The sequence below is a fragment of the Kitasatospora sp. NPDC006697 genome (assembly GCF_042869935.1).
In the GTDB taxonomy this organism is placed as follows: domain Bacteria; phylum Actinomycetota; class Actinomycetes; order Streptomycetales; family Streptomycetaceae; genus Kitasatospora.
Map to the genome: position 1 here is coordinate 1 of NZ_JBIAGU010000041.1, position 54,049 is coordinate 54,049.

At 74.2% G+C, this 54,049-nt stretch carries 54 protein-coding genes and 3 pseudogenes (1 of these 57 cut by a window edge); 34 read left to right on the plus strand and 23 right to left on the minus strand.

All coding sequences use genetic code 11. The features are described 5' to 3' along the window. Positions 1-134 precede the first annotated feature (134 nt). Entirely contained in the window at positions 135-1,295 is a 1,161-nt protein-coding gene (locus tag ACFYNO_RS36850) for an endo-1,4-beta-xylanase (RefSeq protein ID WP_388022061.1), read from the minus strand. Between the two features lie 388 nt (positions 1,296-1,683). Here ACFYNO_RS36850 and ACFYNO_RS36855 point away from each other — a divergent pair, with 388 nt between their 5' ends. The 4 genes from ACFYNO_RS36855 (at position 1,684) to ACFYNO_RS36870 (ending at position 4,699) form a co-directional block, all read left to right on the plus strand. Then, positions 1,684-2,451: an IclR family transcriptional regulator gene (locus ACFYNO_RS36855; RefSeq protein WP_388022062.1), complete on the plus strand. Its 768-nt coding sequence runs from the start codon at positions 1,684-1,686 to the stop codon at positions 2,449-2,451. 84 nt (positions 2,452-2,535) lie between these two features. Continuing rightward, complete coding sequence (locus tag ACFYNO_RS36860) at positions 2,536-3,567, plus strand: Rieske 2Fe-2S domain-containing protein (RefSeq protein WP_388022064.1); 1,032 nt, start codon at positions 2,536-2,538, stop codon at positions 3,565-3,567. Then, on the plus strand, positions 3,567-3,746 hold the full coding sequence (locus tag ACFYNO_RS36865; protein ID WP_388022066.1) for a hypothetical protein: 180 nt from the start codon (positions 3,567-3,569) through the stop codon (positions 3,744-3,746). Before ACFYNO_RS36860 ends, ACFYNO_RS36865 begins: the two co-directional genes overlap by 1 nt. After that, positions 3,743-4,699: a PDR/VanB family oxidoreductase gene (locus ACFYNO_RS36870; protein ID WP_388022067.1), complete on the plus strand. Its 957-nt coding sequence runs from the start codon at positions 3,743-3,745 to the stop codon at positions 4,697-4,699. Before ACFYNO_RS36865 ends, ACFYNO_RS36870 begins: the two co-directional genes overlap by 4 nt. Before the next feature lie 17 nt (positions 4,700-4,716). On the opposite strand, the gene ACFYNO_RS36875 is transcribed toward ACFYNO_RS36870, so the two are convergent. Next, positions 4,717-5,529, minus strand: a complete 813-nt coding sequence (locus tag ACFYNO_RS36875) for a PaaX family transcriptional regulator C-terminal domain-containing protein (protein WP_388022069.1) — start codon at positions 5,527-5,529, stop codon at positions 4,717-4,719. 125 nt (positions 5,530-5,654) lie between these two features. On the opposite strand from ACFYNO_RS36875, the gene ACFYNO_RS36880 reads away from it, so the two are divergent. From ACFYNO_RS36880 to ACFYNO_RS36905, 6 genes are all read left to right on the plus strand, one after another. Further along, the gene (locus ACFYNO_RS36880) at positions 5,655-6,557 is read left to right on the plus strand and encodes an SDR family NAD(P)-dependent oxidoreductase (RefSeq protein ID WP_388022071.1); all 903 of its coding nucleotides are present in this window, start codon (positions 5,655-5,657) and stop codon (positions 6,555-6,557) included. Between the two features lie 15 nt (positions 6,558-6,572). Further along, on the plus strand, positions 6,573-7,472 hold the full coding sequence (locus tag ACFYNO_RS36885; RefSeq protein ID WP_388022073.1) for an amidohydrolase family protein: 900 nt from the start codon (positions 6,573-6,575) through the stop codon (positions 7,470-7,472). Between the two features lie 36 nt (positions 7,473-7,508). Next, positions 7,509-9,008: a long-chain fatty acid--CoA ligase gene (locus ACFYNO_RS36890; RefSeq protein WP_388022075.1), complete on the plus strand. Its 1,500-nt coding sequence runs from the start codon at positions 7,509-7,511 to the stop codon at positions 9,006-9,008. A gap of 46 nt (positions 9,009-9,054) precedes the next feature. Next, positions 9,055-9,510: a MaoC family dehydratase gene (locus ACFYNO_RS36895; RefSeq protein WP_388022077.1), complete on the plus strand. Its 456-nt coding sequence runs from the start codon at positions 9,055-9,057 to the stop codon at positions 9,508-9,510. Between the two features lie 307 nt (positions 9,511-9,817). Further along, entirely contained in the window at positions 9,818-11,389 is a 1,572-nt protein-coding gene (locus ACFYNO_RS36900; RefSeq protein WP_388022078.1) for an MFS transporter, read from the plus strand. Positions 11,390-11,481: 92 nt separating this feature from the next. Next, positions 11,482-12,843, plus strand: coding sequence for an alpha/beta hydrolase (locus ACFYNO_RS36905; protein ID WP_388022080.1), 1,362 nt, complete (start codon positions 11,482-11,484; stop codon positions 12,841-12,843). 79 nt (positions 12,844-12,922) lie between these two features. Here the strand turns inward: ACFYNO_RS36905 and ACFYNO_RS36910 are convergent, their stop codons facing one another. Further along, positions 12,923-14,290, minus strand: coding sequence for a non-reducing end alpha-L-arabinofuranosidase family hydrolase (locus ACFYNO_RS36910; protein WP_388022190.1), 1,368 nt, complete (start codon positions 14,288-14,290; stop codon positions 12,923-12,925). A gap of 759 nt (positions 14,291-15,049) precedes the next feature. Here ACFYNO_RS36910 and ACFYNO_RS36915 point away from each other — a divergent pair. Further along, positions 15,050-17,500, plus strand: a complete 2,451-nt coding sequence (locus ACFYNO_RS36915) for a SpoIIE family protein phosphatase (protein WP_388022081.1) — start codon at positions 15,050-15,052, stop codon at positions 17,498-17,500. 138 nt (positions 17,501-17,638) lie between these two features. Beyond that, the gene (locus ACFYNO_RS36920; RefSeq protein ID WP_388022083.1) at positions 17,639-18,211 is read left to right on the plus strand and encodes a hypothetical protein; all 573 of its coding nucleotides are present in this window, start codon (positions 17,639-17,641) and stop codon (positions 18,209-18,211) included. Between the two features lie 123 nt (positions 18,212-18,334). Here the strand turns inward: ACFYNO_RS36920 and ACFYNO_RS36925 are convergent, their stop codons facing one another. From ACFYNO_RS36925 to ACFYNO_RS36955, 7 genes are read right to left on the minus strand one after another with little or no spacing between them, the layout of a single operon-like run. After that, a complete protein-coding gene (locus tag ACFYNO_RS36925; RefSeq protein ID WP_388022085.1) occupies positions 18,335-19,207 on the minus strand; it encodes a Rieske 2Fe-2S domain-containing protein in 873 nt (290 codons plus the stop codon). Further along, a complete protein-coding gene (locus tag ACFYNO_RS36930) occupies positions 19,204-20,151 on the minus strand; it encodes a TIGR03557 family F420-dependent LLM class oxidoreductase (protein WP_388022087.1) in 948 nt (315 codons plus the stop codon). Before ACFYNO_RS36930 ends, ACFYNO_RS36925 begins: the two co-directional genes overlap by 4 nt. A 41-nt stretch (positions 20,152-20,192) precedes the next feature. Further along, on the minus strand, positions 20,193-20,441 hold the full coding sequence (locus ACFYNO_RS36935; protein WP_388022088.1) for a CDGSH iron-sulfur domain-containing protein: 249 nt from the start codon (positions 20,439-20,441) through the stop codon (positions 20,193-20,195). Next, a complete protein-coding gene (locus tag ACFYNO_RS36940; RefSeq protein WP_388022090.1) occupies positions 20,425-21,078 on the minus strand; it encodes a HemK2/MTQ2 family protein methyltransferase in 654 nt (217 codons plus the stop codon). Before ACFYNO_RS36940 ends, ACFYNO_RS36935 begins: the two co-directional genes overlap by 17 nt. Next, positions 21,075-22,097, minus strand: a complete 1,023-nt coding sequence (locus ACFYNO_RS36945; protein WP_388022091.1) for an iron-containing redox enzyme family protein — start codon at positions 22,095-22,097, stop codon at positions 21,075-21,077. Before ACFYNO_RS36945 ends, ACFYNO_RS36940 begins: the two co-directional genes overlap by 4 nt. Next, complete coding sequence (gene ddaH / locus ACFYNO_RS36950) at positions 22,094-22,966, minus strand: dimethylargininase (protein WP_388022092.1); 873 nt, start codon at positions 22,964-22,966, stop codon at positions 22,094-22,096. Before ddaH ends, ACFYNO_RS36945 begins: the two co-directional genes overlap by 4 nt. An 18-nt stretch (positions 22,967-22,984) precedes the next feature. Beyond that, positions 22,985-23,461 (minus strand): hypothetical protein, encoded by a 477-nt coding sequence (locus tag ACFYNO_RS36955; RefSeq protein WP_388022093.1) that lies wholly within the window; start codon positions 23,459-23,461, stop codon positions 22,985-22,987. A gap of 334 nt (positions 23,462-23,795) precedes the next feature. Between ACFYNO_RS36955 and mptB the strand changes: the two genes are divergently transcribed. From mptB to ACFYNO_RS36975, 4 genes are all read left to right on the plus strand, one after another. Then, positions 23,796-25,223 (plus strand): polyprenol phosphomannose-dependent alpha 1,6 mannosyltransferase MptB, encoded by a 1,428-nt coding sequence (gene mptB, locus ACFYNO_RS36960; protein ID WP_388022095.1) that lies wholly within the window; start codon positions 23,796-23,798, stop codon positions 25,221-25,223. A gap of 8 nt (positions 25,224-25,231) precedes the next feature. Next, on the plus strand, positions 25,232-26,476 hold the full coding sequence (locus ACFYNO_RS36965; RefSeq protein ID WP_388022097.1) for a glycosyltransferase 87 family protein: 1,245 nt from the start codon (positions 25,232-25,234) through the stop codon (positions 26,474-26,476). A 254-nt stretch (positions 26,477-26,730) separates the two neighbouring features. Next, entirely contained in the window at positions 26,731-27,342 is a 612-nt protein-coding gene (locus ACFYNO_RS36970) for a superoxide dismutase (RefSeq protein WP_388022099.1), read from the plus strand. 36 nt (positions 27,343-27,378) lie between these two features. Continuing rightward, a complete protein-coding gene (locus ACFYNO_RS36975; RefSeq protein ID WP_388022101.1) occupies positions 27,379-27,558 on the plus strand; it encodes a DUF6011 domain-containing protein in 180 nt (59 codons plus the stop codon). 22 nt (positions 27,559-27,580) lie between these two features. Here ACFYNO_RS36975 and ACFYNO_RS36980 read toward each other — a convergent pair whose 3' ends face one another. Continuing rightward, positions 27,581-28,351, minus strand: a complete 771-nt coding sequence (locus tag ACFYNO_RS36980) for a pyridoxamine 5'-phosphate oxidase family protein (protein WP_388022103.1) — start codon at positions 28,349-28,351, stop codon at positions 27,581-27,583. Positions 28,352-28,371: 20 nt separating this feature from the next. Then, positions 28,372-29,505, minus strand: a complete 1,134-nt coding sequence (locus tag ACFYNO_RS36985; protein ID WP_388022104.1) for a globin domain-containing protein — start codon at positions 29,503-29,505, stop codon at positions 28,372-28,374. Between the two features lie 452 nt (positions 29,506-29,957). Here ACFYNO_RS36985 and ACFYNO_RS36990 point away from each other — a divergent pair, with 452 nt between their 5' ends. Then, entirely contained in the window at positions 29,958-30,167 is a 210-nt protein-coding gene (locus tag ACFYNO_RS36990; RefSeq protein WP_388022105.1) for a hypothetical protein, read from the plus strand. 76 nt (positions 30,168-30,243) lie between these two features. Here the strand turns inward: ACFYNO_RS36990 and ACFYNO_RS36995 are convergent, their stop codons facing one another. Next, on the minus strand, positions 30,244-30,759 hold the full coding sequence (locus ACFYNO_RS36995) for a DinB family protein (protein WP_388022107.1): 516 nt from the start codon (positions 30,757-30,759) through the stop codon (positions 30,244-30,246). A 272-nt stretch (positions 30,760-31,031) separates the two neighbouring features. Here ACFYNO_RS36995 and ACFYNO_RS37000 point away from each other — a divergent pair, with 272 nt between their 5' ends. Further along, on the plus strand, positions 31,032-32,780 hold the full coding sequence (locus tag ACFYNO_RS37000; protein WP_388022108.1) for an MFS transporter: 1,749 nt from the start codon (positions 31,032-31,034) through the stop codon (positions 32,778-32,780). Beyond that, positions 32,777-33,253, plus strand: coding sequence for a MarR family winged helix-turn-helix transcriptional regulator (locus ACFYNO_RS37005; RefSeq protein ID WP_388022110.1), 477 nt, complete (start codon positions 32,777-32,779; stop codon positions 33,251-33,253). The genes ACFYNO_RS37000 and ACFYNO_RS37005 overlap by 4 nt, the downstream gene beginning before the upstream one ends. Positions 33,254-33,258: 5 nt before the next feature. Here the strand turns inward: ACFYNO_RS37005 and ACFYNO_RS37010 are convergent, their stop codons facing one another. Together ACFYNO_RS37010 and ligD are read right to left on the minus strand one after the other, a co-directional pair. Further along, the gene (locus tag ACFYNO_RS37010; RefSeq protein WP_388022112.1) at positions 33,259-33,471 is read right to left on the minus strand and encodes a hypothetical protein; all 213 of its coding nucleotides are present in this window, start codon (positions 33,469-33,471) and stop codon (positions 33,259-33,261) included. 73 nt (positions 33,472-33,544) lie between these two features. Beyond that, entirely contained in the window at positions 33,545-34,576 is a 1,032-nt protein-coding gene (gene ligD / locus ACFYNO_RS37015) for a non-homologous end-joining DNA ligase (RefSeq protein WP_388022114.1), read from the minus strand. A 229-nt stretch (positions 34,577-34,805) separates the two neighbouring features. On the opposite strand from ligD, the gene ACFYNO_RS37020 reads away from it, so the two are divergent. The 4 genes from ACFYNO_RS37020 (at position 34,806) to ACFYNO_RS37035 (ending at position 39,320) form a co-directional block, all read left to right on the plus strand. After that, positions 34,806-36,035: a lipase family protein gene (locus ACFYNO_RS37020; protein WP_388022115.1), complete on the plus strand. Its 1,230-nt coding sequence runs from the start codon at positions 34,806-34,808 to the stop codon at positions 36,033-36,035. A 106-nt stretch (positions 36,036-36,141) separates the two neighbouring features. Beyond that, on the plus strand, positions 36,142-37,068 hold the full coding sequence (locus ACFYNO_RS37025) for a diiron oxygenase (RefSeq protein ID WP_388022116.1): 927 nt from the start codon (positions 36,142-36,144) through the stop codon (positions 37,066-37,068). Positions 37,069-37,112: 44 nt separating this feature from the next. Beyond that, positions 37,113-38,693, plus strand: coding sequence for an FAD-dependent oxidoreductase (locus ACFYNO_RS37030; protein WP_388022117.1), 1,581 nt, complete (start codon positions 37,113-37,115; stop codon positions 38,691-38,693). Between the two features lie 129 nt (positions 38,694-38,822). Continuing rightward, positions 38,823-39,320: a phosphohydrolase gene (locus ACFYNO_RS37035; protein WP_388022119.1), complete on the plus strand. Its 498-nt coding sequence runs from the start codon at positions 38,823-38,825 to the stop codon at positions 39,318-39,320. Between the two features lie 28 nt (positions 39,321-39,348). Here ACFYNO_RS37035 and ACFYNO_RS37040 read toward each other — a convergent pair whose 3' ends face one another. Continuing rightward, positions 39,349-40,659 (minus strand): cytochrome P450, encoded by a 1,311-nt coding sequence (locus tag ACFYNO_RS37040; RefSeq protein WP_388022121.1) that lies wholly within the window; start codon positions 40,657-40,659, stop codon positions 39,349-39,351. 198 nt (positions 40,660-40,857) lie between these two features. Here ACFYNO_RS37040 and ACFYNO_RS37045 point away from each other — a divergent pair, with 198 nt between their 5' ends. Then, a complete protein-coding gene (locus tag ACFYNO_RS37045; RefSeq protein WP_388022123.1) occupies positions 40,858-41,208 on the plus strand; it encodes a hypothetical protein in 351 nt (116 codons plus the stop codon). Positions 41,209-41,229: 21 nt separating this feature from the next. Here ACFYNO_RS37045 and ACFYNO_RS37050 read toward each other — a convergent pair whose 3' ends face one another. Continuing rightward, the gene (locus tag ACFYNO_RS37050) at positions 41,230-42,123 is read right to left on the minus strand and encodes a DMT family transporter (protein WP_388022125.1); all 894 of its coding nucleotides are present in this window, start codon (positions 42,121-42,123) and stop codon (positions 41,230-41,232) included. Positions 42,124-42,244: 121 nt separating this feature from the next. After that, a complete protein-coding gene (locus ACFYNO_RS37055; protein ID WP_388022127.1) occupies positions 42,245-42,574 on the minus strand; it encodes a TfoX/Sxy family protein in 330 nt (109 codons plus the stop codon). 358 nt (positions 42,575-42,932) lie between these two features. Here ACFYNO_RS37055 and ACFYNO_RS37060 point away from each other — a divergent pair, with 358 nt between their 5' ends. The 3 genes from ACFYNO_RS37060 to ACFYNO_RS37070 all read left to right on the plus strand — a co-directional run bounded on the left by ACFYNO_RS37060 (position 42,933) and on the right by ACFYNO_RS37070 (position 45,370). Then, on the plus strand, positions 42,933-43,013 hold the full coding sequence (locus ACFYNO_RS37060; RefSeq protein ID WP_388022191.1) for a tryptorubin family RiPP precursor: 81 nt from the start codon (positions 42,933-42,935) through the stop codon (positions 43,011-43,013). A gap of 96 nt (positions 43,014-43,109) precedes the next feature. Continuing rightward, positions 43,110-44,162, plus strand: coding sequence for a cytochrome P450 (locus ACFYNO_RS37065; RefSeq protein WP_388022129.1), 1,053 nt, complete (start codon positions 43,110-43,112; stop codon positions 44,160-44,162). Then, positions 44,159-45,370 carry a cytochrome P450 gene (locus tag ACFYNO_RS37070; protein WP_388022130.1) on the plus strand — a complete coding sequence of 404 codons (1,212 nt, stop codon included), beginning with the start codon at positions 44,159-44,161 and terminating at the stop codon, positions 45,368-45,370. The genes ACFYNO_RS37065 and ACFYNO_RS37070 overlap by 4 nt, the downstream gene beginning before the upstream one ends. A gap of 14 nt (positions 45,371-45,384) precedes the next feature. On the opposite strand, the gene ACFYNO_RS37075 is transcribed toward ACFYNO_RS37070, so the two are convergent. After that, positions 45,385-46,065 carry a DUF6445 family protein gene (locus ACFYNO_RS37075; RefSeq protein WP_388022132.1) on the minus strand — a complete coding sequence of 227 codons (681 nt, stop codon included), beginning with the start codon at positions 46,063-46,065 and terminating at the stop codon, positions 45,385-45,387. Between the two features lie 109 nt (positions 46,066-46,174). On the opposite strand from ACFYNO_RS37075, the gene ACFYNO_RS37080 reads away from it, so the two are divergent. After that, entirely contained in the window at positions 46,175-46,708 is a 534-nt protein-coding gene (locus ACFYNO_RS37080) for a gamma carbonic anhydrase family protein (protein WP_388022134.1), read from the plus strand. Next, positions 46,705-47,280, plus strand: coding sequence for an isochorismatase family protein (locus ACFYNO_RS37085; protein WP_388022136.1), 576 nt, complete (start codon positions 46,705-46,707; stop codon positions 47,278-47,280). Before ACFYNO_RS37080 ends, ACFYNO_RS37085 begins: the two co-directional genes overlap by 4 nt. Before the next feature lie 7 nt (positions 47,281-47,287). Here ACFYNO_RS37085 and ACFYNO_RS37090 read toward each other — a convergent pair whose 3' ends face one another. From ACFYNO_RS37090 to ACFYNO_RS37100, 3 genes and pseudogenes are all read right to left on the minus strand, one after another. Further along, positions 47,288-48,052: a VOC family protein gene (locus ACFYNO_RS37090; RefSeq protein WP_388022138.1), complete on the minus strand. Its 765-nt coding sequence runs from the start codon at positions 48,050-48,052 to the stop codon at positions 47,288-47,290. A 125-nt stretch (positions 48,053-48,177) separates the two neighbouring features. Next, positions 48,178-49,011, minus strand: a pseudogene (locus ACFYNO_RS37095) (STM4011 family radical SAM protein). A 113-nt stretch (positions 49,012-49,124) separates the two neighbouring features. Further along, a pseudogene (locus tag ACFYNO_RS37100) lies at positions 49,125-49,484 on the minus strand (coproporphyrinogen III oxidase family protein); the annotation flags it as partial. On the opposite strand from ACFYNO_RS37100, the pseudogene ACFYNO_RS37105 reads away from it, so the two are divergent. Continuing rightward, positions 49,481-50,299, plus strand: a pseudogene (locus ACFYNO_RS37105) (DUF6745 domain-containing protein); the annotation flags it as partial. The pseudogenes ACFYNO_RS37100 and ACFYNO_RS37105 overlap by 4 nt on opposite strands. 25 nt (positions 50,300-50,324) lie before the next feature. On the opposite strand, the gene ACFYNO_RS37110 reads toward ACFYNO_RS37105, so the two are convergent. Further along, on the minus strand, positions 50,325-50,987 hold the full coding sequence (locus ACFYNO_RS37110; protein ID WP_388022140.1) for a LysE family translocator: 663 nt from the start codon (positions 50,985-50,987) through the stop codon (positions 50,325-50,327). 95 nt (positions 50,988-51,082) lie between these two features. On the opposite strand from ACFYNO_RS37110, the gene ACFYNO_RS37115 reads away from it, so the two are divergent. From ACFYNO_RS37115 to ACFYNO_RS37130, 4 genes are all read left to right on the plus strand, one after another. After that, entirely contained in the window at positions 51,083-52,414 is a 1,332-nt protein-coding gene (locus ACFYNO_RS37115; RefSeq protein ID WP_388022141.1) for a PLP-dependent aminotransferase family protein, read from the plus strand. Positions 52,415-52,492: 78 nt separating this feature from the next. Continuing rightward, entirely contained in the window at positions 52,493-53,086 is a 594-nt protein-coding gene (locus ACFYNO_RS37120) for a TetR/AcrR family transcriptional regulator (protein ID WP_388022143.1), read from the plus strand. Further along, on the plus strand, positions 53,083-53,901 hold the full coding sequence (locus tag ACFYNO_RS37125; RefSeq protein WP_388022144.1) for an alpha/beta fold hydrolase: 819 nt from the start codon (positions 53,083-53,085) through the stop codon (positions 53,899-53,901). Before ACFYNO_RS37120 ends, ACFYNO_RS37125 begins: the two co-directional genes overlap by 4 nt. Before the next feature lie 89 nt (positions 53,902-53,990). Further along, a protein-coding gene (locus ACFYNO_RS37130) for a hypothetical protein (protein ID WP_388022146.1) crosses the window boundary here: on the plus strand, positions 53,991-54,049 show its 5' end (the start). The gene runs 499 nt beyond the window's last position; the window shows 59 of its 558 coding nt (coding positions 1-59); the start codon lies at positions 53,991-53,993; its stop codon lies beyond the right edge, outside the window.

A 54,049-nucleotide genomic window follows, 5' to 3' on the forward strand; every position in this document is an offset into this window, starting at 1 on the left:
GTCCCGGCCCCGCCCGCCGGCGTACCCGCGCCCGGCGCCCCGCCCCCCCGCCCCCCCCCCCCGCCCCGCCCCCCCCGCCCCCCGGGGGGGCCCCCCCGCCCCCCCGGGGGGGCCCCGCCCGGCGGCTCACGGGCTCAGTCCCGGTCGCCGCGGTGCGCGCTGCCCGCGCCCACGGCCAGGTCCTGCTGGAGCGCGAAGTAGGCGGGCTTCGGCTTCAGGTTCACGTCGTAGAGCAGGCCGTAGCCCTCGCCGGTGAAGGTGCCGGGGATCCAGGAGTCGCCGTCGTACACGCCCCAGGCGGTGAAGGAGATGCACTGCGGGACCAGCTGGCAGCCCTTCAGCTCCTCGGAGAACTCGTACGGCTGGGCGAACGCGGCGAGTTGGCTGGTCGGGACCTGGGCCGTCGCGTTGTCCACGTTGGTGCGCACGTCGGCCTCGGTGACCGCCACCTTCAACCCCAGGTCGCCGAAGGCCTGGAGGTCGTTCTGGAAGCGCTGGGCGTCGAAGCCGTACTGGGTGTCCAGGTGGCCCTGTTCGCCGATGCCGTCGATCGGGACGCCCTGCGCGCGCAGCTGCTTGACGTAGTCGTAGACCGCCGTGAACTTGGTGTTGGTGCCGTCCTCGCCGGTGATGTTGTAGTCGTTGTAGAAGAGCAGGGCCTTCGGGTCCGCCTGGTGGGCCCAGCGGAAGGCGTCGGCGATGACGCCCTGACCGAGGTGCTGGATCCAGAAGTCGCCGCTGTTCAGGCCGTTGGGCAGGGCGGTGTCCCAGGAGTTGGCGAAGACCTCGTTGACCACGTCCCACTGCCAGATCCTGCCGCGGAAGTGGGAGACCTCGTCGGTGATGTGCTGGTGCAGGATGTCGCGCAGCTGGGCGTCGCTGATGGTCCCGTCGGCGGCGCCGGCGGTGAGCCAGGCCGGCAGCTGGTTGTGCCACATCAGGGTGTGGCCGCGGACCTCCTGGCCGTGCTGCTCGGCGAACTGCACCAACTGGTCGGCAGGGGCCCAGTCGTAGCCGCCCCGGGTGGGCTCCACCGCCTCCCACTTCATCGAGTTCTCCGGCGTCACGACGGAGAACTGGTCCGCCACCAGGCCGGTGTACGCCTGGTTGGCGCCCAGCTGGGCCGCGTCGACGGCGGTGCCGACGCGCAGGTGCTGGCGGGCGGCCAGGGCGCGCAGCGAGTCGGCCGGGACCGGACCGCCGCCCTTCCCGCCGGCGGTGGCCGCGGCGGACGGGGCGAGCACGAGGAGGGCGGCCATGGCGGCGGCGGGGGCGAACCGGCGGGTGGGGTGCACAGCGGACTCCTTGGGAGCAAAGGGAGATGACGAGGAGTTCGAAACTTTCGAGAAACATCCCGAACCGCCCCGAAGCTAGACCCGTCCTCAGGCGGGAGTCAATGGTGGTGCAGGCGTGAGGTATTGAGCAGCGGCCGACGGCCCCATCGGTTGTGACCAGAGACGATGGACATGACTCGCGTAGAGAAAGTTTCTTGTTCGTTGCCGGTAGTTTTCATTGACCAGGCCTCGCGGCCGCCGCATACTTCCCTCAGCCGGGCCCAGCCGCCCGCGGGGCCCGGCCCCCCGCTCCGCCCGGACGGTCCCCCCACCCGAGCGCGCCGTCCGGGCGGGACCAGCACCGCGGCACACCTGGTCGGGGCCGGTCCGATGGTCTACGGTCGCCCCCATGACGCCCCCGACACCGGCCCGCAACGCCGCCGGACGGCTGCTGTCCGTGCTGGCCGCCTTCGACCGGGCCGCCCCCGCCCTGACCCTCAGCGAGATCGGCCGGCGCGCCGGACTCCCGCTGCCCACCGCGCACCGCCTGCTCTCCGAGCTCACCGGCTGGGGCGCGCTGGAGCGGGACGCCGACGGGGTCTACCACGTCGGGCTGCGCCTGTTCGAGCTCGGCACCCTGGCCCCGCGCGGGCCGGTGCTGCGCGAGGCGGCCCTGCCGTATCTCGAGGACCTGTACGAGGCGACCCGCGAGAACGTGCAGCTGGCGGTCCGCGAGGGCGGGGACGCGGTCTACGTGGAACGCCTGGCCGGCCGCTCCTCGGTCGGGGTGCGCACCCAGGTCGGCGCGCACTGGCCGCTGCACGCGACCGGTGTCGGACTGGCCCTGCTCGCCCACGCCCCGGCCGACTTCCAGAACGACTACCTGGCGGCCGGCCTCACCGCCTTCACCCCGTGGACCGTGACCGATCCGGACCGGCTGCGGCGGATGCTGGCCGAGGTGCGCCGCGCCGGACTCGCGGTGAGCGACCGCCAGATCACCCCGGACGCGGTGTCGGTGGCGGCCCCGGTGCGCGGCGCGGCCGGCGCGGTGGTCGCGGCGGTCTCGATCGTGGTGCGCGCGCCGGGGAACCCGGCGGCGCTCGGACCGGCCGTGCTGCTCGCCGCGCGGTCCATCTCGCGGGCGCTCGCCGCGGACCGGCCCGGGGCTTTCACCTGACGGAAGTCTCGTTGTCCGCCCCGGGCCGCGCTGGGAGCCTCGTCGCATTCCCCCGCACTCCCCAGCGACCCAGGGACGGATCCCATGACACTGTTCGCCCGCAACCAGTGGTACGTCGTCGCGTACGCGGCCGAGGTCGGCGAGGAGCTGCTCGGCCGCACCGTCCTCGGCGAGCCCGTGGTGCTCTACCGCTCCGAGCAGGACGGCCGGGTGGTCGCGCTGGCCGACCGCTGCGTGCACCGCCGGTTCCCGCTCTCCGAGAGCCGCCGGGAGGGCGACACCATCGTCTGCGGCTACCACGGCTTCCGCTACGACCGGGGCGGCGCCTGCCTCTCCGTCCCCGGGCAGTCGCGGGTGCCGCGCACCGCGCGGGTCGCCGCCTACCCGGTGGTCGAGCAGGACTCGCTGGTCTGGATCTGGGTGGGCGACCCGGCGGCGGCCGACACCTCCTGGGTGCCCCGCGCCCCGCACCTGGTCGACCCGGCGATGACGACCGTGTGCGGGATGGAGCCGATCGAGGCCGACTACGGCCTGCTGGTGGACAACCTGCTCGACCTCTCGCACGAGACCTACCTGCACGGCGGGTACATCGGCACCCCGGAGGTGGCCGCCACCCCGATCACCACCGAGGTGGACGAGGAGGCCGGCGTCGTCCGGGTCTCGCGGCACATGTCCGACGCGGAGTGCCCGCCCTTCTACGCCCGCTCGACCGGCATCGAGGGCAGGATCACCCGGCTCCAGGACATCGAGTACTTCGCGCCCTGCCTCTACCTGCTGCACAGCCGGATCTCCCCGGCCGGCCGCCAGGAGCCGGTGTTCCGCACCGAGATCACCTACGCGATCACCCCCTCGGCGCCCGGCAAGGTGTACGACTTCTGGGCCGTCTCCCGGGACTTCGCGCTCGGGGACGAGGAGGTGACGGCCTTCCTGCGCGACTTCAACCACACCGTGGTCATACAGGACGTGAACGCCCTCAACCTGCTCCAGCGCGCCCTGGACAGCGAGCCGACGGCGTATCAGGAACTCAGCATCAACATCGACACCGGCGCGCTGGCCGCCCGGCGCATCCTCGCGCGGCTGGCCGGCGCCGGAGCCGACCGGGACCGGGTGGCCTGATGACCGACGCGCACCAGCGCCGGGTGTACCGCATCGAGTGGCTGCCCGGCGGCGACCTCCTCGACGCGCACTGCTTCTGCGGCGCGCGGACCGGCGCGCCGGACCCGGTCGCCGCGTGGAGCTGGCTGCTCGACCACCCGCGCCACCAACTGCCGCCCACGGAAGGAGAACGGCGATGACCGCGCAGGAGGAGACGCTGGACCTGGTCGTCACCGGCCGCCGCGAGGAGGCCGCGGCCGTCGTCTCGCTCACCCTGGCCCGCCCCGACGGCGGCGCGCTGCCGGAGTGGACGCCCGGCGCCCATCTCGACCTGCTGCTCGCCAACGGGATCGAACGCCAGTACTCGCTCTGCGGGGACCCGGCCGACCGGACCTCCTGGACCATCGCCGTGCTGCGCGAGCCCCAGGGGCGCGGCGGCTCCGCCCTCGTCCACGAGACCGTCCGCGAAGGCGCCCGGCTGCGGGTCCGGGGCCCGCGCAACCAGTTCGCGCTGCTGCCCGCGCCGCGCTACCTCTTCGTCGCCGGCGGCATCGGGATCACCCCGATCCTGCCGATGCTCGCCGCCGCGCAGGCGGCCGGCGCCGAGTGGACGCTGCTCTACGGCGGCCGGTCCCGCGCCTCGATGGCCTTCGCCGCGGGCCTGGTTGAGCGCTACGGCGACCGCGTGCTGCTCCGCCCCCAGGACGAGTGCGGCCTGCTGGACCTCGCGGGCGAGCTCGACGGGCTGGCGGCCGACGCGGCGGTCTACTGCTGCGGACCCGGGCCGCTGCTCGAAGCCGTCGAGCGGCACTGCGAGCGGACCGGCCGCGCGCCTGCGCGGTTCGAACGGTTCCAGCCCCGGGAGCCGGCCCGGACCGCCGGGGACCGCGCCTTCACCGTGGTGCTGGAGCGTTCGGGCCGGACCCTGACCGTGCCGGCGGACGCCTCGGTGCTGGAAACCGTGCGCGGCGCCGGGGTCGACGTCCTCTACTCCTGTGAGCAGGGCACCTGCGGGACCTGCGAGACCGACGTGCTCGAGGGGCGCCCGGACCACCGGGACTCGCTGCTCACCGAGGCGGAGCGGGCCGAGTCGGCCAGCATGATGATCTGCGTCTCGCGCTGTCTCGGTGAGCGGCTGGTGCTCGACCTTTGACGGGACCGGCCCGGCGGTCAGCCGGTGGTGATGCTGTCCAGCAGCTCCGCGGCCTGCCGGTCCGCCGGTTCGGCGATCTCCTCGGCGATGGCGCGGAACAGCTGCTCGGCCTGGATCGCGGGCCAGTCGGCCGGCAGGTGCTCGGCCGGCAGGTGCGGGTCCCGGCGGACGAGTTCGAGCCAGTCGGTGTGGACCAGCAGCTGCTGCCCCAGGGGTCCGCCGGCCTCGGCCGCCGGACCGCTCCAGCGGGCCAGGAACGCCCGGTAGCCCTCGGCGATGCCCTCGGTGTCGAAGGCGGACCCGACCACCTGCGAGACCTCGGTCGGCGCCAGCACCGTCCCCCGGAACACCCGCAGGTGGGCGTCGAGTTCGAGGTCGCCGAGCAGCGCCGGGACGTCCACCTCGCCGGGGGCCACCCAGAGGCCGTTCTGCAGCGGACCGAAGCCGCCCCAGGTCAACCGGGAGCGCAGGTCGTGGCGCTGGCGGCGCCAGGCCTCCGGCAGCGAGAAGCCGACCAGGGTCCACTGGCCCCGCCAGTCCCGGTTGACCGCCCCGGTGCGCCAGACCCGGTCGTGGCCGTCCCGCAGCACGGCGGCGGCGCGGGGGGTGAGGCCGAAGTACATCTTGCGCCCCTGCCGGTGCCGGGTGAGCAGGCCGCGGTTGACCATCCGGGTCAGCGTGGAGCGCACCGCCTCCTCGGTCACGCCGACGCGTTCGAAGATCTCGATGACGCAGCCGGAGGACAGAGCGATGTCCCGCCCCAGGACGTGGATGCCGAAGAAGGTGAGCATCAGTGACTGGGGGCGCGGGGCGGGGTCGAGATCGATCACGGGCCCCAGCCTAGGACCCGCACCGGGCCCGTCGGACCGGGGCCCGGAATGTTTGGCACTATCTTGACGGCCTACATGAATCTGCCTAACGTAAGGCGCACCCCACCCCTCGAAGGAGAAGTCCCATGGATCTGAACGGCAAGGTCGCCGTGGTCACCGGCAGCGGCCGCGGCCTCGGTCTCGCCTACGCCAAGGCGCTGGCCGCCGCCGGCGCGGCGGTCGTGGTCAACGATGTGGACGCCGAGGCCGCCGCCGAGGCGGTCAAGGAGATCGAGGCGGCCGGCGGCCGGGCGGTCGCCGAGGTGGGCGCGGTGGGGTCCGTGGAGACCGCCGAGGCGCTGACGGCGCGGGCCGTGGCCGAGTTCGGGCGGCTGGACGTGATGGTGACCAACGCCGGAGTGCTGCGCGACCGGGTGCTGTGGAAGATGACGGAGGAGGACTTCGACACGGTCGTCGAGGTCCACCTGCGCGGCACCTTCACCTGCGTGCGCGCCGCCGTGACGCAGATGCGCGAGCAGGGCGAGGGCGGGCGGGTGATCGTGGCCGGCTCCCCGGCGGGCCAGCGCGGCAACTTCGGCCAGACCAACTACGCCGCCGCCAAGGCGGGCATCGCGGCCATGGTCCGGACCTGGGCGATGGAGCTGGCGAAGGCGGGCATCACCGCCAACGCGGTGATCCCGGTCGCCGCCACCGCGATGACCAAGACCATCCCCGTCTTCGCCCCGCACGTCGAGGCGCTGGAGCAGCACGGCACGCCGCTGCCGGACAGCCTGCGCAAGGGGGAGGGCTTCGGCACCGCCGAGGACGTCGCGCCGCTGGTCGTCTACCTCGCCTCCGACGCGGCCGCCGAGGTCACCGGGCAGTGCATCGGCATCGGCGGCGACAAGCTGGCGCTCTGGTCGCACCCGCAGGAGGTCGCGGTCGCCTACGCGGACGGCGGCTGGTGCGCCGACGCGATCGCCGCGGCCTGGCCGGTCTCGGTCGGCCGGGTGCCCGAGACCTACGGCATCCCCGCGCCGCGGATCTGAACGGCGGCCGCCCCGATGACCCCTCAGGAACCGTACCGCCGCCTGCGGCTCGACGAGCTCGTCGCCATCGACGTGCACACCCACGCCGAGGTCTCCGCGGCCGGGCAGGGCTCGCTCTCGGCGGAGCTCGACGCCGCGGCCGGCGCCTACTTCCACGCCGACCACCGCCGGCCGACCCTGTCCGAGATCGCCGACCACTACCGCGAGCGCCGGATGGCCTGCGTGGTCTTCACGGTGGACGCGGAGGCCGCCACCGGCACCCCCGCTGTGCCCAATGAGGAGGTCGCCGAGGCCGCCCGCCTCAACCCCGACGTGATCATCCCGTTCGCCAGCATCGACCCGCACAAGGGCCGGGCGGGCGCCCGCCAGGTCCGCCGGCTGGTGGAGGAGTTCGGCGTCCGCGGCTTCAAGTTCCACCCCAACGTGCAGGCGTTCCACCCGAACGACCGGCTCGCCTACCCGCTCTACGAGGCGATCGAGGAGGCCGGCGCCATCGCCGTCTTCCACACCGGGCAGACCGGCATCGGCGCCGGCGCGCCCGGGGGCGGCGGGATCCGGCTGAAGTACTCGAACCCGATGCTGGTGGACGACGTCGCGGCGGACTTCCCGGGCATGCCGATCATCCTGGCCCACCCCTCCTTCCCCTGGCAGGACGAGGCGTTGGCCGTGGCGACGCACAAGCCCCAGGTCTACATCGACCTGTCCGGGTGGTCGCCGAAGTACTTCCCGCCGCAGCTGGTGAAGTACGCCAACAGCCTCCTCCAGGACAAGGTGCTGTTCGGCTCGGACTACCCGCTGATCAGCCCGGACCGCTGGCTCGCGGACTTCGCGCAGCTGCCGATCAAGGACGAGGTTCGGCCGAAGATCCTCAAGGACAACGCCGCCCGGCTGCTCGGCCTCGACGGGCAGAAGTGACGCAGACCGACGTGACGCAGACAGAGGAGTCCCGCGTTGCACAACGAAGGCATCGGTTCCTGGCCCGCCCGCCGGGCCCGCAAGACACCGCACCGCACAGCCCTGCTCCACGAGGGCCGGGCCACCAGCTACGCCGAGCTGCACCGCCGGTCCAGCCGGCTCGCCCACCTGCTGCACCTGCGCGGGGTGCGGCGCGGTGACCGGGTCGCCTTCCTCGGCCCCAACCACCCCGCTTTCCTGGAGGCGCTGTTCGCGGCCGGGCAGCTGGGGGCGGTCTTCGTCCCGCTGAACACCCGCCTGGCGGTGCCGGAGCTGCGCTACCAGCTGCAGGACAGCGGCGCCGTGCTGATGTTGACGGTCCGTCAGGACGCCGCCGTGATCGACGGGTTGTCGGGCGATGCGGAGCCGTGGGCGGTCGAGGGCGCGGAGTTCGAGGCGCTGCTCGCGGACGCCCCGGACGGCCCGCTGGACCTGCCGGTCTCGCACGAGGACCTGTGCATGATCATGTACACCTCGGGGACCACCGGCCGGCCCAAGGGCACCCTGCTCACCCACGGCAACATCGTCTGGAACAGCGTCAACGTGGTGGTGGACGTCGACCTGGCCGGCGACGAGGTCACCCTGGTCAGCGCGCCGCTCTTCCACACCGCGGCTCTCAACATGACCTGCCTGCCCACCCTGCTCAAGGGCGGGACGGCCGTGCTGGAGTCCGGGTTCGATGCCGCGCGCACCATCGAGCTGATCGAACGGCACCGGATCACCTGCCTGTTCGGCGTTCCGGCGATGTACGACGCGATGGCCCAGGCGCCCGGCTGGGCCGGCGCCGACCTGAGCAGCCTGCGCAACCTGCTCTGCGGCGGCGCGCCCGTGCCCGCCCGGACCATCCGCAGCTACCTGGAGCTGGGCCTGGCGTTCGTGCAGGGCTACGGCATGACCGAGGCGGCGCCCGGCGTGCTGCTGCTCGACCGGGCGGACGCCCTGGAGCACGCCGGCACGGCCGGCACGCCGCACTTCTTCACCGATGTCCGGCTGCTCGACCCGGCCGGCGAGCCGGTCGCGGTGGGGGAGCCCGGCGAGGTGGTGGTCAGCGGCCCCAACGTCACCGCCGGCTACTGGAAGCTGCCGGGGGAGACCGCCGGCGCCTACCACGACGGCCGCTGGTTCCGCTCCGGCGACGTGGCCGTGCAGGACGAGGACGGCTACATCCGGCTGGTCGACCGACTGAAGGACATGATCATCTCCGGCGGGGAGAACGTGTACCCCGCCGAGGTGGAGGACGTCCTGATGGAGCACCCGGCGGTCGCCGAGTGCGCCGTGTTCGGCGTCCAGGACGAGAAGTGGGGCGAAGTCGGGCGCGCCGTCGTGGTGTTGCAGCCCGGTGCCGCCGTGGGGGCCGATGAGATCCTCTCCCACCTCGATGGCCGCCTGGCCCGTTACAAGATCCCCAAGTCGGTGCGGTTCGCCGACGCGCTGCCCCGCAGCGGGGCGGGCAAGCTCCTCAAGGGGCCGATCCGCGCCGCCCACGGGCAGGACTGACCCCCGCTCGGCGCGCCGAGGCGCGCCCCTCAGGAAGGACCCCCACGTGCCCCGCACCGCCCACGGCGTCGCCGAACTGCTCACCCTCGGCGGCACCGACCTCGGTCACAGCGACTGGCTGGAGATCACCCAGGACCGGGTGAACACCTTCGCCGACGCGACCGACGACCACCAGTGGATCCACGTCGACGTCGAACGGGCCGCCGCCGGGCCCTTCGGCGCCCCGATCGCCCACGGCTACCTGACGCTCTCGCTGCTGATCCCGCTCTGGAACGAGCTGCTGCAGGTCGAGGGTGTCGGAATGGCCGTCAACTACGGTCTGAACAAGGTCCGTTTCCCCTCGCCCGTCCCGGTCGGCCGGAAGATCCGGGCGCACGGCGTGATCGCCTCGGTGACGGACGTGGCGGGCGGCGTCGAGGTGACGGTCGACCTGACCGTCGAGATCGAGGAGGTCGCCAAGCCGGCCGTCGTCGCCCAGGCGGTGTACCGCTTCTACGCGTGACCGGCAGCAGCACCGCGCGAGCGGCAGTCCCCAACGGGGCTGCCGCTCGCGCCGTTTCGGGGGAGGGCGGCCAATATTGTGCAGATTATTGACGGCCGACAAAGAGTAGCCCTACATTCGCCGCAGAGCCGATGCCCCACCCGCCCGACGACCGACCGGGACCGGCCGCTCACGGCAGAGCCGCATCCTCCGGGCGCCGCGCCGATCCCCGTTCCCCCCGCCGCGCGAAGGCCGCCATCCGGCCTCCACCCGCCGACCGGGCCCCCACAGCGGTTCCTCCGTCCGCCCATCCCCAGGAGAACCACCCATGTCCACCTCCACCCACGCACCGGCGCACCCCGTCCGGCCCGGTTCCGCGCTCAGACCCGGAACCCTGGCCGCCGGCCTGCTCGCCGTCTGCACCGCGCAGATCGGCCTGGCCATCCCGGCCACCCTCAACGGCCTCTTCCAGAGCCAACTGCACCCCGTGGGATCGCAGTTGACCTGGATCTCGGACGCCTTCCTGCTGCCGGTGGCGGTGCTGGAGCTGACCTTCGGCCTGCTCGGCGACCTGCTCGGCCGCAAGCGGCTGCTGGTCGGCGGCGCGGCCCTGCTGGCCGTCGGCGAGATCGTCAGCACCACCGCCTCCGGCATCCACCAGCTCTGGGTCGGACAGGCGCTGGCCGGCCTCGGCGCCGCGGCGCTCTTCCCGACCTCGCTGGCGATCATCGCCGCGGCCGCCGGCTCGCCCGCCCAGCGGGCCCGGGTCGTCGCGCTGTGGGCCGCGCTGCTCTCCACCGGCGGCTTCGTCGCCCCGCTGATCGGCGGCATCACCGCCACCCACGGCTCCTGGCGCTGGGCCTTCGTGATCGTCACCGTGATCGGCGCCGCCAGCGCCCTGACCAGTGCCGTGTTCGCCACCGACTCCCGCGCCCCCGAGGGCCGTTCGCTGGACCCGATCGGCCAGACCACCATCGGCCTGGGCCTGTTCGCGCTGCTCTACGGGATCATCCAGGGCCCGACGGACGGCTGGAGCTCCACCCCGGTGCTGACCGCCTTCGCCCTGGCAGTGCTCGGCCTGGCCGGCTTCGTGGCCGCCGAACTGCGGGTCGCCTCACCGCTGTTGCGGCTGGACCTGTTCCGCAACCGGTCCTTCGCGGTGGCCTCGGTGGTGGCGGTGGTCGGCATGTTCAGCTTCCTGGGCACCGCCTACTCGGTCAGCATCCGCCTAGGCCCGGTGCAGGAGCAGCCGCCGATGCGCACCGCCATGGCGTTCCTGCTGCTCAACGGCATCGCGCTGGCCGTGCTCCCGCTGACCCGGCGGCTGCTGAACGCCGCCCCGCCGCGCCTGCTGCTCGGCTCCGGCCTGCTGCTCATCGCGGCGGGCAACTACTGGGCGGCCACCCTGCCGATCACCGACGAGGCCTTCGGCTCGCTGATCGTGCCGCTCGCGCTGGTCGGCCTGGGCTTCGCGGTGACCGTCTCCTCCGTCACCGCCACGGCCGTCACCACCGTGCCGCCGCACCTGGCCGGCATGGCCAGCGCCACCACCAACCTGCTGCGCGACTTCGGCTTCACCCTCGGACCGGCGGTGATCGGCGCGATCGCGCTCAGCCGGGCCGGCGACCGGTTCGCCGGCGCGCTCGGTGGCTCCGACCTGCCGGGCCCGCTCAAGGGCGCGGGCGCGGCGATCCTGCGGGAGGGCGGCCCGCTGGCCGTCAACGGCGCCTCCGCCTCGCCGAAGCTCGCCGCCCTGCACCCGCTCGCCGAGAGCGCGCTGGGCTCCGGCTACTCGGTCGGCTTCGTGGTCTGCGGCAGCGCCGCGCTCTTCTCCGCCGTGCTGGCGCTGCTGGCGCTGCGGGGCCGGGCGGCGGCCGGGGAGCCCGCTGCCGCAGGCTGAGCACGAGCGGCCCACCCGCTTCACCACGCCACGACCCTGCAGTCGCCGCGCGATCCCGTCGCCGGCCCACCCCTACAGTGTTGGAGCTCCTGATGTCCCGATCGCCCCGCCGCGCGCTGGCCGCCCTCTGCGCCGCCACGGTCCTCGCCCTCACCGCCACCGCCACCGTCGCTGCCGCCCCCGCCTCGGCCGCCACCGCCACCACCCACTACAGCGGCACCCTGCAGGACGGCGCGACCTGGATCGCCGACAAGCCGGCCCAGTGGAACGGCATCCTGCTGCTGTTCAGCCACGGCTTCGGCCCGCTGACCGCCGCCGACGCGCCGACCGGCGGCTCCGCGACCGAACTGCTCGCCGAGGGCTACGCCCTGGCCGGCTCCTCCTACGACCCGAACGGATCGGCCTGGGCCCTGAAGTCGGCCGAGCGGGACCAGTTCGCCACCATCTCCGCGTTCACCGCCACCGTCGGCCGGCCCGTGCACGTGGTCTCCATCGGTGCCTCGATGGGCGGCCTGGTCAACGCCCAGATCGCCCGCGACGGCGCGGGCCGGGTCGACGGTGCGCTGAACCTGTGCGGACTGGTCGCGGGCGGCGTGAACCTGGAGGACTACCAGCTCGACGCCGAGTACGCCCTGGCCTGGTTCTTCGACCGCGCCGACCTGCCGCTGCTGGTCAACCTGCCCGACTCGGCCACCGCCTCGGCGCTGGCCACCCGGCTCACCACCGCCGTCGACACCGCGCAGCAGACCCCGGCCGGCCGGGCCCGGATCGCCCTCGCGGCCGCCTACCTCAACCAGTCGGCCTGGGCCCCCGGCCAGAACCCGCCGGCCCCGGGCGACTACGCCAACCAGGAGGCCCAGCAGTACGCGTGGCTGCACCAGGGCGTGCTGGGCTTCATCATCCCCGGACGCTACGCGGTCGAGCAGTCCGCCGGCGGCAACCCCTCCGGGACCAGGGGAGTCGACTTCACCGCCCTGCTCAACCAGTCCTGGCACTCCGAGGAGGTGCGGGCCCTGTACGGCGCGGCCGGCCTCGACCCGAACGCCGACACCGCCGCGCTCACGGCGGGCGCCGCCATCACCGGCTCCGGCGCCGCCCGGGCGAACCTCACGGCCAGTTCCACGGTCGGCTCGGTCGGCATCCCGACACTCGACATCCACACCACCTCCGACCAACTGGTTCCGGTGGAGCAGGAGAACGCGTACGCCGCCCGGGTCCAGGCCTCCGGCACGGGAGACCTGCTCCGGCAGGCCTTCGTGGCCCGGCAGGGCCACTGCAGCTTCACCACCGCGGAGATCGTGGCGGGCCTGCACGCCCTGGAACAGCGGCTGATCACCGGCTCCTGGGGCACCGTCACCACCCCCGCCGCCCTGCAGAGCCGCGCCGTCGCGCTCAACCTGGACGGCGCCGCCTTCACCGCCTGGACCCCGGCTCCGCTGAACGGCGTCCGCTAGGCACCGCCACCGCCACCGCGGCGACGGCGACCGCGCGGTGAGCACCCGTCAGCAGGTGCCCACCGCGCGGTCGCGTGGTTCAGTGCTGCAGGGTGAGGACGCCGGGGCGCCACGGCAGCTGGTCGTACGGCCCGCTCGCGGAGGGGGACTTGCCCTGGTAGAGGAACTGCAGGTTGCAGGGGTCGATGGTCATCGTCTGGTCGGGGTTGTTGCGGACCAGGTCGCCGTGGCTGATGTCGTTGGTCCAGGTGGCGCCGCTGTTGGCCTTGCCCGCGAAGGGGTTGTTCTCACTGGCGGCCTGCGGGGTCCAGGAGCCGTTCAGGCTGGTGGCGGTGAAGGAGCGGAAGTAGCGCTGCTCGGTCGCCCCCCGCGCCTCGACGATCATGAGGTACTGGTTCTGGCCCTGGACCTTGTAGACCTGCGGCGCCTCGAAGAGGTTGACCGCCGAGTCGCTCATCACGGTGGTGTACGAGGAGCCGAAGTTGCCGGGGAAGTTCCCGATCGGCATGCTCGCCCGGTAGATGCTGCCGTTGTCGCCGGCGAAGAACAGGTAGATGTTCTGGTCGTCGGCGATCAGGGTCTGGTCGATCGGGCCGGTGCCGGAGTTCGGGATGCTGCCGGTGAAGAGCGGCTGCGGGGCGGACCAGCCGTTGGGGTTGGTCGGGTCGCTGGAGGTGCGGTAGATGAACGGCCAGGCGCCCCACTGGTAGGCCAGCACCCAGATGTTCTTCGGCGCGAAGTAGAAGAGCGTGGGCGCCACCGCGGCCTGGCTCATCCCGGTCTGGCCGGCCGAGGCCATGTCGGACCAGTTGGTGAACGGGCTGAACATCATCGAGCCGTACGTGGAGCCGTTCACGTCGGAGGCGTAGACCAGGTGCTTGCCGTTGTACACCACGCTGGTGAAGTCCTTCAGCGAGACCCAGCCGTTGGCCGGCTGTGCCAGCGCGCCGGTCGAGCTCCACCGGTAGCTGGACGGGAGGGCGCAGGCGCCGCCCGTCGGGGTGGGGGTGGGGGTCGGTCCGCCGCCGGACAGGCCGGTCCACTGCTGGTTGCTCCGGCCGTTGCACGACCAGATCTCCACGGCGGTGCCGTTGGCCGTGGCGCCGCCCGTGACGTCCAGGCAGAGCCCGGAGCCGACGCCGACGATGCTGCCGTCGGAGTTCAGCCGCCACTGCTGGTTCGCACCGCCGTTGCAGGACCAGATCTCCACCTTGGTGCCGGCCGTGGTGGCGTTGTTCGGTACGTCCAGGCACTTGCTGCCGTACACGGTCAGCTGGCCGCTGTCGGTCAGCGTCCACTGCTGGTTGGCGCCGTTCGAGCAGTCGTAGATCTGCAGGGACGCGCCGTCGCTCTGGCTGGCGCCCGACACGTCGAGGCAGCGACCGGAGCCCGTGCCGCGCAGGGCACCGGTGGTGGCCGCCTGGGCGGCCGGGACGGCGACGAGCATCGCCGCGAGCGCCGCCGCGGCCGCGAGGAGCGCGGTGAAGAGCGCGAACAGCCGCTTGCGGCCGGGACTTCGGCGGTCCGCGGGGAGCGCTCGGCGGCTTCGGGGGTGGGGAAGGTTCATGGAGGTGGTCCTCCTGGGGTGGGGGTGGGGGGCTCCACGCTGTCGCCGGCCGCCGGCGGGTGGGGTCGAAGGCGGCGCGGCGCAGCGGTGAACGGAGCTGACCTGTCCTCAACGTCGATGACTCTGAACCTGGTTGGGGATCGGACAGATGAGACGAAGCGGACCTGTCAACGGCGACAGTGTTGCCACGGCCGCCCGGGGCTGTCAATACTTTCGGCGGAGGGGTCGATAAGTTTCGGCAGGCGGGCTCCTTCGACGTGCAACTTTCATGGCGGACCGCGGGATCACCGCACCGCTGGAGGCGCCCCGGCCTGCGGATCCGCCGCCGGTGCCACAACTCCGCAGCGGCCGGGCTTTGCCTCCGGCGCTGCTTGCGGCTAGGCCTCCTGACGGGCCGTCATGCCTGCCGTCCGTCCCCGCCATGGACCGGACACCTCGGCGGGCTGCCTGCTCTGCCATGGAACGAGGCGGGGCAGCGGGTCGACGGGGCGATGGAGGCGGCGTTCGGCATGATCACCGCCGCCCCGGCGGATCACACGTTCGGCCGGGCAGGCGACCGCCGCCCGTAATGGCGGATATGCGGTGATTCCATCGCTTATCGTCGAGTACGTCATCGATGCGTCAGAGGGCGGTCTGCTGGTGGATGAACGAGGTGGAGCTCCCTCCGGTACCGGGCCGTCCCGGCGGGAGGCGGACGGCGCGGGCACGGCGGAGTGCGTCGTCGACGCCCGCGGGCGCGTCACGCGCTGGAGCGACGGGGCGCAGCGCCTGCTCGGCCACTCCGCCGGCGAGGTGCTGGGACGGCCCGCCGCCCGGCTGCTGGCCGAGCCCTCCCCGGCGGCGGAGCTGGCGCGCGCGGTGGGCGACGCCGGGCAGCGCTGGAGCGGCGAGCTCGCGCTGCGGCGCCGCGACGGCTCACGGGTGGAGGTGACCGCTCTCGCCCACCGCGACGCGCCGGGCTGCGGACCGGGCACCTGGCGCTTCGTCTGCGCGACGGGCGGCCGGCAGCCGCGGCGCGAGGACGACGACCTGGCGCGCCGGGCCTTCGAGCAGCTGCCGCACTGCTCCATCTCGCTCTACGACGCGGACCTCGCATACCGCCACTCCAACCAGGCCATGCTGCCGGTCGTCGGCCTCCCGGACGAGGTCGTCCGGGGCCTGCGGATCCAGGACATCACCACGCAGCCGCAGACGGTCGACCTGGCCGACGGGCTGCGCCGGGCGGTCGACAGCGGCGAGCCCCAGCACCTGGACAGCTTCCAGCGCACCGGCGGCCAGCGACGCGTGCACTCGTGGTCCGTCGACTTCGTCCCGCTGAAGGAACCGGACGGGCGGGTGCACGGGGTCGCCCTGGTCGCCCACGACACGACCGAGCAGTACTACGCACGCAAACGCCTCCTCCTGCTCAACGAGGCCGCCAGCCGCATCGGCAGCACGCTCGACCTCGCCCAGACCGCGCGGGAACTGATGGAGGTGACGGTCCCGGAGCTCGCGGACTTCGCCAGCGTCGACCTGCTCACCGCCCTGGAACGGGACGCCGAACTGGGCGAGGAGGCACTGCACGGCACCGTGACCCTGCGGCGGATCGTGCACCGCTTCGCCCCCGGCAGCAGCCCGCGCCTGCGGACCGTGCTCGAGATCGGCGTGGCGGACAGCTACCCGGACTTCACCCCGCCGGCCCGCGCCCTCGCCACCGGGGCGGGCGTGCTCAGCAACGCCGAGGACGCCGAGTTCATCCAGTGGATGAGCCGCGACGCGATCCGGGCTGCCCGGATCCGCGAGCAGGGCTACCACTCGATGATGGCGGTGCCGCTGCGCGCCCGCGGGGCGACGCTGGGCGTGGCGGCGTTCTACCGCCGCAGCCGCCCGGACCGGATGGAGCGCTTCGACCAGGACGACCTGCTGCTCGCCGAGGAGCTGGCCGCCAGGGCGGCCGTGGCCATCGACAACGCGCGCCGCTACACCCGCCAGCGCGACACCGCCCTCTCCCTGCAGCGCAGCCTGCTGCCGCGCCGGATGCCGGACCAGAGCGCGGTCGAGGTCGCCACCCGCTACCTCCCGGCCCGGAGCCAGTCCGGACTCGGCGGCGACTGGTTCGACGTGATCCCGCTCTCCGGAGCCCGGGTCGCGCTGGTGGTCGGCGACGTCGTCGGCCACGGCATCCACGCCGCGGCGACGATGGGACGCCTGCGCACCGCCGTGCGCACCCTGGCCGACGTCGACCTGTCGCCCGACGAGCTGCTGACCCATCTCGACGACCTGGTCATCCACCTGTCCGCCGAGGTCGGGACCGAGGCCGGTCGGCCCGGCAGCGAGGCCGGCGCCACCTGCTGCTACGGCGTCTACGACCCGGTGTCCTGCACCCTCACCGTCGCCAGCGCCGGCCACCCGCCGCCGGTCATCGCCCTGCCGGGCGGCACCGCCGCACCGCTGCCCGTCCCGGTCGGCCCCCCGCTCGGCAACGGCGGCCTGCCCTTCGAGGCGACCGTCGTGGAACTGCCCCAGCACAGCCTGCTGGCCCTGTACTCCGACGGCCTGGTCGAAGCCGGCGGGCGCGAGGAGGAGGAAGGCCTCGCGCGGCTGTGCGACCTCCTCGGCGATGCCGACGCCGCGCTGGACGGCCTCTGCGACACCGTCCTGGCCGAACTGCTCAACGGCCGCCCGCAGGACGACGTCGCCCTCCTGCTCGCCCGCACCCGGGCGCTCGGCGCCGGCCGGGTCGCCAGCTGGACCGTCCCCTCCGACCCGATCGCGGTCACCCGGGCCCGCCGGGACGCGTCCGCGCAGCTCGCCGCCTGGGGGCTCGCGGACCTGGCCGACGCCACCGAACTGATCGTCAGCGAGCTCGTCACCAACGCCATCCGCTACGGAGCTCCCCCCATCACCCTGCGCCTGATCCACGACCGCACCCTGATCTGCGAGGTCTCCGACACCAGCAGCACCGCCCCGCACCTGCGCCGCGCCCGCGTCTTCGACGAGGGCGGCCGTGGCCTGCTGCTCGTCGCCCAGATCGCCGACCGCTGGGGCACCCGTCACGCCCCGGCCGGAAAGACCATCTGGGCCGAGCAGAACCTCGTCGCCGGAGACTGACGGCCGCCGGCGGGTCCCGCTTCTCTTGCGACCGCCGGGCCGGAACCGGCAGACTGGACACGGTGCCGGTGCTGTCCTCATGGAAGGGTGGGCTGCGCCTTGCTCCGGCGCCGCCCGTCGGAAAGCCGGACAGTCGCCATGCTTCGCACGACCATCCTCGCGGCCGGATTAGCCGCCCTCGTCGTCGCCGGCTGCGGCGGCTCGGGCTCCTCCTCGGCGAGCCACACGGGCTCCCCGACGACGGTCACCTCGACGCCCACGCAGACCGTCACGGTCACCCCGGCTCCCACGCCGACGCCGAGTCCCACGCCGACGCCCACTCCCACCACCGTCACCGCGACGCCGCCACCGACCGTGACGGTCACCCCCACCCCGACCCCGACGGTCACCGTCACCGCCCCGAGCACGCCGGGCTTCACCAACGCCGCGGCCGTGGTCACCCAGTACTACCAGGACATCACGAACCACGACTACGCCTCCGCCTGGGCCCTCGGCGGCAAGAACATCGCCGGCGGGAGCTACCAGCAGTACGTCGCCGGCTTCGCGACGACCGCCGGCATCGCGCTCGGCACGGTGAGCTCCTTCGGCTCCGACCAGGTGCGCGCGGTGCTCTACGCGACCCAGACCGACGGCACGGTGAAGACCTTCGAGGGCACCTACACCGTCGCCAACGGGGTGCTGGTCGGCGCCTCGATCCAGCAGACCGGCTGACGCGGTGACCCGGAGGGCCGGCGGCCGGGCGCGTTCGCGCGCGGCTTCCTGCGTGCGCTGTCGGGAGGAGCGCTCCCGGATCTGCTCGTTATCCGTTCGGCTGTTCCCGGGCGAGGCCGCCGGTCATCGCGGTGCCCGGACCTCCAGCCGGTCACTGAGCACCCGGGTCTCGAAGACCGGCTGGTCGGCGGTCGCCGGACCGTGCACCACGGCACCGTCCGCCAGCCGGAACACGCTGCCGTGCAGCGGACAGCGCACGCAGCCGTCCGCCGGTGCGCCCGGTCCCTCCGGCACCAGCTCGCCCTCGCTGAGCGAGCCGGAGAGGTGGGCGCAGCGGTCGGCCAGCACCTGGAAGCCGTCGGCCCGCCGGAGCACCAGCACCGGGACCTCGTCGAGCATCCGCCGCACCGGGCGGTCCAGCGGGAAGTCGGACACCGGCCCCAGCGCCGTCCACTCCGCGGGCGCCAGGCGGGGCACCGCCTCGGTGTGGTTGGCGCCGGCCGCCTGCCGGTGCGCCAGGTCCCCGCCGATGGTCGCCGCGGCACTGACCACGGCCAGGCCCGCCCAGCCGAGCAGCCGGCCGCGCATCGGACGGCCCGTCAGCCGGGCCCGCAGCGAGGCCGCGTAGCAGAGCAGTCCGGCGCTGTTGCCCAGCGCGTGCACCAGGCCGGTGCGCCGCTGGCGGGGCGAGAGCTCCGCCCAGTCCACCCAGCCGGCCACGGCCGCGGGGAGCGCGCTGATCGTGCCCGCCGCCACCAGCACGGCGGCCGGGCGGCGGGCCGGACCCAGGTCCAGCAGTGCTGCCGAAACCCAGCAGCCCAGCGGAATCTGGACCAGCGCCGGGTGCAGGGGATGGCCGAACGGCACCCCGTACAGCAGGTCGCGGCCCTTCTCCGGACGCACCTGGTGCACGGTGTGGCGCAGCCGGTCGGAGAGCGGGTCGAGTGCGGACCACCCTTCGGGGGCCGCGATCGCGTCATGCAAGGCCCGGTTCACGTCTCCTCCTCACGCAGGGCGGGCAGCAGTTCGCGCTCCGCCCAGTCGATGAACTGCGGCTGGCTCTCCCCGCCGATCTGCAGCAGGGCCACCTCGGCGAACCCGGCCTCGGCGAAGGCCCGGACAGCGGCTGCCACGTGCTCCACCCGGTCGCCGCACGGGACGGCCTGGGCGACGTCCTCCGGGCGCACGTGCCGGGAGGCCGCGTCGAAGGCGGCCGGGCCGGGGAGTTCGGCGTTCACCCGCCAGCCGCCGGCGAACCAGCGGAACTCGCGGTGCGCCCGGGCGATCGCGGTGGACGGCACCGGGTGGTAGCAGATCGGCAGCTGGCCCACCGCCGGGCGGCCGCGGACCAGGTCGGGTTCGGGAGCCACCGCGATCACGAAGTCGGCCAGCCGGTCGGCGAGTTGCCACGAGGCCGGACCGGAGACGGCCAGGCCGATCGGCGGCGGCAGCTCCGGACGGTCCCACAGCCGGGCCGAGTCCACCGTGAAGTGCTTCCCGCGGTGGCTCAGCTGTGTGCCGGAGAAGAGTGCCCGGATGATCTCCACGGCCTCCGCCAGCATCTCGTGGCGGACCGCCACCGGCGGCCAGCCGACGCCGATCACATGCTCGTTGAGATTCTCCCCGCTGCCCAGACCGAGCCGGAACCGGCCGGCGCTGAGCAGTTGCAGGGTGGCCGCCTGCTGGGCCACCAGCACCGGGTGGTACCGCATGGTCGGGCAGGTCACGTAGCTCATCAGCGGGATCCGGACGGTGGCGCGGGCGGCCGCGCCGAGCACCGGCCAGGCCGCCGGGGAGTGGCCCTGGGCCGCCAGCCAGGGGAAGTAGTGGTCGGAGCAGACCGCGAAGTCGAAACCGGCGGCTTCGGCCCGCACCACGTCGTCGACCAGCTCGGCCGGCCCGCGCTGCTCGGTCATCATCGTGTAGCCGATTCGCACCATGCCCGGCGGCTGCCCGGGCCGCCCGCACCGAAACACCGCCGTCACTCCGGCGCCGGCGCCGCCTCCGACTGCGCCTCCGACTGCGGCGGCGGCCGGCGGCGGCGGTGGCTGGTGTCGCAGAGCGGGTAGCGGCGGCTGCGCCGGCAGGTGCAGACGGCCACCACCGGGCGGTCGCAGCGCAGCGTCGTCCCGTCCGGCAGCACGATCTCCAGCGGACCGTCCACCAGCACCGGACCGTGCTCGGTCAGCCGCAGCCGGGTCACCCGCGGCGGATCAGGCCGGGCGGACACCGCGGACCACCACCAGGGTCTCCTCGCGCCGCCCGGCGGCGATCGCCCCGCGCTGCTCCAGCCACCGCGCCCGGGCGGTCAGCACCGGGCCGAACGGCTGGCGGCGCGCCGCCACGACGTCGGCCCGCAGGCCCGCCCGGCGCAGCGCGGCGATGGTCGCCCGCGGGTCGGCCAGGGCCGACTGCACCAGCAGCAGCACCCCGCCGGGCGCCAGCAGCCCGGGGGCGTCGCGGCAGATCCGGTCCAGCAGCAGCCGGCCGTCGAACCCCGCGTCCCAGGCCCGCGCGAGGCCGCGCCGGGGCGCGGTGGGGTGCGGGGCGGGGACGTAGGGCGGGTTGCTGACGATCAGGTCGAAGCGGGAGTGGGCCACCGGCGCGGTCAGGTCGCCGCGGCGCAGTCCGAGGGTCAGGTGGTGCAGGCGGGCGTTGAGCCAGGCGGTGGCGAGGGCCAGCCGGGAGACGTCGACGGCGGTCACCTCGGCACCGGCGGCCGCGGCGGCCAGGGCCACGGCGCCGTTGCCCGTGCCGAGGTCCAGCAGCCTGCTGCCGCGGCGCGGACGCTCCTGCCAGAGCGCCTCGATGAGCAGCGCGGTGTCGCCCTGGGCGGGGTACACGCCCGGTACCCGGGAGAGCATCATGGCGCGGCTCCCTCCAGCGCGGCGGCCGGTGCGTCCGCCAGTGCGGTGCGCAGCGAGCTGCGGCCGTTCCGCCAGGCCCGCAGCAGGTGGTCGGCGAGCCGGTCCTCGACGGCGCCGGTGGCCGCGATGCCGAAGGCGATCTCCTCCGCCAGGGCGGGCTCCTCCGCCACCAGCGGTTCGATGACGGTGTGCCGGACCAGTTGCTCGTGCACGGCGTCGGCGAGCACGTGCTCGCGGTAGAAGAGCGTGCCGGCCGGCGACGCGCCCAGCCGCTCGAAGGCGCGGGCCAGCCGGTCGGCGCCGGGCGGGGAGGTGATCTCCAGGGCGGCGAACTGGCCCACCGAGGCGCCGCGCAGCGCCCGGTGCAGGCCGAACAGGCTCATCAGGTTGACCACGGCCAAGGCGGGCGCCGGGGCGGCGTCCAGGTAGTGGCCGTAGCGCGGATCGAGCCCGAAGTCGGCCATCATCCCGGCGAACAGGAGTGCGTGTGCCCGGTCGGGGTGCCCGGCGCCGTACTCGTCGTACTCCACCGCGACCAGCGCTGCCTTGGCGGGCAGCGGCAGCCGCGGCACCGCCCAGAGCTGCGGGTCGGCCTCCTTGAGGTGGTACAGCGAGCGGTGCACCAGGTACTCGCGGGCCTGCCAGCGCTCGCCGTCGGCGAGCAGGTGGTGCGAGGGGCCGGTGCCGTCGGCGGGCTCGGCCAGCAGGCCGGCCAGCACCTCGGCCAGCGGCGGGCGGCCGGCCGCCTCGCGCAGCGCGGCCAGGAAGGCGCGCTCCAGCTCGCCCCGCAGGGTCAGCAGGCCCGGGTGCCACTCCCAGGCCGGATCCGTACCGGCGAAGCCCTGGTAATGCAGCTCGTAGCAGCAGTACAGGGCCAGCTGGAGGTCATCGCCCCAGGGGTCGGCCCGCAGCGGGCCGGGCTGCGGCCCGCGTGCCTCCTGCACGGTCGGGCTCCGCAGCGCCGCCAGCACGGCCGCGCTCAGCGGCCCGCGCGGCCGGGGCAGCGGCGGGCCGGTCACCGGGGCCACCGCCTGTGCAGCTCCAGCACGCAGCACTTGGCGCCGCCGCCCGCCTTGAGCAGCTCCGGCAGGTCCAGCAGGACGGGCTCGAACCCGTCGGCGCGCAGGTCGGCGGCGAGCGCGGTCGCCCGGGTGGGCAGCAGCACGTGCCGACCGTCGCTGACGGCGTTGAGGCCGAAGCAGAGCGCGTCCGGCTCGCCCGCCAGGACGGCGGCGGGGAAGAGCGCGGCGAGCCGCCGGCGGCTGTCGGTGTCGAACGCCCCGGGGAAGTAGGCGATCTGGTCCTCGCTCAGCACCGCCAGCGCGGTGTCGAGGTGGTAGAACCGCGGATCGGTGAGGGTGAGCGGCACCACCGGGCGGCCCAGCGCCCGCTCGGCCTCGCGGTGCGCGGACGGGCTGCTACGGAACCCGGACCCGGCCAGCACCAGCCCGCCGACCGGCAGGAAGTCGCCCTGGCCCTCGTTCACCTGGCGCGCCCGCGGTACCGGCCGGTAGCCGGCCCGGCGGAACCAGTGCCGGTAGGCCAGCGCCTCGGCCGAGCGCTCCGGGTGGCGGAACCGGGCGATCAGCACCCGGCCGTCCACCACGGTGGCGCCGTTGGCGGCGAAGACCATGTCGGGCAGACCGGGCACCGGCTCGATCGTCCGCACCTGGTGGCCGAGCCCGTACAGCGTGGTGCACAGGGTCCGCCACTGCCGCCACGCGGCGGCGCCGTCCACGGGCCGCAGCGGATCCATCCACGGGTTGATCGCGTAGTCGACCCGGAAGTGGGTCGGCGGACAGAGCAGGTACTGCCGAGGGGTGGCGGTCCGCGGCGGACTCGCGCGGCGCGGACCGGCGCGGGCGGTGGGGGTGGCGGTGGCGGTCATCACGGGCTCCTCTACGGCTCAGTGGTGCAGCGGCCGGTGCCGGGTCCAGGGCAGCTGCATCCGGCGCCGGCCGGCCCGGTGCTGCGGCACGCCGCCGTCGACCTCGCCGGGGTGGGCGGCCGCCCACTCGGGCGCCCGGCCCGGGCCGGCGTCAGGATCGGCGGACGGGTCGGACACCGGCGCCGGCTCAGGGGCGACGGACCCGCGCTCCGCCGCCAGCCGGCGTTCGGCCTGCTCGGCCCGCAGCCGCTCGGCCTGCAGCGCCACGGCGCGGTCGCGGGCCCGGGCCCGGCCGGCCAGCAGCAGGGCGAGGCCGAGGAAGAAGACGACCGTCAGGGCGATGCCGCCCAGGAAGACGCCCAACGGGCTCATCACGGCGATCTCGTTGCCCGCCACGGTCACCGGGATGCTGTTCCCGGCGCCGGCGTTGTCAGCGATCAGCAGCCCGGTGAACGCACCGGTGGCCGCGAGCAGAAGCAGTCCGAGCAGGATCATGGTGTCCTCCGAGAAGATCCGGTTACAGCAGCGACCGGCGGCCCCCGACACGGGAGGGCAGCCCTCGACTCCACCTGAGCGCCCCGCCGGCCCGGGGTGCGGCTCAGCCGCTCGTCCGGTCGGACGGACCACGGGCCGAGGAGGATCCGTCAGCAGAGCGGCTACCCCGTCCGGGCGGAGGAACACGTCCGGCCCGGGGGCCGGGGTGACCGTCATGCCACGCTGTCCGGTTTGCCGCGTTCCGCCCGGCGGTCGCCAGGGTGCCGCGAGACCGTCATGCGCTGGTTGACGTGCCGTCGCCTGGCGGACAGGTGGTGCCAGCACCGTTCCCCGCATGCCGATCTGGGGGGTGAGCGCCGAGCCGCGCCGATGCCGGTACCTCGGGCTCGCAGGCTCCGTGATGCTCGCGCTGGGCGGGCTGGGGGCCGGTGCGGTGCCGCTGGGTACGCCGCACGCGCCCACCGGCCCCGGCATCTTCCTGGCCTGGTGCGGCATGGTGCTGCTGATCGCCGCCTGGCTGCTGCTGGGGCGGGCGGTGCGCGGGGCGGAGCCGCCGGAGCCGCGCTGGCTGCTGCGCACGCTGCTCTGCTGGGCGGCGCCGCTGGTGCTGGGGCCGCCGCTGTTCAGCCGGGACGTCTACAGCTACCTCGCGCAGGGGGCGCTGGTCGGCGCCGGCCTCAACGCGTACACCACCGGGCCCGCCGCGCTGGGCGGGCCGTTCGACGCCCAGGTGCCGGGGCTGTGGCAGCACACCCCGGCGCCGTACGGACCGCTCTTCCTGCTGCTGGCCGACCTGGTGGCCCGGGTGGCCGGCCATGCGCTGAGCGCGGGCGTGCTGCTGCTGCGGCTGGTGGCGCTGGGCGGGCTGGCGCTGCTGGCGGTGGTGCTGCCGCGGCTGGCGCGGGCCTGCGGGGTGCCGCCGGCGGCCGCGCTCTGGCTCGGGCTGCTGAACCCGCTGGTGCTGTTCCACCTGGTCGCGGGGGCGCACAATGACGCGCTGCTGCTCGCGTTGCTGGTCAGCGGGCTGCTGCTGCGGCGCCGCCCGCTCTGGGCGGCGGTGCTGGTGACGCTGGCCGCACTGATCAAACTGCCGGCCGCGCTCGGGCTGGTGGCCGTGGTGGTGCTCTGGGGGGAGCGGCTGAAGGGGCGGGCGGGGCTGAGCCGGGCCGCGCTGGCCACCGGCGCGGTGGCGCTGGCGACCACGGCGGTCGTCACGGCGCTCTCCGGCATCGGCTACGGCTGGGTGCACGCGCTGGCCGTGCCGGTCTCGGCCGGGAGCTGGTCGCTGACCAGCCTGCTCGGCCGGGCCTGCGGCTGGCTGCTCAGCTCGCTCTACCACTCCACCGAGGTCGGCCTGGTGGGCCTGGCCGTGCTGGCCTGGCGGTGGCTGGGCCTGGCGGCGGCCGTCGCCTCCGTCCTGCTGCTGCTGCGCCGGGTCCGGCGCCGGCAGGTCGGCGTGGTCTACGCGGTCGGGCTGGCGCTGGTCGCGGTGGTGGCGCTGGGGCCGGCGATCCGGCCCTGGTACGCGCTCTGGGGCGGGGTGCTGATCGCGGCCGCCGCCCCGGCGGACGGGCGGGTGCGCCGCTGGGCGCCGCTGGTCAGCGGGCTGCTGGCGCTGCTGGTGGCGCCGGACGGGTTCACCCCGGGGCCGCAGGAGGTGCTGCTGGCGGTGGCGGGCGGCGTGCTGGGGGCGGTGGTGGTGCTGGCGGGCGTGCGGATCCCGCTGCCGCGGTTGACCGAGAAGCCGATGGGACGGATGTGACTTCCGGCGTGGCAGGGACGGACGTGGCAGGGGCGGAGAAGGAGCTGCGGTGGCCGCGCAGCACGCCGGGGCGGATCGCCGTGCTGGCGCTGGTGGCCGTGGTCTGCGGGGTCTTCCTGGAGGTGATCCCGGGCCGCCGCGGCTGGTTCGACGTCAACATCTACTACGAGACGGTCCGTAGCTGGCAGCACGGCGGCCGGATCTACGACTACCTGCGGCCCGGCACCGGCTACGGCTTCACCTACCCGCCGTTCGCCGCGGTCTGCCTGGCGCCGCTCGGCCTGGTCGGCTGGCACGCCGCGCTGGCGATCGACCTGGCGGCCACCGTGCTGGCCGGCGCGGCGGTGCTGTACTGGCTGGTGGATCCGATCGCGCGGCGCCGGGGCTGGAACCGCTGGTACGGGTTCGGGCTGGTGGGCTGCCTGTTCGCGGTGCTCAACCCGGTGCGGGACACCTTCAGCTTCGGGCAGATCAACCTGATGCTGATGTTCCTGGTCTTCTGCGACTACCGGAACCTGCGGCGGGGCAGCCGGTTCACCGGCATCGGGATCGGGCTGGCCACGGCGATCAAGCTGACGCCCGCGCTCTTCATCGCCTACCTGCTGGTGACCCGGCGCCGCCGGGAGACCCTGACGGCGCTCGGCACGCTGCTCGGCGCGGTCCTGGTCGGCTTCGTGGCGATGCCGCAGCAGTCCCGGTTCTTCTGGACCGACGCGCTGTGGAACACCGACCGGATCGGCTCGATCCCGTACATCTCCAACCAGTCGCTGCTGGGCTTCACCGCCCGGGTGCTGCCGCAGGCGGCGGAGAAGCCGGTCTGGCTGGTGCTGACGGCCGCGGTGCTCGCCTGCTGGGCGCGCCGCTCCCGCCGGGCGGCGGCGATCGGGGACCAGCGCGCCGGATTCGCGCTGACCGGGCTGACCTGCTGCCTGGTCAGCCCGATCACCTGGGTGCACCACCTGGTCTGGATGCTGCCCGCGCTGCTGGTGCTGGCGGACGCCGGCCTGTCCAGCACCGACCGGGCCCGGCGGCGCCGGCTGCTGGCCGCGACGGCGGGGATCTGGGTGCTGCTGGTCAGCGGGCTGGTCTGGCTCTGGCGGTACCACTGGGACGGGGTGGGCGGGCTGCTCGGCGGGAACTCCTACGTGCTGGTGGCCCTGGCGCTGCTGCCGGGGATGCCGATCGGCGAGGGCGCGGAGCGCGGCCTGACGCCCGCTCAGGAGGCCGCGGCCCCGGCGCCCGCCCGGGTCTGAGGACGGACGTCCGGACCGGAGGAGGGAGGTCCGCACCTGAGGGCGTGTGCGGCGGGACCGGCCCGTGTCCCGGCGGTCGCCGGTTGGGAAGACGATCGTCAGTCCGGACCGCCCGGTACCCGTGAAGGGTGAGCGCGTCTCAGGGCCGGCGCGGGCCGGTCCCGCCGACCCCATGCTGAAGCAACCTGCTAGCTATTGCAACTCATGCGCAATAGTGTGGGTCGAGCATGATCGTCCTCCTGGAAAGGGAACCCATGGGCGTGTACACGCTGCCCGACCTGCCGTACGACTACTCCGCGCTGGAGCGCGCGATGTCGGCGGAGATCCTGGAACTGCACCACTCCAAGCACCACGCGGCCTACGTCAAGGGCGCCAACGACACCCTGGAGCAGTTGGCCGAGGCCCGCGACCAGGAGCGCTTCGGCGGGCTGGTGGGCCTGCAGAAGACGCTGGCGTTCCACCTCTCCGGCCACGTGCTGCACTCGCTGTTCTGGCAGAACCTCTCCCCGGCGGGCGGCGACCGGCCCGAGGGGCCCCTCGCCGACGCCGTCACCGAGCACTTCGGCTCCTTCGAGGCCTTCCGCAAGCAGCTCACCGCCGCCACCGTCGGCGTGCAGGGCTCGGGTTGGGGCATCCTCAGCTGGGAGCCGCTGGGGCGGCGGCTGATCGTGGAGCAGGTCTACGACCACCACGGCAACGTCGGGCAGGGCAGCACCCCGCTGCTGGCCTTCGACGCCTGGGAGCACGCCTACTACCTGCAGTACCGCAACGTCCGGCCGGACTACGTCGAGCGGCTGTGGGACGTGGTCGACTGGCAGGACGTCAGCGCGCGGTTCGCCGCCGCCACCGCCGCGACCGGTGTCTAGGGGCCGTCCGACGGACCCCGGGGATACCCTCGCCCCATGAACGAACCCCTCGTGGAGCTGCCGGAGCGGCTGCCCGCCGTCGTCACCTGCCGCGGCTGCGGGCGGCCGCTGCACGATCCGGAGTCCCGGATGCTGCGGCTCGGCCCGGGGTGCCGGGTGGAGCCCGAGCCGGTGCGGCGGCGCGAGGTGGCGCAGGAGACGCTGCCTGGGCTCTGAGGTCCCGGGCACCCCGGGGTGCTCAGGCCTCCCGGCGGCGGACCAGGCGCCAACTGCGCCGGGCGGCGGCCGCGGCCGCCGCCGCGGGCGGGCGGGCCCAGGAGGGCGGAGCGACCGGCGGCGAGACCGGGGGCGCGATCGGCGCCGCCTCTTCGGGCGCGGGCTCGGCCCCGTGCGGCGGCGGGGTGCCCGTGCCCGTGAAGTAGTCCGGATCGCGCGGCCGTTCACGCGACAGCCGGGTGCCCGCCGGCACCGGCTGCAGGTGCGGGATGTGCTTGGAGCAGTGGATGTACGCCTCGTCCACCGAGAGCCGCACCCACAGCTCGGCCCGCCGCCCGGGCGCGGTCTCCTCCGGCAGCTCCGGGTAGGCGGTGCGCATCGCGGTGTCCGGGCGCAGCTGGGCGGTGCCGTTGATGTGCAGGCCGATCCGGTCGCCGGTGAAGTCCACGAAGAGCAGACCGAGATGGGGGTTCTCGCTGATGTTGCCGGCGCTCGCCATCACTCCGTTGCCGCGGTACTCGGGGTAGGCGAGGGTGTGGTCGTCCAGCACCTGGACGAAGCCGGGCGGGCCGGCCCGGAAGCTGGCGTCGCAGGCGCCGTGGCCGTCGGCGGTGGCGATGAAGACCATGGTCTGCCGGGCCACGAACTCCCGCATCTGCTGGGTGAGGCAGGGGCGGACCTGGCGGCGGTAGAAGTCGGCGGCGCGGTCCGAGGTGCCCATCTGCCGCTGCAGTTCGTGCTCCCCGGACGAGCCGAAGCCCAGGCCGGCCGGGTCGAGCAGGTGTTCGGTCAAGCTGTCGGCTCCTGAATCCATCACGGGGTGCCCACCGAGTCCAGCGAGACGAACGGGTCGTGGTGCAGCCGCTCGATCGGGATGCCGCCGCGGTGCAGCACCCGGGCGGCGCTCACCACCAGCGCGCCGGGGCCGGCCAGGAAGGCGTCATGGTCGGGCCACGGCCCCTGTTTGGCGAGGGAGTTGAGCAGCTGGGTGCCGCTGCCGCTGGTCAGCTCGTCGGCCACCGTGGCGCGCACCGCCAGCCAGCTGTGCCGGCGGCTGAGCTGGTGCAGGTCGTCGATGGCATAGAGCTCCTCCAGGGTGCGGCTGCCGACGTAGAGGTCGACCGGCCGGCGCACCCCGTCCAGCACCGCCTGCTCGATCAGGGCCCGGGCGGTGGCCAGTCCGGTGCCGCCGGCCACGCAGACCACGGCGCGCTGCGAGCGGGCGTCCAGCGCGAGGTCGCCCAGCGGCGGGCCGAGGGTGACGGTGTCGCCGAGCTCGGCGTGCCGGACGAGGGCGTTGCTGACCCGGCCGCCGGTGAGCGCGCGGACCATGAAGGTGATGCTGTTGTCCCGGCGCGGGGCGTGCGCGGGGGAGTAGTAGCGCCAGGTGCGCGGCCACCAGGGGGTGGTCATCGAGACGAACTGGCCGCCGCGGTACGGGTAGGGCTGGTCGGGCTGCACGGTGATCTCGGCCAGGTTGTGCGAGCGGCGGACGTGGCCGGTGACCCGGGCCTGCCAGACGGCGGGGCGGTGCCGGGCGTCCTCGAGGGCGGCCTGGTCCATCGCCTGGGCGGCGGTGTTGTACGCGGCGGTCCAGGCCTCGGCGGCCTCGGGGGTCCAGGAGGGGCCGGCGTAGTGCGCCAGGGTGGCCAGCAGGCACTCGCCGACGGCGGCGTAGTGCGCCGTCACGGTGCCGAACTTGCGGTGGTCGCGACCGAGGTCGGCGCAGAAGGTGGCCAGGTGCTGGGGGTCGTCGACCAGGTCGACGATCATCAGCAGGGCGCGCAGCAGCCGGTCCTGCTGCACCTCCATCCGGATCGGGAAGAGCTCGCGGACCTGGGGGTAGCGCTCGAAGAGCAGGGTGTAGAAGAACCGCGGCAGATCGGCTGCCCAGGGCTCGACCGCGGCCGTCACCGCCCGTACCAGCTCTATCTGACGCTTCGTCACTCCTGTTCCGGGAGAGGGTTCGTGGTCCTGCCGAGGGCGGACCGCGAGCGCGGTACCGCCGGACGGACGGGTGGCACGGAACTTCACAGTGAGGTTCTCCTGACCAGATCGTCACCCCCCGTGAGCTGCCGGTCTGCGGCATGAACTCGACAGATTTTGCCGAGCCTGGCCGCCGAGGCCAAGAGCATTCGTGTGAAACGTGTGTGAGTACGACTCAGTGGCGCGAACGTGGTCGAACTGATAAAGGAGGATCACCGATCGAACAGTGACGCTTCCGTAGCGTGATGGGTTGTTCGGTCGAGAATGTGTATCTTGAGGGCGGAATATAAGGAGAATTGGCGAATATCTACAGTCGGTGGCGCTCGAACCACGGAGAGCTATGGTGGAACCGGTGAGGCCTTTGCGGGTGAAGTGTGCCCGTGTCCTCCGCCTGGACGGCTCGTTGACGGGGTATGAAGAAGCGCACCCTGCTCGCATTCAGCTCGCTCGCCGTCGGTGTCGTCGCCTCCCTGACGGCGCCGAGCGCGCACGCCGCCTCGGCGGTCGGCGACGGCACCACCCCCAACCTCGCGGGGAACCACACCCTGCTGGACCCGCTGCTCGGCAGCCACCAGCACCAGCCGACCACCAGCGGCATGGGCGACCTGGTGCCGCTGGGCTGACGCCCACCCGGCGGTACGGCGCGCGGCCGGAGGCTCCACAGAGCTTCCGGCCGCGTCGTATTGACGCGCCGTCAGCTCACCGCCGCTTGACGCTGCCCCGGACCAGGGCGGCCTGCCCCGCGTGCTGCAGGTCGTCGGCCAGGGTGCTGATCAGCCGCACCCCGAGGGTGACCGGCGGGTTCCAGGCGTCGTCCACGATCCGGGCGTAGTCGCTCTCCCGCAGCGTCGCCAGGAAGTCGGCGGTCTGCCGGTGCACCGCCTCCAGGTAGCCGGCCAGCAGCTCCGCCGAGGCCGAGAACCGGTCGACCTGCTCGGCGCTCGCTCCGTAACCGCTGGCGTCCGGCGGGTAGGGCAGCGCGAAGCGCTGCTGCCAGCCCTGGGCCTGCCAGACCTCCGGCAGCTCGGCGGCGTCCGAGACCTGGAGGTCCTGCACCCGGGCGAGGTGCCAGACCAGCCAGCCGATCGGATTGGTCCGCCCGTCGGCGCCCCGCCAGTCCAACTCCTCCTGGCTCAGCCCGTCCAGGGTCTCGGTGACCGCCTCCCGGACCCGCTCGAAACCGTCGATCAGCAGTGCCGTACTGGTCGCCGTCATACCGCCCACCTCCTCCTCGGGATTCCTGACCGGTCCAGCTTGGCCGCTGCACGGTCGGCGGCGGGTGGCGAGCGGCGGCGGCGCGAGCGGTTCACCCGGATGGCCGGACGCCCCCGCCCTTCACCTGGTCGTCACCACAAGGACGTTGGGCGCCGCCGGCGCCCCCGGGCGGACCGCCGGCGCCCCTTGCCCCGCGGGTCCGCGCTGCCCTAGGTTTTTAGTTGACGTCAGCTAAGTATCTTGTGGGACGGAAGCGTCCAGGCGGGGATGGCATGACAACCGACAACACGACCAACGCGGCCGGTGCGGCCAGGGGCGGCGCCAAGAGCGGTGTGATCGGGGTGGAGCACCCGCGCTACAAGTGGGTGGCGCTCTCCAACACCACCCTGGGCATGCTGATCGCCACCATCAACTCCTCCATCGTGCTGATCTCGCTGCCGGCGATCTTCAACGGCATCCGGCTCGATCCGCTGCAGCCCGGCAACGTCAGCTACCTGCTCTGGATGCTGATGGGCTACATGCTGGTCACCGCCGTGCTGGTGGTCACCCTCGGGCGGCTCGGCGACATCTGGGGGCGGGTGCGGATCTACAACGCCGGCTTCCTGGTCTTCACCGTCACCTCGGTGATCCTCTCGCTCGACCCGCTGCACGGCGCGGGCGGCGCGCTCTGGCTGATCGGCTGGCGGGTGGTGCAGGCGCTCGGCGGCGCGATGCTGATGGCCAACTCGGCCGCGATCATCACCGACGCCTTCCCGGCCACCCAGCGCGGCATGGCGCTCGGCGTCAACATGGTGGCCGCCATCGCCGGCTCCTTCGTCGGCCTGGTGCTCGGCGGCCTGCTGGCCGAGTGGAACTGGCGCTCGATCTTCTGGGTCAACGTGCCGATCGGCATCATCGGCACCATCTGGGCCTACCGCTCGCTGCACGAGACCGGCAGCCGCAGGCCCGGCAAGATCGACTGGTGGGGCAACATCACCTTCGCCGTCGGCCTGACCGCGCTGCTGGCCGGCATCACCTACGGCATCCAGCCCTACGGCGGCCACACCCAGGGCTGGACCAACCCCTGGGTGCTGGCCGGCCTGGTCGGCGGCGCGGCCGTGCTGGTGGTCTTCTGCGTGATCGAGGCCAAGGTGGCCGAGCCGATGTTCCCGCTGCGGCTCTTCCGCAACGTCATCTTCGCGGGCAACAACGTGGCCACCCTGCTCGGCGCGGTGGCCCGCGGCGGCCTGCAGTTCATGCTGATCATCTGGCTGCAGGGCATCTGGCTGCCGCTGCACGGCTACGACTACGCCGACACCCCGCTCTGGGCCGGCATCTACCTGGTCCCGCTGACCATCGGCTTCCTGGCCGCCGGCCCGCTGGCCGGCTACCTCTCCGACCGCTTCGGCGCCCGGCTCTTCGCGGCCGGCGGACTGGTGGTGATGGCCGCCTCGTTCGCCGGACTGCTCGCCCTGCCCACCGACTTCGGCTACCCGGCCTTCGCGGTGCTGGTGCTGCTCAACGGCCTCGGCGGCGGCCTGTTCGCCGCGCCCAACACCGCGCTGATCATGAGCAGCGTGCCGGCCGCCGACCGCGGCGCGGCCTCCGGGATGCGGGCCACCTTCATGAACGCCGGGATGGTGCTCTCCATCGGGGTGTTCTTCTCGCTGATGGTGGCCGGCCTGTCCAGCTCGCTGCCGCACACCCTCCAGGACGGCCTGACCGCCCAGCAGGTGCCGGTCGGCGATGCCCACGCGATCTCGCAACTGCCGCCGGTGGGCATGCTGTTCGCCGCCTTCCTGGGCTACAACCCGGTGCACCAGCTGCTCGGCGACAAGGTGCTGAACGGCCTGCCGGCGAGCAACGCCCAGACCCTGACCGGCCGCCAGTTCTTCCCGCACCTGATTTCCGGGCCGTTCCACGACGGGCTTATGGTGGTGTTCGTGCTGGCCATCGCGATGTCGCTGGTCGCGGCGGTGGCCTGTCTGCCGCGCGGGCGGGCCGGCCGGGAGACGGCCGAGGTGCGGGAGCGGAACGGGTGAACGAGAGCGGGCGGCGGGAGCCGGCCACCGAGGGCGCGGCGCAGGACTTCGACGCCGCCACGGTGGCCCGGCTGCGGCTGGTGGTGGCCCGGCTCTACCGGCGGATGGCGCAGTCCAGCCCCGGCGCGGAGCGGCCCGCCGCCCAGCTCTCGGCGCTCGCCCGGATCGAGCAGCACGGCCCGCTGCGGCTGGGCGAGTTGGCGGCGCTGGAGGGCGTCGCCGCGCCGAGCATCACCCGCACCCTGGGCCCGCTGCTCACCGACCGCCTGGTGGAGCGGCTGGCCGACCCCACCGACGGCCGCTCCAGCCTGGTCCGACTCTCCGCCCACGGGCGGGAGCTGCTCGACCAGGTGCGGCAGCAGCGGTCCTCGCTGCTGGCCCGCCGGATCGCCACCCTGACCGAGGCCGACCGGGAGGTGCTGCGGACGGCCGTGCCGGTGCTGGAACGGCTGGTCGGGCCGGACGGGAGCTGACCGGGCTACCGCCCGAGCAGACCCGCCACGTCCGTGCCCAGGTTGGCCACCTTGGTCAGGTCGCCCAGATCGGTGATCGCGCCCACCGGGATGCTGTAGGTGTGGCCCTGCTTGCTCGGCGCCGGGTAGTCGGCGGCCGCGGCCGGGCCGGCGGCGGCCAGCAGCGCGGCGGCGCCGAGCAGGGCGGCGGTGGTCAGGCGGACGGCGGTGCTGCGCATGCGGCGGGCCTCCAGGAGCGGCGACGGGGTACCGCCCCGTGCAACGCCCGGGCCTGCCCCAGGTCACCCCGGCTCACTCGTCCGGCGCAGTGCCGCGCTCCCGCACCACCTCCGCGGCCGGCCGGTCCTCCCGAACCCCCAGGTAGCGCGGCTGCCGCAGCAGCCCGGCCCTGGTCCACTCGGTGAAGCCCACCTGCACCACCAGCACCGGCTTCACCCAGTGCGCCCCCGGCTCGCGCGGCGCCGGGTCGAACGGCGGGCGCGGCTGCTCGGTGGCGTCCAGGTAGCCGCGCAGCGCCCGCAGCGTGCGGGTGTCGAACCCGGTGCCGACCCGGCCCGCGTAGCGCAGCCGCCCGTCCTGGTGGTAGCCGACCAGCAGCGCGCCGAAGCCGCTGCGCCCCGCGCCGGCCGGCTCGGTGAAGCCGCCGACCACGAACTCCTGGGCGGACAGGCACTTGAGCTTCAGCCAGTCGTCGCCGCGCCCCGGCCGGTAGGCGCTGCCGGCGCGCTTGGCCACCAGGCCCTCCCAGCCCCGGGCGCAGGCCGCCGCCAGCAGCTCGGCCGCGTCGCCGGTGCGGTGCGGGACGGCCCGGACCGGCTCGGCGAACTCGATCGCCCGGTGCAGCAGCGCCTTGCGGGCACGCAGCGGGAGCCGGGTGGTGTCCTGGCCGTCCAGCCAGAGCAGGTCGAAGAGGTGCAGCACCACCGGGACGCCGGTGCGGGCGATGGCGCGCGGATCGGTCAGGCCCATCCGCTGCTGCAGCAGGCCGAAGTCGGTGATCTCGCCGCGCATCGCGGTGATCTCGCCGTCCACCGCGAAGGCCGTGCAGGGCTGGGCGAGCAGGGCGGCGGCCAGCTCCGGGTAGAAGTCGTCCAGCGGCTTGCCGGTGCGGGAGCGCAGCCGGACCCGGTCGCCCTGGCGCAGCGCGAGCACCCGGATGCCGTCCAGCTTGCGTTCGAAGACCCAGTCCTCGCCGAGCACCCGGCGGTCGGTGGGCCGGGCCAGCATCGGCGGGCGCTGCGGCAGCTCGTGGGCGGCGGCCTCGGGGGAGAGCGGGCGCAGCCGGGCGCGCAGGGTCTCGGGGAGCAGGGAGAGCGCGGGCATGGGGTGCCTCGGGGGAGTGCGGGGGTGCTCGCACCGTAGCGCCCGGCGCGCGGCGGTGGCGGGAGGCGCGCGGAGGTGGTGCGGCGGGCGGCGGTGCGCCAACGGAGCGGGTACCGCGGTCGGGTGCGGGCCGGACGGGCGGCGGTACCGTGATTTACCCGCCGGTAACTCGTTGGAGGGCAAGGCCCGCGCCTGCGGCCTGCCCTGACGGTCCGTGATTGGAGCCCCCGTGTCCAGACGCCCCCTCAGCCCGGCCGCCGCCCTGCTGGCGGCTCTCGCCACCTGCGGAGCGCTGCTGCTGCCGCTGGCCGCCCCCGCCGCCGCGGGCAGCGCCGCCGTGCCCGGTTCGGTGCCGCCCGACCAGGACCCGTTCTACGCGGCCCCGGTCGACCTCGGCAGCTACCAGCCCGGCCAGGTGGTGGCCGGCCGTCCGGTGCCGCGCCCCATGCTCGACTGGATCCCGATGCCGGTCGACGTCTGGCAGATCGCCTACCGCAGCAACGACAGCCACGACCGCCCCGAACTGGCCGTCACCTCGCTGGTGGTGCCCAAGGCCGCCTGGACCGGGCCGGGCGCCCGCCCGGTGGTCTCGCTGCAGTCGCCGGAGGACAGCCTGGGCACCCAGTGCGCGCCCTCCTACCTGCTGGCCACCGGCCAGGACAACCAGGACGCCGCGCTCGGCGTCGAACTGCTCGCCGCCAACTGGGCGGTGGCGATCCCCGACCACGAGGGCCCGAGGTCGGTCTTCCTGGCCGGGCCGCAGGAGGGCCACGCGGTGCTGGACGGCATCCGGGCCGTGCGGAACTTCGCTGCGGACGGCATCGGCGCGGCCAACCCCTGGGCGCTGACCGGGTACTCGGGCGGTGCCAACGCCACCGGCTGGGCCGCCGAGCTGCAGCCGGGGTACGCGCCCGACGTCCACCTGGTCGGCGCCGCGATCGGCGGCACCCCGGCCGCGCCGCCCGCCGTGGCCTCCTACCTCGACGGCGGCCCGTTCGCCGGCTTCGAGTTCGCCGCGGCCTACGGGGTGGCCGCCGAGTGGCCCGAGTCCGGCATCACGGGACTGCTCAACTCCCGCGGGCAGCAGGACTTCGCCGCGCTGCGCGGGAGCTGCGAGTCGGCGGTCCTGAACCGCTTCGCATTCCGCCGGCTGGCCGAGGACACCACCGTCACCGACCCGTTCGGGGTGCCGAGCGTGGCGGCCGTGCTCCGCCAGGACACCCTCGGCTCCCGGGCGCCGGCGGTGCCGGTCTACGACTACCACGCCGACACCGACGAGGTGGTGCCGGTCGGCCAGGACGACCAGCTGGTGGCCGACTGGTGCGCCAAGGGCGCCACCGTGCAGCGGGAGCGCGACCTGCTCGGCGAGCACGTGGAGGAGGCGGCGGCCCGGGAGACCGCGGTCTCGCTCTACCTGGCCGCCCGGTTCGCCGGGGAGGCCGCGCCCGGTTCCTGCTGAAAGGCCGTGCTTGAAAGGCCTCGCTGCCGCCAGACCCCTGGTCCAGCCCCGACTCTTATTGTAACGTGCGTCAATAAGACGGTGACGGGCACCGGAGGGCAGGGACATGGCGCACAACACGGCAGCGGCAACGGCAACCAGCAGGCACGGACACACCGGCGCTGACGAGGACGTCTCGCAGCGGCTGCTCGACTCGGCCGCCCAGCTCTCCTACGACCCCGCGGTCGAGGTGGACTGGGCGGCCCCGCTGGACCCGGCCCACTACGGCCTCAACCCGGAGTGGAGCACGCTCTACGGCACCCGGCTCTGGGACCGGATGTCGGAGTTCCAGCGGGTCACCCTGACCCGGCACGAGGTCTGCTCGATCATGAGCACCGGCATCTGGTTCGAGATGATCCTGCAGCAGCTGGTGCTGCGCGACCAGTACCTCAAGGACCACGCCGCCGCCGAGTTCCGGTTCGCGCTCACCGAGATCGCCGACGAGTGCCGGCACTCGATCATGTTCGCCCGCGCCTGCGAGAAGATGGGTGTGCCCGCCTACCGGCCGACCCGCCCGGTGGCCGAGGCCGCGCGCGCCTTCAAGAGCCTGGCCGGCGGCGAACTCGCCTACGGCGGCATCCTGGTGGCCGAAGAGGTGCTGGACGTCATGCAGCGCGACTGGATGCGCGGCGAGCAGGTGCTGCCGATCGTCCGGGCCACCTCGCGGATCCACGTGGTCGAGGAGTCCCGGCACATGAAGTTCGCCCGCCAGGAGATCCGCGAACGGCTGCGCGGGGCCGGTCCGCTGCGCCGCCGGCACAGCGCCTTCGGCACCGCCGTGGCCGCCTGGGTGATCCTCTCCAGCATGGTCAACCCGCAGGTCTACGCGGCCGCCGGGCTGGACGTCGAGGAGGCGCTGGCCGAGGTGCGCGGCAGCGCGCACCGCAAGGCGATGATGCGCACCAGCTCCGCCCACCTGATCCACTTCCTCGGCGAGGCCGGTCTGCTCACCCGCTCTTCGATGCGGATCTACCAGCGCCTGCACATGATCTGACGGCGGCTCAGCCCTATCCGACCGACCCCGAGGACCAGCGCCCGATGGCCTACGCGATCACCCAGACCTGCTGCACCGATGCCACCTGCGTCTCGGTCTGCCCGGTCAACTGCATCCACCCCACTCCCGGGGAACCCGGCTTCGGCACCACCGAGCTGCTGCACATCGACCCGGTCGCCTGCATCGACTGCGGCGCCTGCGCCGATGCCTGCCCGGTGGAGGCGATCTTCCCGGTGGACCGGCTGGCCGGGTCGCTGGCCGGCTACGGCGAGGTCAACCGCCGCTACTACGAGGAGAATCCGACCGACCACGCCTGGGGCGAGCCGCGGTTCCCGCGCAGCCTGCCGGCCGGCACCGGCCCGCTGCGGGTGGCCGTGGTCGGCACCGGGCCGGCCGCCGCCTACACCGCCCAGGAGCTGCTGCGCACCGCCGGCGCCGAGGTGGTGATGATCGACCGCCTGCCGGTGGCCGGCGGCCTGCTGCGGCACGGGGTGGCCCCCGACCACCAGTCCACCAAGCGGATCGGCGACAGCTTCGCCCAGCTCCACCTCAACCCCCGGCTGCGGCTGCACCTCAACGTGGAGGTCGGCCGCGACCTGACCCACCGCGAACTCGCCGAGCACCACCACGCGGTGGTCTACGCGACCGGCGCCGCCGGCGAGCGGGAGCTCGGCGTGCCCGGCGAGGAGCTGCCCGGAGTGCTCGGCGCCGGGCGGGTGGTCGGCTGGTACAACGCCGATCCGACCGTTGCCGCCGACGCCGTCCAACTCGCCGGCGCGGAACGGGCGGTGGTGATCGGCAACGGCAACGTGGCGCTGGACGTGGCCCGCATCCTGCTCGCCGACCCGGACCAGCTGGCCGGCACCGACATCGCCGACCACGCGCTGGCCGCCCTGCGCGGCAGCGCGCTGCGCGAGGTGGTGCTGCTCGCCCGACGCGGACCCGGCGAGGCCGCCTACACCCGGTCGGAGTTCCTGGCACTCCGTCAACTCCCCGGAATCACCGTAGTGGTGGCCGAAGGCGAGGGTCCGTCGGAGGGGCCCAAGGCCGACGTGCTGGACGGGCTGCCGGTCGAGCGGATCGACTGGCACCGGCCCCCGCCGCCCGGCCGCCGGCTGGTGCTCGCCTTCCACCGCCAGGCCGCGGCCTTCACCGGCACCGACCGGGTGGCCGGCCTGCGGCTGGCCGACGGCGCAGAGCTGCCCGCCGGCCTGGTGGTCCGGGCCGCGGGCTTCCGCGGCGGCCCCGTCCCCGGCCTGCCCTTCGACCCGGCGAGCGGCCGGGTCCCGCACCAGGGCGGCCGGGTCGAACCCGGCACCTACCTGGCCGGGTGGATCAAGCGCGGGCCCACCGGCGGGATCGGCAGCAACCGCGCCTGCGCCGAGGAGACGGTGGCCGCGCTGCTCGCCGACGCCGCGGCCGGCCTGCTCGCCACCCCGCTCGCCCCGCCCGCCGAGTTCGACCGGCTGGTCCGCCGCCGCTGCCCCCAGGCCACCGGAGTGCGCGAACTGCGGGCGATCGAGAAGGCCGAGCGGGCCCGCGGCGCCGCGACCGGCCGCCCCCGGGTCAAACTGGCCACAGTTGCCGAGCTCCTCGCTGTAGGAAGGCGCAGGGGCACGCTCTAAAGTCAGGGGCACGGGTTCCATGTCGAACCGGGCGCACCGGGCCACCGGGCGCCGCGGGGAGCGGACTCGCGGGGACGGGACTCGTGAGGGATCGGGGAACCCGGGGGAATCCGACGCGGGGAGAGCCGCATGCCACTGACCGTCGCCGAGGTGGACGCCCTCGCCGAGCGGGCGCACGCCGGACAGCTGGACCGGATCGGAGTGCCCTACATCGAACACGTCCGTGCCGTCGCGCACGGCCTGGAACCCTTCGGGCCGTACGCGCAGATGGCCGGGCTGCTGCACGACATCATCGAGGACACCGACTGGACCGCCGACCGCCTGCGCGCGGCCGGCGTGCCCGGCGTCGTGGTGGACACCGTGCTCGCGGTGACCAAGCGCCCGGGCGTCGCCTACGAGGAGATGATCACCGAGATCGCGGGCAAGCCGCGCGCCACCCTGGTCAAGATCGCCGACAACGCCCACAACTCGCTGCCGGCCCGGACCGGCGCGCTCCCCGAGGACCAGCGCACCCGGCTGGCCGCCAAGTACCGCGCCGCCCGCGCCGTGCTCTGGCCGGCCGCGCAGAGCATCGACGTGGCGACCATCCTGGGCCGGGTGAACCCGGACCTGCTCGCCGAGCTCTGACCGCCCCGGTGGCGCTGCCGGGCAGCCGTCAGCGCCCGACGGCCGTCAGCACCACCGGAGTCGGGCCGTCCGGGCGGACCGTGATGCTGAACGCGGACCGCTCCGGCACGGACCGGAAGGCCACGGTGAAGGCCGGCAGCAGCTGCTCCAGCAGCGCCACCGACTCGCGCAGCGCGAACTGCAGGCCCAGGCAGGCGCGCGGACCCAGCCCGAACGGCACGTAGGCGCCGTGCTCGGCCGGCCGGCCGCCCGGCCGCAGGAACCGGGACGGGTCGAACCGCTCGGGCTCCGGCCAGAGTTCGGGCGCCCGGTGGGTCAGGTACGGGCAGACCAGCAGATCGGTGCCGCGCTCGATCGCGAACCCGGCCAGGGTGTCGTCCTCGGCCGCGGTGCGCGGCAGGATCCAGGCCGGCGGGTAGATCCGCAGTGTCTCGTGCACCAGCGCGCCCAGCGCCTCCCGGCGTTCGGCCGAGCCGTCCGGGCCCGCCGCCAGCGCCGCCTCGCGGGCGCCCGGGGCGGCGTCCAGCAGCAGGTAGAGCCAGGTGAGGGTGGTCGCCGTGGTCTCGTGGCCGGCGAGCAGCAGGGTGACCAGCTCGTCGCGGATCAGGGAGTCGGTGTACTCCGGGCGATCGGCCGAGGCGTCCACCAGCACCTGGATCAGCCCGGGCCCGGCCGGGCCGGTCTCGCCCGCCCGGGCGGCCGCGATCGCCCGGTGCGCCACCTCGTCGATCCGGGCCAGGTAGCCGGCCACCGCCTGCTGCGCCCGCGCCGAGTCCTCCGGCAGTTGCGGCAGCAGCGCCACCGCCTCGCCGACCGACGCCAGGGCGGCCTCGGTCTCCTCGTCCAACGGGTGCCCGGTGAGCGATCGCCAGATCGTGTCCAGCGCGAAGTGCCGCATCTCGTCCGCCAGTTCGACCTCCTGGCCGGAACTCGCGTACCCGGCCCAGCGGTCGGCGGCGCGGCGGGCGGCCGCGGCGATCCGCTCCTCGTAGCGGCGCATCCCGGTGCCGGTGAACTGCGCCTGCAGCAGTCGCCGCTGACTGCGCCAGGCGTCGCCGGTGGCGGCCAGCACGCCGTCGCCGATCAGCACCCGGGCGCGGTGCGAGCGCTTGACGTAGCGGTCCGGCTGCTGCGCCAGCACGTACTGCACCGCGGAGGGTTCGGTGACCAGCACGGTCGGCCGCGGGCCCAGCCGCACCGCGGCCACCCCGCCGTGGCCGGCCCGGACCTGCGCCAGCAGCTCCACCAACTGCCCGCCGCCCGCCTGCCAGGCGGCCACGGCGGCGGGGTCCAGCTCGGGCACGGGTTCGCGCGGCGGGGCGCCGGCTTCGATGGGCACGTTGCTGCTCCTGGTTCGGCCTCGGGGCGGCACGGATTGACGGTCCGTCGGTCTCACGGACTGTACGTGCTCCGGCGGCCCGGGTGACAGTCCGTCCGCCGGGGTGACCTGGATCGCACTCGGCACTGAGTGCCTTGTCGTTTGGCACTGGGTGCCATATGGTCGCCGCACACTGGCCAGACCGGGAGGGACCGAACCGTGAACCAGATGCTCGCCGCCGACGCGGACGTGGTGCTCCAGTACCGCCAGTGCCGGTGGTGCAGTTCGCCGACCGAGCACTTCCGGCTGCTCTGCCCGGTCTGCGGCTCCACGGACATGGCGGAGCAGTCCAGCGCGGGCCTGGGCGTGGTGCGCCGGGTGGGCGCCGTGGTGCGCTCCGAGTTCCTGGAGCACCGGATCCGGCAGAGCTGCGCCGTCACCCTGGACGAGGGGCTGACCATCGCCGCCGTGGTGACGGCCAGCCGCTACGAGGTGGTGCCGGTCGGGACCAGGGTGAGGCTGGCCGCGGTGTGCGGCGAGGGCGAGGCCGTGGAGTTCCACCTCGCCTGAACCGCCCGGCCCGAGCCGGGCTCAGACGCCCGCCGGCACCCCGTCGGAGTCCCGCCCGCCCGGCGGCTGGGCGGCCAGCCCGTCCGCCAGCGGCGAGCGGGAGAGCCCGATGCAGCCGGCCAGCACCAGCCCCAGCGCGGCCAGTTGCGGCACCAGCCACCAGCCGGTGCGCAGGCTCTCGGAGAACAGCGTCACCCCGTAGCAGGTGCTGATCAGCGCGTCGCCGATGCTCAGCATCGGCTGCGAGGCGGCCAGCGAGCCGGCCTGCAGCGCGTTCTGCAGCACGAAGAGCGAGCCGGCGCCGATCGCCATGGTGGCGTAGAGCTGCCAGCCGGTGAAGAAGGCGCCCGCGCCGTGGTCCAGCCGGGCCATCGCGTCCTTCATGGTCGCCGCCGTCAGCGCGTAGCCGCAGGCGGCCGCCAATCCGAGCGCGGCGGCCCGGGCGTTGCCCTTGACCCGCAGGCCGAGGCCCAGCAGCACGGCCAGGAAGAGGCCGGTCACCAGCAGCGCCTCCGGCCAGAAACCGGTGGTCACCGAGGCGTCGCCGCCGCTCGGCGCGGCGGCCAGCAGGAAGAGGCTCAGCCCGCCGGCCACCGCCGCCACCGCCAGCCAGACCGAGCGCGGGAACGAGCCGCCGAAGAGCAGGCCGCCCAGCAGCAGGGTGAACGGCAGCTCGATCACGAAGATCGGCTGCACCACCGCGATCGGCCCGGTTGCCAGCGCCACCGCCTGGCAGACGGCCGCCACCGCGCTCATCGCGATGCCGGCGATCCAGACCCCTTTGCCCAGCAGGACCCGCAGCAGGGAGAGGCGCAGGGCGTCCTCCTCCGGGGCGTCGGCGGCGGCCCGGCGCTGCAGCACCGAGGCGGTGCCGTTGCTCAGGGCGGTCAGCACGGCGAACAGGATCGAGATCATTTCCCCATCATCCGTCGTTCCGGGCCCCGCTGCGGCACGGTTGCGCGGATTCGATCAAGACGGTGTCACTTGGGCGGGTCCGGCCGCGCGGTCCCGCTCGGCCGGTCCCGCTCGGGCGGCCTCACTTGGGCGGCAGCGACTCGGCGAACTCCACGCCCTCGGCCACCCAGTCGGCGAGCGCGCCGGGCGCCGCCAGCGCCGCCCGGTCCACCAGCAGCCAGCCGCGCATGCTGCGGCCGCCCATCTCGAACAGCCGGGCGCCCGGGCGGGCCAGCGCCGCGTCGGTGTGCCCGGGGTCGAGCCGCACGATCAGCTCGTCCCCGTGCACCCCGACCGCCATGTTGCCGTTGAGCAGGAAGGCGAGCCCGCCGAACATCCGCTTCTCGGAGAGCCCGGGCAGCTCGCCGAGCTCGTCGCGGATCCGCCGGGCGAGGACTTCGTTGACGGTCACCGGTGCGGTCCCTCCGAGACGGCGCTGGAACGGCTCCTGGCCGACGCTACCCGCTCGCCCGCGCACCCCGGCGGCGGACCGGCCGGGCGTCCGGGTGACGGTCGCCCAGCCCGCCCCTGCCAGGGCGGCGCGAGCCGCCGAGGCGTCAGGACCGAAACGGAGGGCGCGGGGCCCGCGGTTCAATTGCGCGGTGATTTCCGCGAAACCTCTGCAATTGACGCGCCCTTTCGGGCAGCAGTACGGGAACGGGCCGCGGTTTTCGACCCGAGCATTGACAGTCGCCGGGCCGAAGGACTTCACTCTCCCCATCGGCAGTGAATGGCCGAATTCACCGACTCGAACGGAGGGGGGTACGGAGATGAAGATTCTGTTCGCGGTCCGCAACACCATTTGCGGTCAGAAGAGCCTGAAGAAGAGCGCCTGGTACTTCTGGTACTAAACCGGCGATCCGCCCGCGGCCCCGCCCCGATCCCTTGGGCGGGGACCGCGGCGCGCCCCCGTCCACCCGCACCACCGTTCGCGCTGGAGGCCCGCCATGCCGCGCACCGCCCCGCCGCGGGCCCGGACCACCGTGTTCGCCCCGCGACTGGAAGCCCTGATCAGAGACCATCTGGGCCAGGACGTGTTCCGCCTGGAGCCCGACACCGTCGGGGTCGCCGGCCCGGCGGCCGCCGACCGGATCCTCGCCGCCCGCCGGGCCACCGAGACCGAGCGCCCCACCTTCAAGCCGCTGCACGGCCGCTCGATCTCCCGCAACGAGGGCGCCTCGGTGATCCGGACGATCGGCTCCGACGTGCGCGAGGCACTGAAGAATCCCATACCGAGGAATGCCGACCTGACCGGCCCGTGGCCGCTCACCGGACATTTCTTCCTGCGCGACCTCATTCTCGGGAAAGACCCCTACCGGCTGAAACTCCTGATGAGCCGGAATCTGGAACTCACCCCGAAACTCACCTGGTCGGTCATCGTCGCCGGAGCAGCGCTGCCGCTGCGGAACCGGCCCGCCGACGGGCTCACCTCGATCGCCCGGCTGTTCGCCGAGGCCGAGGGCTACCAGGACCGCCGCTACGCCATGGGCATGTACCGCAGGGCCGCCGCGCCGGTCTGCTTCACCGTCTCCACCCTGGTGGCCAACGCGCTCTGGCTCGGCGCGCCGTTCGACGAGTCGGTGCCCAACCGGCACCTGGTGCACGAGGCGCTGCGGCTGCTGCCGGCCTCCTGGAACATCCTGCGCAACGCCTCCCCCGAGTACCCGGAGATCGACCCCCGGATCGGGCCCGGCGACGACGTGCTGATCCTGCCGCTGCTCTCGCACCGCGACCCGGCGCTCTGGGAGGCGCCCGAGGAGTTCCGCCCCGAGCGCTGGGACGGCCTCGACCCCGACACGGCACCCGGCTACCTGCCGTTCGGGCACTCCTCGGAGCGCTGCTGGGGGCGGCACATGGTGATGCCGCTGGCCGAACTGCTGCTGGACCTGATCCGCGAGCAGGGCCTGGTGGTCGACCCGGCGCAGCAGCAGGCCAAGGTGCCGCTGGTCGGACTGCTCGGCGTGGAAGAGGTCCGGCTGGTCAAGGGAGGCGCACGATGACGCAGGACACCGAGGTGATCGAGGAGTCCTTCTTCGGCCGGCAGCACCAGACCTTCCGCGGCTACCGCGAGCGCGGCGGCGCCCACCGGGTGCGGTTCGACGGACCGGTGCACATCGAGGGCTGGCTGGTCACCGGCCACGCCGAGGTGCGCGCCGCGCTGGCCGACCCGCGACTCAGCAAGGACGGCGCGGCCGAGCGCTACGGCGCCCTGATCGGCCTCACCGAGGGACCGGGCGAAGCCCTCACCACGCACATGCTCAACGCCGACCCGCCGGACCACACCCGGCTGCGCAAACTGGTGCAGAAGGCCTACACCGCCCGCCGGGTGGCCGCCATGCGGCCGATGATCGAACGCCAGGTCGGGCTGCTGCTGGACGCCCTGGACTCGCCGGACGGGCCGGACGAGATCGACCTGATCGGCGACTTCGCGCTGCCGCTGCCGGTCTCGGTGGTCTTCGAGCTGTTCGGCGCCCCGCACCGGGACCGCACGGCGCTGCGGGTGCGCGGCAACACGCTCGACGAGGAGAGCACCGGCGACGGCGAAGTCTCGGTGCTCACCGCCGAGTCGATGCTGGAGCGGATCCGCGACCTGGTCCGGGACAAGCGCGCGCACCCCGCCGACGACCTGCTCACGGACCTGCTCGCCGCCCGCGACGGCGAGGACCGGCTGACCGAGCAGGAGATCACCTCGATGTGCTTCCTGCTGGTGGTCGGCGGCCACCAGACCACCGTCAACCTGATCGCCAACGGCGTGCACGCCCTGCTCACCCACCCGGACCAACTCGCCGCCCTGCGCGCCGATCCCGGGCTGCTGCGCGGCGCGGTCGAGGAAGTGCTGCGCTACGAGAGCCCGTTCGGCCTGGCCACGATGCGCTACACCACCGAGCCGGTGGTGATCGCCGGCACCCGGATCCCGGCCGGCGAGTTCGTCCACCTCGGCCTGCTGGCCGCCAACCGCGACCCGTCGGTCTTCCCCGACCCGGACCGCTTCGACATCGCCCGCGACCCCTCCGGCCACCTCGCCTTCGGCCACGGCATCCACCACTGCCTCGGCGCGCCCCTGGCCCGCCTGCAGGCCGAGGTCGCCTTCGCCGAACTGCTGCGCCGCTACCCGGGACTGCGGCTGGCCGTCGACCCGGCGGAGCTGGAGTGGCAGTACAACCCGCGCCACCACGGACTGCTGGAGCTGCCGGTGCTGCTGCGCTGAACTCCGGTGCGGGGTCAGGCCATCCAGAAGAACACGGCGGTCATCCGCTTCTCCTCCAGGGTGCTGCCCCAGTACTCGGTGGCGGTGTGGATCAGGTTGGCGGAGTAGAGCAGCAGGCGGTTGTGGCGGTGCGGCACCTGCACGTCCTCGGTGAAGGCGTCGGCCGGGACGAAGCGGGTGCCCAGGGCCTCGGCCAGGTTGTTGTGCGGGGCGGTGACCGCGTTGCCGCCGAGTACGCCGCCGGGCAGGCTCTGGCGGTGGAAGCTGGTGCCGCAGCGGGCCGGGACGCCGGGGTTGAGGTAGAGGACGGCGGCGTAGCGGCAGAGTGCCCGGGAGTCGGTGTGCGGGCGGGGTTCGCATTCGCCGGCGCCCACCACCTGGACGCAGTTGTGGTTCACCGTCGCGTCGCCCACCGCGCCCAGCGACCAGATCCGGGCGGCGCCCGTCGCCTGCCGCACCAGGGCCTCCACCCGGACGAGTTCCTCGGGCTCCAGGGCGGGCATCGCGCGCAGGCCGGGCCAGGTCTCCGGCTTGTGCGGGTAGCCCTCGGTCCAGTCGGTGCGGGCCAGGGCGCGTGCCCGGACCTCGTCGGCGTTCGGGAGCACGTCGTCGAAGACCCAGTAGTCCCGGCCGCGGGTGGGCTTGCGGTACTGGAGCACCGGGAGGGTGGCGGGCCTGCGCGACTGGGGTGGCATGTGCAGACCATAGCGGCCGCCGGGAGCGGCCGCCATGGTGCGGTTCGGACGGAGTCGCCGCAGGGTCGGTAGGGTGGCCGTGATCCAACGGCGGAACGGGGACGGCGGCGTGGCTGGGGCACTGATCGGTGGCGTGGGCGGGCGCAGGCCCGAGGTGGACGCGAGTGCGTTCGTCGCGCCGGGCGCGGTGGTGGTCGGGGCGGTGCGGCTCGGGGCGCGCGCCAGTGTCTGGTACCAGGCGGTGCTGCGCGGCGATGCCGAGGGGATCGTGATCGGCGCCGACTCGAACGTCCAGGACAACTGCACGGTGCACGCCGATCCCGGATTCCCCTGCCGGGTCGGGGAGCGGGTGACGGTCGGGCACAACGCGGTGCTGCACGGCTGCGTGATCGAGGACGACGTGCTGGTCGGCATGGGCGCCCGGGTGCTCAACGGCGCGCGGATCGGCGCCGGTTCGCTGATCGCCGCCGGGGCCGTGGTGCCGCAGGGCACCGAGATCCCGCCCGGTTCGCTGGTCGCCGGGGTGCCGGGCAGGGTGCGGCGGCCGCTGGAGCCCGCCGAGCGGGAGGCGATCCGGGCCAATGCGCAGGGGTACCTGCTGCTGGCCGAGGCGCACACCGGGGTGGAGTGGGACGAGAAGTGACGGTCGGTCAGCAGCGCCCGGCCACCGCCGTGCTGGTGGTGGACGCGCAGAACGCGGCACTGGCCGGGACCTACCGCCGCGAGCAGGTGGTGGCCGCCATCGGGCGGCTGGTCGAGCGGGCCCGCGCGGCCGGGGCACCCGTGGTGTGGGTGCGGCACCAGGACGAGGAGATGGTGCCCGGCACCGCGCCGTGGCAGCTCGCCGACGGGCTGGTGCCGGCGCCCGGCGAGCCGCTGATCGGCAAGGAGTGGGCGGACGCCTTCGAAGCGACCGGGCTGGAGCGGGAGTTGGCCGCGCTCGGGGTCGGGCGGCTGCTGGTGGCCGGGGCGCAGACCGATGTCTGCATCCGGTCCACCCTGCACGGCGGGCTGGTCCGCGGCTACCACACCGTGCTGGTGGGCGACGCCCACACCTGCTCGGACGAGACCGCCCAGGGCGCTCCGCCGCCGGAGGCGGTGATCGCGCACACCAACCTCTACTGGTCCGGCCAGCGCGCCCCGGGCCGGGAGGGCGGCACCACCACGGCCGAGCAGGCCGACTTCCGGCTGCCGGCCTGCTCCGAGCCGGCCTGACGGTCCGTCAGGCCCGGGGCGCGAAGATGCCGAAGGTGGCGCCCTGCGGGTCGCGCAGCACGGCGATCCGCGGGCCGTTCTCCATCTCCACGTCGACCGGGCCGTGCAGCACCTCGCCGCCGAGCCGGGCGGCCTGCTCCGCGGCCGTGTCCACGTCGGCGACCACGAAGAACGGGCTCCAGTGCGAGGGCACCTCGGGCGGGAACCGGTCGCCCATCTGCATGATGCCGCCGAACATGGTGTCGGCCAGGCCCACCATCGGGTAGTTCTCGTCCGGCCAGATCTGCCAGCCGAAGACCTCCCGGTAGAAGGCCACGGCCGCCTTGGCGTCCCGCGAGGTCTGGTCGATCCAGCCGAAGGCGTTGGGCTCGTTGACCACGCCGAAGCCGTTGAACCGGTTCGCCTGCCAGAGCGCGAAGGGCGCGCCGGTCGGGTCGCTCAGCAGCACCCAGCGGCCGCGGTCGGCCACGTCCATCGGCCCCATCCAGACCTGGGCGCCCGCGGCCTTGGCGGCCTGCGCGGTGGCGTCGGCGTCGGTGGCGGAGATCGAGATCAGCCACATCACCGGCTGCTGCGGGTTCATCAGCGGGGCGACGGCCGCGGCCGGGGCGCCGTCCAGCTCGAAGACCGTGTAGCCGCCGAACTGCGGGTCCGGGTCGGTCACCGCGGTCCAGCCGAACAACTGTCCGTAGAACTGCTTGGCCGCCTCCGGATCGCTGGCGCTCAACTGCGCCCAGCACGGGGAGCCGGGGAGGTTTCCGGTGACCTTCAATGCACTGCCTTCCGACGTCGGGTTCGGGGGAGTGCAACCCTTCTAAGCCCTGCCGTGCGGCAAAGCGAGCAGGCGGGACCGGTGGCCGCGGCTGCTTCACCCCGCTGCCGCACAGCCGGCCGCGGTCACCAGCTCGGCGGCACCCGCTCCAGTACGCCCGCGCCGAAGAGCCTGTGCAGCGGCAGCGTCTCCAGGTGCACGTAGCCGATGTGGCAGTCGCAGACGGCGAGCGGGCAGGGCCGGGGCCGCAGCGCCGCGCGGTAGGAGCCGTCGTAGAGGTTGCCGAGCGGTTCGCGGACGAAGTGGCAGCGGCGGACGGTGCCGTCGCCGTCCACCGAGACCACCGACTCGCCGGTGCGGCAGGGCTGCCCGGCGCTCGGATGGGCGTGCCGGCTGAAGGCGAAGAGCGGATCGAGCGCGGTCCAGTCGGCCGCCTCCGCGTCGGTGTAGGCCAGGCCCTCGGCGGCGTTCACCCAGAGGTAGACCTCCGGCGGCAGTGCGGCGCGCAACTGCCGGGCGGCCTCCAGGTGTTCCGGCTGCCCGACCACGCCGACGCTGAACCGGACGCCCAGCGCAAGGAGTTCGCGGCACTTGGCGAGGAAGCGCTACTCGGTCACCTGGCCGGGGTGGTAGGTGGCCCAGAGCGCCAGGGTGTCCAGGTCGGCCTCGGCCAGCCAGTCGGTGCGGCAGCTGAGGTTGGTCTGGATCGCCACCCGGCGCACCTGCGGCAGCCGGCTCAGCCGGACCATCGCCTCCCGGTACCAGGACCGGGTCAGCCCCTCGCCCCACGGGGTGAGGAGGATGCCGAGGGTGTCCTGCCGGTTGGCCGCCACCCAGTCGGTGAAGCGGGCCAACGCGGCCCGGTCGGCGCGCAGTTGCTCCGGGGTGTCGCGGCGCTTGGCGAACGGGCAGTAGGGGCAGTCGTAGTCGCAGGAGGCCAGCGGGCCGCGGTAGAGGATGCTGAGGTCGAGCGGGCCGTCCGGCTGGGCGGGCGCGGGCGCGGGCGCGGGCGGCGGCGGGGTCGGGGTCGGGGTCGGGGTCGGCAGGCCGAGGAACCGGGCGGTCACGGCGGCTACTTGGGGCGGTAGGCGGCCATGTCGGCGCGCACCGGGTCGGAGAAGAGGGCGGGGCCGATCGCGTCGGAGTGCGCCAGGCCCTCCGGGGTCAGCCGCAGCCGCTCGGCGGTCTGCTCCAGCATGCCCAGCCCGGCGAGCTCCCCGGCGAAGTCGGCGGTGGCGTCGGTGCCGAAGCGCTGCCGGTAGCCGGCCAGGTCCAACCCGTCGGCCTGCAGCAGGGACTGGATCAGGTGGCGGCGGCGGGACTCCTCGGGCGTCAGGCGGCGGCCGACCTCGGCGTGGCCGAACTCCCGGGTGGCCACGTAGTCGTCGATGATCGCCCGGACCTCGGTGGCGTCGACCGCGTAGTCGAAGGAGTTGGGAGCGGGCCCGGCGACGCGCCCATGAACGGCTGGGCGCCGTCGGCTGGTCCGGCCTCTGGGCCCTGACCGGCGCCGAACTCCGGCCCGGCACCAAGGCGCTGACCGACCGGGTGCGCGCGGCGGTGGGCCAGGCGCTGCACGGCGGGGGAGCGCGGGTCGAGTTGCGGTCCGCCGTCGCCGCCGTCCGCCAGGTGCTGCTGGACGCGGTGCTCGGCCAGCACGACGCCCCCTGGCTGGCCGCCTTCGACGCGGCGGGCGAACTGGACGGCGAGCTGGCGCCGTTGGCCGAGCTGGCCCGCAGTGCCGGCTGGTGGTGGCCGTACCGGCGGGTGGTGCTGCTCACCGAGCGCCCGACCGAACTGCACCGCGACGAGGCCGGCCGGCTCGACCGCCCGGACGGCCCCGCGCTCGCCTACCCCGACGGCTTCGCCCTGCACGCCTGGCACGGCATGCCGGTACCGCCGGACTTCCTCGCCACCCTCGGCGACCTCACCCCGGAGCGGATCCGCGCCGAGGAGAACGCCGAGCTGCGCCGGGTGCTGCTGGAACACTACGGATACGAGCGGTACTTGACCGACTCCGGGGCAGAGCCGCTGCACCGGGACCGGACCGGCGTCCTGTGGCGCATCCAACTCCCGGACGACGAGCCGGTGGTGATGGTCGAGGTGGTCAACGCCACAGCCGAACCGGACGGCAGCTTCCGCACCTACTGGCTGCGCGTCCCGCCGACCATCCGCACCGCCCGGGCCGGCGTGGCCTGGACCTTCGGGCTGACCGAGGACCAGTACCGGCCGGAGCGCGAGACCTGACCACCGCCAAGCGTCTCGAACCGCCCTACACGGCCACGGCCTTCGCCCGGTCCGCCGCCAGGTGCAGGGCCAGCGCACCCAGCACCGTGCCCATCACGTAGCGCTGGATCCGCAGCCAGACCGGCCGCCGGTTCAGGAATCCGGCGATGGTGCCCGCGCTGAGCGCGATCAGCCCGTTCACCGTCACCGCCACGGCGATCTGGACGAGCCCGAGCAGGAAGCTCTGCGCGGCGACGTGGCCGCGCTCCGGGCGGACGAACTGGGGTAGCAGCGAGACGTAGATGATCGCGATCTTCGGGTTCAGCAGGCAGGTCAGGAACCCCATCGCGAAGAGCTTGCGCGGCGGGTCCGGCGGCAGCTCCCTGGGCGCGAAGACGGCGGTGCCGCCGGGCCGGACCGCCTGCCAGGCGAGCCAGAGCAGGTAGCCGGCGCCGGCCAGCTTCAGCGCCGTGTAGAGCAGTGGCACCACGGCGAAGAGCGCGGCCACCCCGGCGGTGACGGCGGTCAGGTAGACCAGGAACCCGGTGGCGACCCCGGCCAGCGAGAGCAGCCCGGCCCGGCGGCCCTGGGCGATCGAGCGGGAGACCAGGTAGATCATGTTCGGCCCGGGGGTGAGCACCATGCCCAGGGCCACTGCGGCGATGCCGAGCAGGGCGTGGGCGTCCACGGCGGAGGTCAGCGCGTCCATGCGGCGAGGCTATGGCCGGGAACCAGGTCGGTGCAATGATGACTTTGCACTCGGTGCAATCCGCGCCGGACCCGCCCGTACGAGGGAAGCACCCGATGGACGACTACCGCCGGATCGCCGACGAGCTCGCCGCCGCCATCGCCGACGGCCGGCTGCGCCCCGGCGAGCAGCTGCCCACCCAGCGCGCCTTCGCCCGCCGCCACGGCATCGCCGCCTCCACGGCGGGCCGGGTCTACCGCGAACTGGTGCGCCGTCAGCTGGTGGTGGGCGAGGTCGGCCGCGGCACCTTCGTCCGGGCCGGCCGGGACGGCGCCGACCCGCGGATCGCGCTCGCCGAGCCCGCCGCCGCCGCGGTCGACCTGGAGCTCAACTACCCGGTGGTCCCCGAGCAGTCCGCCCTGCTCGCCGCCGGCCTCGCCCCGCTGCTGCGCCCGGACGCGCTGGACGCGGCGCTGCGCCCGGTCGGCGCGGCGGGCACGCCGGCCGCCCGCCGCGCCTTCGCCGAGCTGCTGGGCGGCGGCGTGCCGCCGGAGCGGCTGCTCTTCGCGGGCAGCGGGCGGCAGTTGCTCGCCGCCGCGCTCGGCGCGCTGGTGCCGCCGGGGCGCCGGCTCGGCGTGGAGGAGCTGACCTACCCCGTGGTGAAGGCGGTCGCCGGACGGCTCGGCATCACCCTGGTCCCGCTGGCGATCGACGCGCACGGCGTCCTGCCCGAGGCGCTGGCCGCCGCCCACCGGGCCGCGCCGCTGCACGCCGTCTACCTGCAGCCGCGGCTGCAGAATCCGCTCGGCGGCACCCTGCCGCCCGAGCGGCGCGAGCAACTGGCGGACACCCTGCGAAAGTCGGAGCTGCCGGTGGTGGAGGACGCGATCTGGTCCTTCCTGCGCCCGGAGGCGGCGCCGCTGGCCGCCCTGCTGCCCGAGTGCACGGTGCTCGTGGACAGCCTCTCCAAGCGGCTGGCGCCCGGTCTGGCCGCCGGCTTCGCCGTGGTGCCGGAGGCGCTGCGGGAACGGGTCGGCTCGGCGCTGCGGTCCGGGGGCTGGGGGCCGAGCGGGTTCGCACTGGAGGCCGCGGTGCGCTGGATCGGGGACGGCACGGTCGCCGCGGTGGCCCGGGCGAAGCGGGCGGACGCGGCGCAGCGGCAGCTGCTTGCCAAAGAGTTGCTGCCGGAGCGCGGGGTCCGGGCCGACCCCTGCTCGTACTACCTGTGGTGGGAGCTGCCGGCCGGCTGGCGGGCCGAGACCTTCGTGGCGGCCGCCGCGCGGCAGGGCATCGCCATCACCCCGGCGGAGGCCTTCGCCGCCGATCCGCGCACCACTCCGAACGCCGTCCGGATCGGCCTCGCCTCGCCGCCGCCGGCGGCGCTCGGTGCCGCGCTCCGCACGCTGGCGGCGATCGCGGCGGGCGAGCCGGGGGCGGTGCTGGGGTGAAGCGGCGCCGAATCCACTTGGCTGGCCTAGGGGTCTTAGGATAAAACTAGTACCCCTAGGGTCAACCAGAGGAGCCCCATGCCCCGCGCCGGACTCACCGCCGAACGCGTCACCTTCGCCGCCGCCGAACTCGCCGACGAGCTCGGGCTCGACCGCCTCACCATGGCGAAGGTCGCGGCCCGCCTCGGCGTCAAGGACGCCAGCCTCTACGGCCACGTCCGCGGCCTGGACGAGCTGCGCGGCCGGATCGCCCTGCTCGCCGCCGACGAGAAGACCCTGCTGATCGCCGAGGCCACCGCCGGGCGCGCGGGCAAGGAGGCCCTGGTCGGCTACGCCGACGCCTGGCGCGCCTACGCCCACCGCCACCCCGGCCGCTACCTCGCCACCCAGCTCCCGGTCGAGATCGACCCCGAGCTCGTCGCCGCCGCCCCCGGACCGCGCCGCGCGATCGAGCTGACCTACGGCATGCTGCGCGGCTACGGCCTCGCCGAGCCCGACCTGACCGACGCGGTCCGCCTGCTGCGCAGCACCTTCCACGGCTTCGTCGCCCTGGAAGCCGCCGGCGGCTTCGCTCACCAGCGCCCGGCCCAGGACTCCTGGGAGCGCGCCCTCGACGCCCTGGACACCTTGCTGCGCAACTGGCCCGCACCCCGGAACGGAGCACCCCGATGACCCGGCCGGACGCCACCGACGGCATGCTGCGCGTTGACGGCGCCACCCTCTTCCACCAGGTGCGCGGCCAGGGCCCGTTGCTGCTGCTGATCCCCGGCGGCACCGGCGGCGCGGCCGCCTTCGACGGCATCGCCGACCGTCTCGCCGCCGAGTACACCGTGGCGGCCTACGACCCGCGCGGTCTCGGCCGCAGCCCGCTGGACGACCCGGCGGCCCACCAGCGGGTCGCGCAGCACGCCGAGGACGCCCGCCGGCTGCTGGACCACCTCTCGCCCGGCGCACCCGCCCGGGTCTTCGGTGCGAGCTCCGGCGCCATCGTCGGGCTGCGACTGCTCACCGCCCACCCCGACCGGGTGGCCCGGCTGGTGGCGCACGAACCGCCGCTGGTGGAGGTGCTGCCCGACGCCCCCGTCCACCGCGCGCTGCTTGCCCGGGTGCGCGAGCTGGACGCCTCGCACGGCGCCGCGGCGGCACTGGCCGCGTTCGCGGCCGGGATCAGCGGCACCGAACCGCCCGAGCCCGTCCGCTCCGAGGTGGAACTCCCGCCGGGCATGGAGTACTTCATCGGCCGGATCGTGCCGAGCTTCATGGCGCACGTCCCCGACCTGGACCGCCTGGCCGCCCTCGCCGACCGCCTGGTGCTCGCCGCGGGGGAGGAGTACGACGGCGAACTGCTGGCCCGGCCAGCCGCGCTGATGGCCCGTCAACTCGGTCGCAAGCTTCACCACTTCCCGGGCGGGCACATCGGCCTCACCACCCACCCGGAGGCCTTCGGCGCCGCGCTGCGCCGCGCGCTCGGGCCGCCCCGGCCGTAAAACCGCTTTCCGCACCCCGCCGGCCGGTCCAGGATGATCCGCGCAGCACTCCCGTCACACTCCCGCGGATCTCCCGGAAGGAGAGGCCCATGCGCAAGATCCCCACGCTGTTCCACCGCGACCCCGAGGACCGGCGGTACGTCACCTC

What these genes read in the sequence shown, in the direction of transcription:
- ACFYNO_RS36855 (WP_388022062.1), top strand. Translation starts at nt 1,684, where the DNA reads ATGACGCCCCCGACACCGGCCCGCAACGCCGCCGGACGGCTGCTGTCC.
- ACFYNO_RS36860 (WP_388022064.1), top strand. Translation starts at nt 2,536, where the DNA reads ATGACACTGTTCGCCCGCAACCAGTGGTACGTCGTCGCGTACGCGGCC.
- ACFYNO_RS36865 (WP_388022066.1), top strand. Translation starts at nt 3,567, where the DNA reads ATGACCGACGCGCACCAGCGCCGGGTGTACCGCATCGAGTGGCTGCCC.
- ACFYNO_RS36870 (WP_388022067.1), top strand. Translation starts at nt 3,743, where the DNA reads ATGACCGCGCAGGAGGAGACGCTGGACCTGGTCGTCACCGGCCGCCGC.
- ACFYNO_RS36880 (WP_388022071.1), top strand. Translation starts at nt 5,655, where the DNA reads ATGGATCTGAACGGCAAGGTCGCCGTGGTCACCGGCAGCGGCCGCGGC.
- ACFYNO_RS36885 (WP_388022073.1), top strand. Translation starts at nt 6,573, where the DNA reads ATGACCCCTCAGGAACCGTACCGCCGCCTGCGGCTCGACGAGCTCGTC.
- ACFYNO_RS36900 (WP_388022078.1), top strand. Translation starts at nt 9,818, where the DNA reads ATGTCCACCTCCACCCACGCACCGGCGCACCCCGTCCGGCCCGGTTCC.
- ACFYNO_RS36905 (WP_388022080.1), top strand. Translation starts at nt 11,482, where the DNA reads ATGTCCCGATCGCCCCGCCGCGCGCTGGCCGCCCTCTGCGCCGCCACG.
- ACFYNO_RS36910 (WP_388022190.1), bottom strand. Translation starts at nt 14,290, where the DNA reads ATGCTCGTCGCCGTCCCGGCCGCCCAGGCGGCCACCACCGGTGCCCTG.
- ACFYNO_RS36920 (WP_388022083.1), top strand. Translation starts at nt 17,639, where the DNA reads ATGCTTCGCACGACCATCCTCGCGGCCGGATTAGCCGCCCTCGTCGTC.
- ACFYNO_RS36930 (WP_388022087.1), bottom strand. Translation starts at nt 20,151, where the DNA reads ATGGTGCGAATCGGCTACACGATGATGACCGAGCAGCGCGGGCCGGCC.
- ACFYNO_RS36940 (WP_388022090.1), bottom strand. Translation starts at nt 21,078, where the DNA reads ATGATGCTCTCCCGGGTACCGGGCGTGTACCCCGCCCAGGGCGACACC.
- ddaH (WP_388022092.1), bottom strand. Translation starts at nt 22,966, where the DNA reads ATGACCGCCACCGCCACCCCCACCGCCCGCGCCGGTCCGCGCCGCGCG.
- ACFYNO_RS36955 (WP_388022093.1), bottom strand. Translation starts at nt 23,461, where the DNA reads ATGATCCTGCTCGGACTGCTTCTGCTCGCGGCCACCGGTGCGTTCACC.
- mptB (WP_388022095.1), top strand. Translation starts at nt 23,796, where the DNA reads ATGCCGATCTGGGGGGTGAGCGCCGAGCCGCGCCGATGCCGGTACCTC.
- ACFYNO_RS36970 (WP_388022099.1), top strand. Translation starts at nt 26,731, where the DNA reads ATGGGCGTGTACACGCTGCCCGACCTGCCGTACGACTACTCCGCGCTG.
- ACFYNO_RS36975 (WP_388022101.1), top strand. Translation starts at nt 27,379, where the DNA reads ATGAACGAACCCCTCGTGGAGCTGCCGGAGCGGCTGCCCGCCGTCGTC.
- ACFYNO_RS36990 (WP_388022105.1), top strand. Translation starts at nt 29,958, where the DNA reads ATGAAGAAGCGCACCCTGCTCGCATTCAGCTCGCTCGCCGTCGGTGTC.
- ACFYNO_RS36995 (WP_388022107.1), bottom strand. Translation starts at nt 30,759, where the DNA reads ATGACGGCGACCAGTACGGCACTGCTGATCGACGGTTTCGAGCGGGTC.
- ACFYNO_RS37000 (WP_388022108.1), top strand. Translation starts at nt 31,032, where the DNA reads ATGACAACCGACAACACGACCAACGCGGCCGGTGCGGCCAGGGGCGGC.
- ACFYNO_RS37010 (WP_388022112.1), bottom strand. Translation starts at nt 33,471, where the DNA reads ATGCGCAGCACCGCCGTCCGCCTGACCACCGCCGCCCTGCTCGGCGCC.
- ligD (WP_388022114.1), bottom strand. Translation starts at nt 34,576, where the DNA reads ATGCCCGCGCTCTCCCTGCTCCCCGAGACCCTGCGCGCCCGGCTGCGC.
- ACFYNO_RS37025 (WP_388022116.1), top strand. Translation starts at nt 36,142, where the DNA reads ATGGCGCACAACACGGCAGCGGCAACGGCAACCAGCAGGCACGGACAC.
- ACFYNO_RS37030 (WP_388022117.1), top strand. Translation starts at nt 37,113, where the DNA reads ATGGCCTACGCGATCACCCAGACCTGCTGCACCGATGCCACCTGCGTC.
- ACFYNO_RS37035 (WP_388022119.1), top strand. Translation starts at nt 38,823, where the DNA reads ATGCCACTGACCGTCGCCGAGGTGGACGCCCTCGCCGAGCGGGCGCAC.
- ACFYNO_RS37050 (WP_388022125.1), bottom strand. Translation starts at nt 42,123, where the DNA reads ATGATCTCGATCCTGTTCGCCGTGCTGACCGCCCTGAGCAACGGCACC.
- ACFYNO_RS37060 (WP_388022191.1), top strand. Translation starts at nt 42,933, where the DNA reads ATGAAGATTCTGTTCGCGGTCCGCAACACCATTTGCGGTCAGAAGAGC.
- ACFYNO_RS37065 (WP_388022129.1), top strand. Translation starts at nt 43,110, where the DNA reads ATGCCGCGCACCGCCCCGCCGCGGGCCCGGACCACCGTGTTCGCCCCG.
- ACFYNO_RS37070 (WP_388022130.1), top strand. Translation starts at nt 44,159, where the DNA reads ATGACGCAGGACACCGAGGTGATCGAGGAGTCCTTCTTCGGCCGGCAG.
- ACFYNO_RS37075 (WP_388022132.1), bottom strand. Translation starts at nt 46,065, where the DNA reads ATGCCACCCCAGTCGCGCAGGCCCGCCACCCTCCCGGTGCTCCAGTAC.
- ACFYNO_RS37110 (WP_388022140.1), bottom strand. Translation starts at nt 50,987, where the DNA reads ATGGACGCGCTGACCTCCGCCGTGGACGCCCACGCCCTGCTCGGCATC.
- ACFYNO_RS37115 (WP_388022141.1), top strand. Translation starts at nt 51,083, where the DNA reads ATGGACGACTACCGCCGGATCGCCGACGAGCTCGCCGCCGCCATCGCC.
- ACFYNO_RS37120 (WP_388022143.1), top strand. Translation starts at nt 52,493, where the DNA reads ATGCCCCGCGCCGGACTCACCGCCGAACGCGTCACCTTCGCCGCCGCC.
- ACFYNO_RS37125 (WP_388022144.1), top strand. Translation starts at nt 53,083, where the DNA reads ATGACCCGGCCGGACGCCACCGACGGCATGCTGCGCGTTGACGGCGCC.